Here is a 57671-nt window from a genome sequence, read left to right as displayed (position 1 = left end):
GTGTCGACAGCGATGCAGTCGCACGTCTGGAGCGTTTCGTCTCGGCAGATTTCGCGCAGGTGGACTACACCGACGCGGTGGCCATCCTCGAGAAATGCGGTGAGAAGTTTGAGAACCCGGTTTACTGGGGCGTTGACCTGGCGTCTGAGCACGAGCGTTACCTGGCCGAGAAGCACTTCAAAGCACCGGTTGTGGTGAAAAACTACCCGAAAGACATTAAGGCCTTCTATATGCGCCTTAACGAAGACGGTAAAACCGTTGCGGCGATGGACGTCCTGGCACCGGGCATTGGTGAAATCATCGGTGGTTCTCAGCGTGAAGAGCGTCTTGACGTTCTGGACGCACGCATGGAAGAGATGGGCCTTAATCCTGCGGATTACAGCTGGTATCGCGATTTACGCCGTTACGGTACCGTCCCGCATGCCGGTTTTGGTCTGGGCTTTGAGCGTCTCATCGCCTATGTCACCGGTGTTCAGAACGTCCGTGACGTTATTCCATTCCCACGCACACCGCGTAACGCCAGTTTCTAATCGACTGAATAACAAATGGCCAGCAATTGCTGGCCATTATTTTATTCTGCATTGTCAGTTTTCGTCAGCGCAAAGTCAGCATTTTTAAACCACAACCCCGTTACAACCACTACCTGTTACGTTTTGTTTCCACGAAACATCTGCGCACAAAAAATAAACCCTATTCTTATTGCGCTTATTGCAATCTGAAGCAATAGCACAAATTTCAACCAGATTTACAGCCATCCAGAAGTCTCTTTTGGGTCATAAGAAAAAATGAGCCGTTTGGCTTCTGTTTATACGAATTGCCTTTATCTAAATTAATTATAAGCTTTTCATATAGATATCAAAGAATCTGCCGTTTAATTCGCCAGTGGACGCTGAAATTTGAGGTGGTTCACAAAGTTCCGAAAAATACATATTTGGTTACACATGATTTCTTTTTGTAACTTAATCTTGAGAATTGTAGCACTTTCAGGCTAGCGAAACGGTTCTATGAATGGAAAGATGCCTGTCAGATACATAAAGACACCTAACTCTCATCAATAGTTCCGGAAATATTTATTGACAGAATTTATTGACAGAATTTATTGACAGAATTTATTGACGGCAGTGGCGAGTGTCATAAAAAAACCAATGAGGGTAATAAATAATGATGAAGCGCAATATTCTGGCAGTGGTAATCCCTGCCCTGCTGGTAGCCGGTGCAGCTAACGCTGCAGAAATCTATAACAAAAGCGGCAACAAACTGGATCTGTACGGGAAAGTGGTTGGTGAGCACGACTTCGTTACCTCTGGTGACAACACTGACAGCAACGACGCTACCTATGCTCAGATCGGTTTCAAAGGCGAGACTCAAATTAACGACCAACTGACTGGTTTCGGTCAGTGGGAATACCGTGCTCTGGCAAGCCAGGCAGAAAGCAACCAGACTCAGCGTACCCGTCTGGCATTCGCCGGTCTGAAAGCGGGTGATGCAGGTTCCATCGACTACGGCCGTAACTACGGTATCGTATACGACGTAGAATCCTACACCGATATGGCACCATCTTTCTCAGGTATGACCTGGGCAAACTACTCTGACAACTTCATGACTGGTCGTAACTCTGGTCTCCTGACTTACCGCAACTCAGACTTCTTCGGTCTGGTTGATGGTCTGAGCCTGGGCCTGCAGTATCAGGGCAAAAACGAGCGTACTGACGTGAGAACCGCTAACGGTGACGGTTTCGGTACCTCTGTAGGTTATGAGTTCGGTGAAGGTTTCGGCCTGATCGGCGCATACAGCAACTCTGACCGTACTGACGCGCAATCCGCAGACGGCAAAGGCGAGAAAGCGGAAGCATGGGCTGTTGGTGCTAAATACGATGCGAACAACATCTACCTGGCAACCACCTATGCTGAAACGCGTAACATGACCCGTGAAGACGACGGTTCTTTCGCAAACAAAACGCAGAACTTCGAAGTTATCGCTCAGTACCAGTTCGACTTCGGTCTGCGCCCATCCGTGTCCTACGTGCAGTCTAAAGGTAAAAACCTTGCACAACGTGGCACCTTCGCTGGCGGCGATGCTGACCTGCAGAAATTCGTTGAACTGGGTGCAACTTACTACTTCAACAAAAACTTCAACATCTATGTTGATTACCAGCTGAACCTGATCGACGACACCGACTACTCTCGTAGCGTGGGTATCGTGAACGGTAAAGACGACCAGGTTGCAATGGCTGTAACCTACCAGTTCTAATCAGTACACCACGTTGTTATATGCTTAATGAACAGGGCTTCGGCCCTGTTTTTTTTATGTCTGATAGCAAAAAATGGCGACTTTTGAAAAGCCGCACGCTTTTTGTCGCAAACGGTTGGCATTTTGTAAATCTACCGTTAACCTGATAGCGGATTTCACTTCTGTAATCACAATGGAACTTCGTCATGTTTGAGAACATTACCGCCGCTCCTGCCGACCCTATTCTGGGCCTGGCCGATCTGTTTCGTGCCGACGACCGCCCTGGTAAAATCAACCTGGGTATTGGTGTATATAAAGATGAAACCGGCAAAACCCCGGTGCTGACCAGCGTTAAAAAAGCTGAGCAGTATCTGCTGGAAAATGAAACCACCAAAAATTACCTCGGTATTGATGGTATCCCTGAATTTGGTCGTTGCACTCAGGAACTGCTGTTCGGCAAAGGCAGTGCAATTGTGAGCGACAAGCGTGCGCGTACAGCACAGACCCCTGGCGGTACCGGCGCGCTGCGCGTCGCGGCGGATTTCCTTGCGAAAAACACCTCTGTTAAGCGTGTCTGGGTGAGCAACCCAAGCTGGCCAAACCACAAGAGCGTATTCAACTCTGCAGGCCTGGAAGTCCGCGAATATGCTTACTACGACGCAGCTAACCACTCTCTAGACTTCGACGGTCTGCTGGCCAGCCTGAATGAGGCTCAGGCGGGTGATGTGGTGCTGTTCCACGGCTGCTGCCACAACCCAACCGGTATTGATCCAACGCTGGAACAGTGGGAACAGCTGGCGAAGCTCTCCGTAGAAAAAGGCTGGCTGCCGCTGTTTGACTTTGCATACCAGGGCTTCGCCCGTGGTCTGGAAGAAGATGCGGAAGGTCTGCGCGCTTTTGCTGCCGTGCATCAGGAACTGATCGTGGCAAGCTCTTACTCCAAGAACTTCGGTCTGTACAATGAGCGTGTCGGTGCTTGTACGCTGGTTGCGGCGAATACTGAAACCGTTGATCGTGCATTCAGCCAGATGAAATCCGTGATCCGCGCTAACTACTCTAACCCGCCTGCACACGGTGCCTCTGTCGTTGCGACTATCCTGAGCAACGATGCACTGCGTGCTATCTGGGAACAAGAGCTGAACGATATGCGTCAGCGTATTCAGCGCATGCGTCTGCTGTTTGTGAACACCCTTGCGGAGAAAGGCGCTGACCGTGACTTCAGCTTTATTATTAAGCAGAACGGTATGTTCTCTTTCAGCGGCCTGACCAAAGAACAGGTTCTGCGTCTGCGTGAAGAGTTTGGCGTCTACGCCGTGGCGTCTGGCCGCGTCAACGTTGCAGGCATGACCCCAGACAATATGGCGCCGCTGTGCGAAGCCATCGTCGCCGTGCTGTAAATTGCACCCATAAAAAAAGCCTGCGTAATGCAGGCTTTTTTTTATTCTGGTTACCAGACAGGCATTTCGTCCTGAAGGAACGGGTTATGGAGTCGTTCATAACCCAGCGTCGACATCGGACCGTGTCCAGGGATAAACGTCACATCATCGCCCAGCGGCAACAAATTCTGTTTAATCGACTGAATCAGCTGTCCGTGGTCGCCACGTGGAAAATCGCTGCGTCCTACGCCACCTTTGAAAATCACATCGCCGGAAATCAGCAGACGGGACTGGTCATCAAAGAAGACAATATGGCCTGGCGTATGCCCAGGACAATGCAACACCTGTAAAGTCACATTCCCTACGTTAACGCGCTCTCCTTCATTTAGCCAGCGATCGGGCGTCAGGGGCAGACACTCATCAAGGCCAAACATGCGGCTCTGGGCTGGTAAACCCTGCAGCCAGAACTCATCTTCTTTTTCCGGACCGATCACAGGCACACCGAAGTGCTGTGCCAGCTCCGCCGCCGCACCAACATGATCAAGATGACCATGCGTCAGTAAAATCTGCATCAGCGTGACACCGCTATCAGCGACTTCCTGCTTGATTTTCTCAGCGTCACCGCCGGGATCGACAAGCGCGGCCAGTTTGGTTTGCTCACACCAGATTAATGAACAATTCTGGGAGAATGCAGTAACCGGAATAATACGATAGTTCATACTGCTCCTGTGTTTCGTTATTACCAGTGCCGGACCGGACCGGTATCAATATGCACAAAGTTGCTACTTGGGTAATATCCTACACCACCTGCGCGCATAGATAACGCAGCTTTGCGAATATTGGCTAACGAAACGCCTTCAATATGGAAATCCATTGCCTGTCCCTTCGTGTGATAGCTTTTTTTCGCTACCCCACGGCTGTGGGCGCGCAGTTCATTATTGGTATCAACAGAGCGATAACCAGAAATAAGCTGCACTGGCTTGCTGGTACCCAGCAGGCCCTGAAGGCGGAATAACTGATCAAACAGTCCTGGGTCGATGGCTTTTATTTTATTCGCGCGGAAATCACGGAAAAAATGGTTAAGTCTTGCTAATTCATCCTGAATATAGCCTCTGCCATCGAAGAACTCCGCTTTTAACGACTCACCGGTGTGGAGATTGTTGAGCGTTAAAACTCGCGGACGAGGTGTCGAGAGGGTGGCAAATGCTGGCGTCGGCAAGATGGCCGCTGCGCCGAGCGCAACACCACCTAACGCCAGCAGTTTGCGGCGATTAGCGTCAAATTTGTCCATGATAATCAGGTCTACAGGTCAATGTTTATCGTAAATATGCTTAGCGCACGAAGGGCACCTTAACTGGCAAAGCTGACTACGTCAAGGCACCCAACCCCAGTAAATACGCGGCCTCCAGCCATATAGCCCCGTATTCACCATTACTTACGACAACCTATTTTCCCGAACTGCTTCATTTACCTGATTAATTGTTCAGCTTTTGGCAAAATTTGTGCGCCGGATCGCGCCGTGAGATCATAATTGTAAATATCTGTACGATACTGCGTCCGCCCGTCCTCACCCACAAACGCCGTCAGATAATAAAGATTGACCGGAATATTATGACGAATATTAACGTAACGCGTATCCCCCTGCTTCAGGGCGTCAGAGATGCGCGTATCGTTCCAGCCTGCATCCTGCAACAGCATATTAGCCAGCTCCGAGGCTTTATTGACACGCACACAGCCTGAACTCAGCGCGCGGGTGTCTTTCTGGAACAGATTGTGGTTCGGCGTATCGTGCAGATAGATAGCATCTGAACTCGGCATATTGAACTTGTAGCGTCCGAGCGAGTTATGCGCACCGGGTGCCTGCTGGAACCGGAATGGCAGATTAGACGCGGTAATGGTTGACCAGTCGACCATATAGGGGTCTATCGCCTCTTTGCTGTTCCAGCCGCGCATCACCGTATAGCCATGGCGTTCCAGGTAACCCGGATCGTTCCAGACCTTGGGCAGAATGTCTTTACGTGCCAGCGTCGGCGGTACGTTCCACGGCGGATTAACCACCACGTTGTTCAGCGCACTGCTCATCATCGGCGTTTTGCGATCGGGACGTCCCACAATCACGCGTGACGCCAGCACTTCACTGCCGTTCTGGTAATAGACCAGCGAATACGCCGGAATATTCACCATGATGCCGGTAGAGAGGGTCCCTGGCAGCAAGCGTAAACGCTGGATATTGAGCGCCAGCACCCCTGCCCGCTGCGCAGGTGAGACGTTCAGCCAGTCGCGTGTTGACTGGCCAATCACGCCATCAGCACCCAGCCCCTGAGCAGCCTGAAACTGCTTAACCGCTGCAACCAGCTCCCGATCGTAGGCCGCGGGCTTATCACTCAGAACGGCAGCTTTTTTCTCTTTCACCGGGGCTGACGGGCTGACAACGACGCTTTGCGCATCGTCACCCGGCAGGGCAATTTTAGGCCCGCTATTCAGAATACCGGAGCGTTTGAGGATCTCACGCAAGGCTGGCACATCGCTGCTCCACTGTCCAGGACGCAGCGTCGCGGTACCACGCATCTGCGGCCATGGACGTGAATCCCCGACCAGTTCCAGAAGCGACTGATGCATGGTCGCGTATTGCGGATGTGCCGGCGCGAGGCTCGCAATAAAGCGCGGCAGATCGCCACTATCCAGTGCCAGTTGCCACTGGTTAATTACCGACAGTGCCGGAGTCGCCAGCTTGTAAGGCTTATCGCTGTACAACCAACGGTTACCATTGACCGGAATACCGGCCACAAACTGGAGATACCCCATCATGGCATCGGAAAGCACCACGTCCCGCGCCTGCCCGGTGACAGCAGGATCGGTTAAGAGCTCAACCCATTTTGTGAACTGCGGCTGGAACCCTGCAATGGCGACTTCTGCCAGCTGTTGCTGGAAGGCACGCACGGCATCACGGTTTTCCCACATGGGTTTCATGTCACGCGCCGCATAGAGCAGCGTGAGCTGGCTGGTATAGACAGGCGTGTAGCCTGCTGGCAGCCCAGACAGCAACTGCTGGCGAAGCGATTCCGCGTCGATGCCTTCTGGCAACGGTTTAATACCGGCCATGATGGCCGTCGCAGGAGACTGCTCCAGCGGTTGAGACAGCGACGTTGGCTGTGTGCCAGTCGTTGCTGTGCTGTCAGTCGGCACAATTTCAGGCTCGTCGGCCTGAGCGGTTAACAGTGGAGCAAACGTCACTGCCAGGCATAAACTTAGCGCAGACAGCTGACGACCACATTTTTTCTTTAGCAACATCCCTTGCCCCCTGTTTTCACGACATGCCCATCACGTTGGGGCTTTCTTTTATTATAGGGTGACGGCAAACCTGTTGCCTTACCTTATGTAAAGAAGTTTAAAGATAACGCAGCCTTAAACACAAGTTAAGCGAAAAAAAAAGCGGCGCTGGTGCGCCGCTCACGGTTAGAAAACGCCTCAGGACGCGTCTGCCGTTGTTTCCGGTAAGGATTCTGGCGGCTGTGGGGCAAAACCGCGTAACCCGACCACGTGAACGTGTTCGGTATTCTGGAATACCTTACGCACCAGTTTATACGTGGTGCCTTTCTCAGGACTGATGTTCTCCGGCGCAGCGATAATGAGCTGCATATCAAGACGCTCACAGAGTTCAAACAGCGTGGCAATTGAGCGGGCGTCAAGACGCGCCGCTTCATCCAGGAACAGCAGTCGACATGGGGAGATATCTTTGCCGCGCAGACGACGTGCTTCATCTTCCCAGCTCTGGACCACCATCACCAGAATCGACATCCCGGTACCGATAGCTTCACCGGTAGAGAGTGCACCGGACTCCGCACGGAGCCAGCCGTCTGAACCACGGTTAACCTCCACTTCCATTTCCAGGTAGTTACGGTAATCCAGGAGCTCTTCACCAATGGTTTGCGGCGTGCGTTGCCCCATGTCAATCTGCGGATTAAGGCGCTGATACAGTTTCGCCAGCGCTTCGGAGAAGGTCAGACGGTTGCTGTTGAACAGATCCTGATGCTGTTCGTGCTGTTCAGACAACACTTCCAGCAGCGTCGAGTGCGCTTCACGCACGTTCACGTTCAGACGCACGCTGTTTACCTGACCAAACGATACGCTCTGCAAGCCCTGGTTCAGCTGGCGAATTCGGTTCTGCTCGCGCTGGATGGTTTTACGGATGATATTCGCCACGCTGCGGGAACTGATAGCCAGTTTCTGCTCGCGGGAGGTCAGCTCTTCCGTCAGGCGGCCCAGTTCGATTTCCATCTGCTCAATGGCTTCGACCGGATCGTCGGTACGAATGATGTCCTGACGAATACGCTCACGCAGGTGCTGATAAACGGCCACGAAGAACTGGATCTTACGCTCAGGGCGTTTCGGATCTTCGGACATACGCAGCACATCGCGCAGGTGTTCGTTATCCGCCACCGCCAGACGCAAGGCACCCAGCGCCTTATCCGACATAGAGCGCAGTTCATCCGCAGAGAGATAGGCCAGCTCGCGACGATGCAGACGGCGTTCAACGTTATTGTCTTTCACCATCCGCATGACGGCGCACCAGCCCGCCTTCGCGGTCACGACCTGCTCACGCATTTCGTGATAATCACGCTCCAGCTTGCGCAGGCGACGAGTCAGGTTATCCATTTCCGCTTCACAGAAGGTCAGCGCTTTTTCCAGCTGATTACGACGTGCGCGGTTATTACTGAGCTGCGCATGCAGTTCATCACGACGGATACGCGCCCGCTCTTCTGCTCCGCTGTCAGCACGGACGCCAATGTCCTGTAACTCTTTCTGAAGATCGTTTAACAGCTCTTTCTTGGTGTCGAAGGAGCTTTTCAGCGAGGCCAGGACCTGATTGTACTGGTTCAGCTGTGCCGAGTGGCTACGCATCGCATCACGGGCGCGAGTACGTTCCGCTTCAGCCTGTTCAAGGCGCTGACGCAGCTTCTCATTGAGATCGCTGTTACCGCTCAGCATCTCCGCGGAATCGGAGTAGCCGAAGTGGGCCCGGCGCTGCACCACTTCCGTCAGGGCAAACGCCTGCTGGCGCGCTTCGCGCTGCACCTGCTGCGACCAGGCGTAATCTTCTTTTAACTGCTCGAACTGCTCCGGATCGCTCTGCAACACGGAGACCATTGGTTCGAGCTTCGCCAGCTGATTACCGTACTGCTGAACAAAACGTGCCGCTTCCTGAGCTTCATCCAGACGTTCCTGAATCTCATCCACGCGGTCAGCCAGCGTGTCATCTGCCAGCAGATTCAGGCGAGGCAGGATGCGGTTAAGGGCCGCAACGCCCTCTTTCGCCTGTTCGAACTGAACGCGACTTTGCTGGTTGTCATTTTCATGGTTTGAGATCGCACGCTCAAGCTCGCCGCGACGGGTGTTGAGCTTGCGAATTTCGGCTTCCGGGTCAGCTTCAAACGCCACGCCCAGATGGCTGCCGATAAAGCGGCTGAACGCCTGATGAAGACGCTGAGTTTTCTGCACGTCAAACGACAGGGTCGCAAAACGTTCAGACAGCGTCTCACGCTCGGCGTGCAGACTTTCAATCCGGTTTTCACGCGCTGCGCGACCAAACAGCGGAAGCTCAGGGAAGCGAGAATAACGCCACTGACGATCGGCGATTTTGACGACAACCGCTTTTTCCAGCTCATCGACGCTGAATACGCTGTCATCGAACGACTGCGGGTCCCCTTCGATTAAATAGAGGTCTTCCGGGCAATCTTCCAGTCCTGCCAGCTGGTCAGCAATCAGCGACAGATCCGGGACCACAATCGCATTACGTGATGGGCCATACAGGGCTGAGAAGTACGGCGCATCGTCCAGACCGACATCGTCATAGATTTCGGACAACAGCACGCCGCCAAAACGTTCAGCCAGGGCGTTCAGACGTGAATCTTCCGAACCACCAGGCTGGCTTAAGCGCTCAATCTCTTCATCGATCTCACGTTTACGGGCGCCGACTTCATCGCGCTCAACAATCGCCTCGCGCTCGCGCTCAAGCAATTGTTGCAGATATTCGGTCACGTCCTGGCTGGACTCAAACTGTTCGCCGCACTGTTCACTGAGCTGGTTCAGGCTGCTTTGGGCAGCCAGCCAGACTGGTGCACGCTGCAGCAGCACCTTAGAACGGGACTGCAGCTGCTCCATCTCCTGGCGCAGCGTCATGCGCTGTTCACTGGCGTTGGATACGGAATCGGAAAGCGCAGCAATACGCGCTTCGAGCTCCTGATGCAGAGCTTCAAGATCGTCGAAATCGTAATTTTTGCCCTGGCGCTTACAGAACTCCGCCAGCATACGCTCGGCTTCCTGCTGTTCGCGAAGACGCTGTTCCAGTTCGTTCAGGCGCATACGCAGCGGCTGAACCTGCTCGGCCAGATGGCGCTGGTTCACACCGTCGCGCAGCAGTTCACGGGCAACTTCCCACGCTTCGTTACGCGCAAGCGGTCCGTTAATTGCCACAACCAGCTGGTACGCTTGCTCAAACTGACTGTGCGCCGTTTGCGCGACGCTCATCTTCTGTTCAAGCGAGAGCAGTTTCTCGGTCGCTTCCTGCTCTTTGGCCTGGAAGGTATCCAGCCACTGGTCAGCGCTTTCCGGGGTGAGGTCAGGCAGATGACACAGCTCTTTTGCACGCTGTAACGCCTGAAGTGCCTGGGTATACTGAATTGCACGCGTCTGCTGCACGTCCAGCGCCTGCTGGTAATCGGCCAGCTGATTTTTCAGCTCATCCACTTCCAGCTCGGCGGCCTCGGCACGTGCTTCGTTCTCTTCCTGCATGTCGGCAGCTTCCGCCACCACTTCATTTTGCTCTTCGAGACGAATTTGCAGCTCATCGAGATCCGCTTCGTAGCGCTCGATCTTCTCCTGCTGACGCAGGGCGGTCTGCACCAGGTTCAGGTGATCGCTGGCAGCCTGGTAATCGGCTTCCAGATCGCCTTCGGCACCGTTGTGCTCGCCCAGTTCACGCGCCATTTCGACGTGCTTATACTGCTCAGCCACCAGCTGTTTACGGGAGGTAAACAGCTCGCGGCGGTACTCTAACGCCTGATCGAGATGGACACGACGTTCATTGGCGTGACGCATATAGTCCGCCGCCACGTAGTTGGTGGCCTCGCTAATCAGGTGCTTAAACAGGTCACGGTCAGACTGCGTCACGCGAATGGCTTCGAGCGTCATCCGGTTTTCACGCAGCGCGGCTTCCATATCCTGGAAGGCCTTACGCACGCCGCTGTTTTCCGGTAACAGGTAGTCGCGCAGGGAGCGGGTAATGGCGCTGGAGATACCACCGTACAGCGATGCTTCGATCAAACGGTAGTATTTGCTACGGTCAGACGCGCTGCGCAGACGACGCGCCACAACGCCCAGATCGAACATCAGGGAGTGGTAATCCGTAATGGAGTTGAACTGCTTGAACTGCACGCCTTCGATGGTTTCGAGCTTATCTTTCAGCTCCTGCAGCGTCAGCACGCGCGCCTGGCGCTCATTCAGGGTTTCCGTCAGCAGCGCTGTGGGCTGCATGGAGGTTGGCAGACCCTGGATGGCAAACGGTTTAATGTCCACTTTACGGTCACGGCCTGCGACCTGCTGCAGACGTACCCCCACCACCACACGCTGATGTCGGGAGTTAATGACGTCCAGTACCGAATAACAGACGCCTGCTTTGAGTTTGCCGTGCAGGCCTTTATCGCGAGAGCCGCTGGTCGCCCCCGCTTCGGTGGTGTTACGGAAATGGAGCAGCGTCAGATCGGGGATCAGTGCCGTAACAAACGCCGCCATGGTGGTGGATTTACCCGCACCGTTACCACCGGAGAGCGTCGTAACCAGCTCATCCAGATCGAACGTCCGGGCAAAGAAGCCGTTCCAGTTAATCAGCGTTAGTGAGCGAAATTTACCGCGTTCAATCATTACTCTTCCTCCCCGCTATCCGGCAGATTCTCTTCATGCTCATCATCGAGCTGCAAATGGTTTTCCACCGGCATCGCTTCACCGTCGCGGATCATGCGAAGCTGCGCTTCACGCGCATCGTCGCCCGCACGCACATCGGCGCCGAAGCGGAAGACAGATTCCGTGATGCGGAATTTGCTGCTGTCATGGCCCATAAACCAGACCATGCCCAGACGACGCAGTCGATTAAGGGAAGAGCGAACTTTTTCCTGCAATTTCTGGCGGTCAAGATCCGAGCCGGTGGAGCGGTTATTCACCAGCTTAAGCAGCTTGCTCTCATCCGCCAGCGCCAGCAGCTCGTCGTAAAGCTCCTGCTGGGTGAAGATGCCTTCATTTGCCAGACGCTCCGGGCTGAGATAGAGGTAACAAAGAATTTTGCCGACCATCATATCCAGCTCAGAGAGCACGGAACGCGGAATCAGGGTTGTGGAACGTGGACGCAGGTAGAAAAACCCTTCCGGTGCGCGGATGAGCTCCACGTTATAGCGGGCGTAAAACTCTTCCAGGTACTCCTGGAAGTCCATCAAAAAGGCGTGATTGTCCAGCTCGTCTAAGCCAATGTGACGACCGGCACGCAGTTGGCTGTCCAGCGCCGGAAACAACGGATTCGCCAGCGCCTGTGCCAGCTTAACTGGCATCACTTGTTCAATATTTGTCAATGACATGCGCCTGTACCTTGGCTCCGTAATCGTTAATCGGCTGCCATTTCGGCGGCAGCCCGGTGAAATCTGCTTGCGCGACGCCCAGACGCACGGCCTGGTCTACCACAATGCGGGCGATGTCGAAGTGGCGCGCGCGAGGATATTGCGCCAGATAGTCGCGCACCACGAGCCCAAGATCCAGCGGCACTTGTCTGGTTTTGTAGACAGCGAGCTGTTCTTCGATCATCGCCGCAAGTTGCTCACGAATTTCGTTGAACTCTTCATATTCCAGATCCGGTGGCAGTTCACCGGTCACTTCTTCATCGCGCAGGGCCATCTCTTCGTCGCGCATATCCAGCAAACGATCGGCACTGGCGTAAGTCAGCGCCCATGGCGCATCGAAATAGGTCTGTACCGACTGGCGCAGACGCTGAGCAAAGACGCGGTTTTTATCCATATCGATCGCGGTACGGATAAATTTATGCACGTGACGGTCATAACCGATCCACAGGTCAATCGACTGCTGACCCCAGCTGATAATACGATCGAGTTTGCTCTGCAGATCGAACACCAGACGGTCAATAAAATGCAGATCGTCATGGGCCATGGTCGCATCCTGGATGCGCAGCAGGTTCGCCTGAAGCTTATCCCCTGCCGCTTCCAGCGTATCCTGCAGTTCACGCAGCGTACCCGAGGTTTCCGACAGCAACATTTCACAGCTGGAGATGGCCGCACGCCAGTCTTTATTCAGCAACTGTGCGATATCGTCTTTTACCTGTTGCTGCTGTTCATCCATCAGACGCTGAGTCAGATCGATGCTGTCGAAAATCTCTGCCACCGAATATTTCAGCGGCGCATAGACGTTACGGTGCCAGTGGAATTCGTCACCGTTTTCATCCGCTGCATCGGCGGCGCGCTTAAGTTCACCCGCCACGATCGAGAGCTGCATGGAAAGACGCAGCGTGGAAAATTCACGCTGGCGGATGTAGTAATCGGTGATGCCGATACCCAGTGGCGTCAGACGATAGATGGCGTTTCCTTCCGCCTGCTCGCTGGTAAAGCGGTTCAGCAGACGTTGACGCACCATATCGTTGATTGCGTTGTTGGCACGCACGCTAATGGTTTCGCTGGTTTGCTCAAACGCATCACTGACATGGCGGAACGCATCCACCAGTTCACCCTCGCTCATTTCGCCATCCAGCCGTTCGCCGTTCAGCGTGGCAACCGCCAGCAGAAAAGAGAGTCTGTCTACCGGCAGCGAGATGGAGAAATCGTTTTTCCTGGCCCAGGCAACCAGTTCGGGGACTGTCTGGGAAAATTCACTCATAGGTTATCCTTGCATCTGCGGCTTGTGCGCGGTGACGTGAATATAGCGGCCAAGACTGACAAAAGGTTCCTGACGACAATACCGCGTTTCTAATTCTGTTAAGGTGTCAAAACAGTCACGCTGTTTGTGTTTTTCACGCAGATAATCATGAAACACCCTGACGCCCGTTTTCCCGGTTATCTCCCAGCCAATCTCTTCCAGCCAGCCATACACCTGCTGCGGATCGCGCGGATAATCCGGGGAAAGCGTGCGTTTTTTCTTTTTTGGCATCCCGACCTGAACATAGTCGAAGTTACCCGCAACCATGTTGTGCATCAGGAAGCCGTTAGCATTGTAGAACATCAATGACAGCGTACCGCCCGGGCGCAACATCGACCACAGGGTGCGTAACACGCTTTGCGGATCGGCAACCCACTCCAGCACTGCATGAAACAATATCAGATCAACCTGGGTTTCCAAATGCTGTGCGATGTCCTGAGCGGCGCATTGTATAAAATGCATGTTGTCGCTCACACCTTTCTCTTCTGCGGCACGCGTCGCACGCGCGATCATCTCAGCAGAAAGATCGCAAAGCGTTACGTGATGACCGCGCTGGGCCATTTTGATAGCCGTCTGCCCTTCACCGCCGCCAGCATCCAGCACGCGCAACGTTTGCCCCTCAAACGAGGCCAGGATGTTGTCCAGATCCTGCCAGAGGATCGTCTGACGCAACTGCCCTTTCGTGGTGCCATAAATGTTGCGCGAAAACTTTTCCGCGATGTCATCAAAATTGCGATCCCGCATTGGGAGAGTTCCACTCGCTAACTGCAAAACCGCTATTTTGTCACACCCGCGCGGAGAATGAACCTCTCTGGTGTAATATCACGAGTAATCACCTGCTATATGGTTAAAAAAGGAACCAAAAAGGATGCTTTTTACCCTGAAGAAATACATTGGGGGGATGATGCTTCCCCTTCCATTGCTGCTTATCATCATTGCGCTGGGGCTGGCGCTGGTGTGGTTTAGTCGCTTTCAGAAAAGTGGCAAAACGCTTATTACCGTCGGCTGGCTGGTCCTGCTGCTGCTGAGTCTTCAGCCGGTCGCGGATAGCCTGTTACGCCCTGTCGAAAACAGGTACCCGACATGGCAGGGTCATCAGGAGGTGAAGTATATCGTGGTGCTGGGTGGGGGTTACACCTGGGATCCGAACTGGGCGCCCAGTTCAAATCTGATTAACAACAGCCTGCCTCGACTGAACGAAGGTATTCGCCTGTGGCTGGCGAATCCGGGATCGAAAATGATCTTTACCGGTGCGGCGGCAAAAACAAACCCGGTCAGCACGGCCGAAGCCGGAGCCAGAGTGGCTGAATCGCTGGGTGTACCGCGTTCCGCTATCATCACGCTGGACAGCCCAAAAGACACCGAAGAAGAAGCTGCTGCCGTGAAGCAGGCGATTGGCGATGCCCCGTTCCTGCTGGTTACGTCCGCCTCGCACCTGCCGCGGGCGATGATTTTCTTCGAAAGAGTTGGCCTGCATCCCCTCCCCGCGCCGGCTAACCAGATGGCCATCGACGCGCCGCTTAACCCGTGGGAACGGGCGATCCCGTCCCCGGTGTGGCTGATGCACAGCGATCGTGTCGGTTACGAAACGCTTGGACGCCTCTGGCAATGGCTAAAAGGCGCGTCAGGCGAGCCAGGGCAGGAGTGATTTCGTGGCGAGATCGAAGTTGGCGCGATTAAAACGGCCAGTATTGACCAGTTGCGCCACTTCATCCCAGAGCAGATAGAGCCAGCGGCGCCAGAGAAACGCTTCTGCAACCGGCGCCCGCTGGAGATAATGCCAGAGTAACCCCTCTGCGGCCCCGCTGTCGCTGAGCCTGAACAACTCGTACTCGCGCGGTGCCCAGAGCATGATCCCCGGCCCTACCATTGCCAGAAGCTGGTCGCTGCGAGGGTCTTTCAGCATGCTGCGCAGGGTAAAATTGCCGTGAACCAGCACGCAGTTGTCGTTAAAGCCGTCAAACAGCGCGGGCAAACACTCCCGGGTGCGGAACAAAATACGTTTGTCCTGCATGGTCAAACCGGTGTTATTAAACTGGTTAAGGGTTCCCCACAACACTTCGACCCGCTGGCGGTACCACAGTGGCCACAGGTTTTCCTGGGTGCTGTCTACCGGCCCGACGAGCCCACCGCTGTCTTGTCTGTGCCAGCCCAGCAGCGCCTCGACAATCTGATCTTTCAGCTGTTCCCAGCGTTCCGGTGAACGAGCAGGCGCTTCCACAGGCACGCCACGTAACCGCTCAATCAGCAGGATATCGGGGCCGGGGTGTTCTTCATGCGTCATCACGCCATACACCGTCGGCATGCGGACGGTCCCTTGTCGCGCAAGCATCGACATTTTCCAGGCCAGCTGCCTGGCAACGCCCGGCGAGGTAAAACTTCGGGCCATCAGCGGCATTGGGTTTCCCTGGCTGTCATATAACGACCAGAGTGCGGTATCTGCTTTTTCGTTCACACACTCAACCCTGCTTAACTTCTCACCCAGCAGATGGCTCAGTTCAGCACGCAGCTGTTCCATATGAGATTACCCCCATTAAGACTACTGCTTTTATAATGAGCGCGCGGACAGAAGATGTCACCCGACAGAGATCAATTATGGAAAAGAAAGGGAAAATAACCTGGAGAGAACATCCCCCCGTAAGGAGGGATGCGGGCGCTATTAACGCAATTCGGCGCGGACGCGCTCAAGATCTTCCGGGGTGTCAACACCCGTACCTGGCACTTCCTGCGCAACGGCAACGTGGATTTTTTCCCCGTACCAGAGCACGCGGAGCTGCTCCAGCATTTCGATATGCTCCAGCGGGCTGGGTGCCCATGTGACATAACGACGAATAAAGCCAGCGCGGTAGCCGTAGATCCCCAGATGACGCAGGAATGAATCACCAATGGTCTCTTTTGAAACCGCAAAACGATCACGATCCCAGGGAATAGTGGCGCGAGAGAAGTAGAGCGCATAGCCCTCGGCATCCATCACCACTTTCACCGCGTTCGGATTAAACGCCTCTTCAGCGTGGAGCACAGGTACAGCGAGCGTAGCCATACCGACCTGGCGCTGCGCCAGGTTTTCCGCCACCTGGCGAATAATGACCGCCGGGATCATCGGCTCGTCGCCCTGTACGTTAACGATGACCGTATCATCACTAAAACCGCATTTCTCAACCACTTCTGCCAGGCGCTCTGTGCCGGACTGGTGATCGGCGCGGGTCATGCACACTTCTCCGCCAGCCGCCTCAACCGCACGGGCAACGTCCGGATGATCGGTTGCCACGATAACACGCTCAGCACCGGACTCACGCGCACGTTCAAGGACATGCACAATCATCGGTTTGCCGTTGATATCCACCAGCGGTTTACCCGGCAGACGGGTTGATGCATAACGCGCAGGAATAATGACAACAAAACTCATGGTTTGCTCTCTTCTGCCACCAGGGAGCGGGCTTCGTTTTCCAGCAAAACCGGAATACCGTCGCGCAGCGGGAATGCCAGACTGTCCAGCTTGCAAATCAGCTCTTGTTTGTCCTGGCTGTAGTAAAGTTTGCCGTTGCACACCGGGCAGGCAATAATTTCAAGTAAACGGTGATCCATAGTTCCTCCGTATGGGTAATCGCTAAAGCTTAACACATTCCTTTTTCAGGGAGTGTCTGTTTCCCAGCCACGTCGACAGGTGCTAAACAACCCGTCAGGCACCCGACCCAGCGCCACGTCGTGGGCCCCCTGCCAGCATGCGAATTCGCTAATGGCGGAGATTAATCCTTTTTCCAGCGCCGCTGTGGTCTTGATCCCCTCTTCAAGATAGAGCGCGATAATCTCCAGCGTGCCGGTTTTGCGGTGCATTTTGGCGTCCATTCGACCGACCAGTTGCCCTTTGTGCAGCAGAGGCAACACAAAGTAGCCGTACTGACGCTTTGGCGCGGGGGTGTAACACTCAAGCCGATAGCTGAAATTAAACAGCTGTTCGGCCCGTTTTCTGTCCCACACGACCGGATCGAAAGGCGATAACACCGCGCTGTGGGTTGCCTGAAGCTTACTGTCCAGAGCCTGGGGTAAAAGCGGGAGGAGATCCGAATGCAGCCACATGTCCCCGAGGGTTTCTACCGTGACGGGGATAACACGATGTTCACGCTGCCACATTTCCAGCAGCGGTTTCAGGGCCGGCTGGCGAAGGCGATAGTAATCCGCCAGCCACTGCGGCCGGAAAATGCCCAGACTGCGGGCGCTGTTTTCCAGCATGATGGCTTCCGCGGCCTCCTGGGTGAGTAAGTCACGCTCATCGTCCCAGTGGGGCATCACGCGGTGCGTCAGGTCATACACGCGCTGAAAATTACGCCGTTCAATCACCATGACCTTACCGGACGTAAACAGTCCTTCAAGGTGGCGTTTGTGCGGCTTCCACTCCCACCAGCCGCTGGTCCCTTTTCTCGGATGTTCAAAATCGGCGGAACGTACAGGACCGTTTTGCTGAATATGCTCGATAAGCTGTGCAATTTCAGTCGCGTGCTCCTGCATCCATTCCTGGCGGTATTTCCAGCCCATCTTTTCGGGGGCCAGCATGCGATGGCGAACCAGGGCAAAATCGCTGCGCGGCAGGAAACAGGCCTCGTGCGCCCAGTACTCCATTAAGTCCCCCTTACTGAGCGTGTCATCCAGCCACTGAGGCGGATAATTCCCCAGTCGACTAAACAGCACAAGGTAAGGGCTACGGGCCACGATATTAATGGTGTCAATTTGAAGGAGCGACATGCGCTGAACGGTAGAGAGAATATCGGCGGGCTGCGCGCGGCGGCGGGGCTTTTTGAGCAGCCCCTGTGCGGCAAGGTGCAAATGACGTGCGGCTGAAAGCGAGAGTTGCGGTAAAGACATGCGTTTTCCTGTCAGTCAAAGCGCCACCAGAACCGCGTAAGCCATTACTGCACTAACGCAATCAGTTCCTTGAGCAATTGTTCCGGTTGCTCACCGCTGAGTTCAGCGTCAACCGGCAGATACCACCAGTTATCCTTCGCAAAGGCACGGCATTTCACCGCATCTTTTTCAGTCATGATTAGCGTCTGCCCCGGCGCAGTCAGGGCCGCGACCTGATCTGGCACCAGCGCCTGATGATCGGCCAGCGGAACGCGTTTTTCAAGCCGGGCGCCACACTGTTCCAGCGTCGCGAAGAAACGCGGAGGATGACCGATACCCGCCATGGCCACCAGCGCGGGTAACAACGAGACAGCACGGCGCTCTCCGGTCAACAGATTCACCGCCATTCCCGGCCTGAGATGCATAGGGATCTCACCCGGTTTGGCCTCTCCACCGTTAACAACCACCGCATCAACGGACCTGAGACGCGAAGCACGTTCACGCATTGGTCCGGCGGGTAGCCACCAGCCGTTACCGAACCGGCGAACCCCGTCAATGACCACAATCTCTTTATCACGCGCCAGCGCGTAATGCTGCAGACCATCGTCAGTAATAATAATGTCTACCGTGTGTTCGGCAAGAAGTGCCTGAACGGCATCACTGCGTACCGGGGAAACCGCAACAGGTACACCTGTACGCTGGTATATCAATACTGGCTCATCACCCGCTTCAGCGGTCGTAGTTTCCGCCGTCAGCAACAGGGGATACTGCGCCGCTTTTCCGCCATACCCACGCGATACCACGCCTGGGCGTATACCGCGTTTTTGCAGTTGCTCCACCAGCCAGATCACCACCGGTGTTTTACCGTTGCCGCCAGCCGTCAGGTTACCCACCACGACAACCGGCACCGGCGCGCGCCATGCTCGCTTTAACCCCAGGCGGTAAAGCAGACGAATGAGGCCGCTCACCAGGCCATAAAGCCAGGAAAGCGGCAGAAGCAGCAGCCACAGCGGTGATTCACCGGACCAGATGCGTGCAATCATTCGCCGAATTGCATCTTATGCAGTTGGGCGTAAACGCCGCGGTGCGCCAGCAAATCAGAGTGGCTTCCGCGTTCGACAATCACGCCATCTTCAACAACAACGATTTCGTCAGCCTGCTCGATAGTCGACAGACGGTGCGCAATCACCAGCGATGTACGGTTCTTTTGCAGCTCATCCAGCGCAGACTGAATGGCACGTTCAGATTCCGTATCCAGCGCAGAGGTTGCTTCATCCAGAATCAGAATCGGGCTATCACGCAACAGCGCACGAGCAATGGCGATACGCTGGCGCTGGCCACCGGAGAGCAGTACACCGTTCTCACCGATAATGGTATCCAGACCGTTATCCATCTTGTTGATAAAGTCCATCGCATAGGCCATACGAGCGGCCTTTTCAATCTCCGCACGGCTGTACTCTTCTGTACGCGCATAGGCAATGTTATTTGCCACCGTATCGTTGAAGAGATGCACATTCTGGGAGACCAGCGCCACCTGGTTACGTAGCGACTGCAGGGTATACTCCCGCAGGTCATGGCCATCCAACAGGATTTCACCCTCGTCGATATCATAGAAACGGGTGATCAGGCTGGCGATGGTGGATTTACCTGAGCCAGAGCGGCCTACCAGCGCAACGGTTTTACCCGCGGGAATGGACAGGTTGATATTACGCAAAGCCGGCGTTTCGCGGCCAGGATAGGTGAAAGTCACATTGCGGAATTCAACATCGCCGTGGGCGCGTTCAATCTCGCGTTTACCTTCATCTTTCTCCTGTTCGGTATCCAGAATGCTGAACAGGGTCTGGCAGGCAGCCATCCCGCGCTGGAACTGAGCGTTGACGTTCGTCAGTGATTTCAGCGGACGCATCAGGGCAATCATCGATGAGAAGACCACGGTGATGGTACCCGCCGTCAGCGTCTCCATCACGCTCGGGAAGCTGGCCGCATACAGAACAAAGGCCAGCGCCAGAGAAGCGATCAGCTGGATGATAGGGTCAGAAATTGAAGAGGCCGAAACCATTTTCATCCCCTGCAGACGCATTTTGTTGCTGACTTTATCAAAGCGTTTGGTTTCGACTTCCTGCCCGCCGAAAATCAACACCTCTTTATGCCCTTTCAGCATCTGCTCAGCGCTGGTCGTAACCTGGCCCATCGTGTTCTGCATATTCTTACTGATGTTGCGAAAACGCTTTGAAACGACGCGAATAGCAATAGAGACAACCGGTGCCAGCACGATAAGGATCAGTGACAGCTGCCAGCTGTAATAGAACATCATGATGAACAGACCGATAATCGATGCACCTTCACGCACCACGGTAATCAGCGCGTTGGACGACGATGATGCCACCTGCTCGGAGTCGTAGGTAATACGTGACAGCAAGGTACCGGTAGACTGCTTATCAAAGAACGCTACTGGCATGCCCATCATGTGGCCAAACAGCCGACGGCGCATGGTCATAACGACTTTCCCGGAAACCCAGGAGATACAGTAGCTCGAAATGTAGCTGGTGATACCGCGTAAGATCATCAGTCCAATAACCACCAGTGGCATCCATATCAGCACTGAGCGATCTGTTTTACCAAAACCGTCATCCAGTAACGGTTTGAGAAGCGATAACATAAACGTATCGCTGGCTGCGTTGAGGACTAACGCTACACCCGCCACGATCAAGCCTGCTTTAAAAGGTGCAATCATCGGCCAGAGTCGGCGGAAGGTTTGCCACGTGGAGAGATCTTTGTCGTTATGCATTCAAAAAACCAGCATCTGTTGAAATAGCCGCATATTCTACCCGTTATCTCCGGGCGCGCCAAACCACTGATGATACCAACGCGGTAAATATTCATCACGTACGCGCTGTATTTGCCATCGATGTTGCGAGAATGTCACCGATATTTGTCCAGAATGGGGGGTATCGTGCCAGATATAGCCCTCTTTTCGATAACGTCTGATAACTTTTGCCGACGGAAAATGCCATGCGTTATAGCGGGCCGCAGAATCGAGCGCGATCCTCCCCTCTACCCGCTGCACCAGTGGCAATGATGAAGACGTATTGCTGCCATGATGGGGTACCTGTATTACAGTGGACGTCAGATGACGCCAGTAATGGCTAAGCATAGTCTGTTCCGCTTGCGCTTCAATATCCCCCGTAAGCAACGCACTCTGCTCACCATCGTCGATTTTTACCACACAGGAGCGATTGTTCCCCCTTTCGGAATAGCCCTCAGGTGGCCAGTGGACGGTGAAGGTTAACCCCTCCCATATCCATCTCTGCCCGCGAAAACAAGGCCGATGTTCCGCCCGATCTAACGGGCTTCTTATCCATAACGTGGGCCATGTTTTTTGCAGCGTCGCCAGACCGCCCGCATGGTCGAGATGCTCATGACTGAGGATGACGCCTTCTGGTTGCAAATGGTGCCAGCGTAGCCACGGAATGATTAACTGCCGGGCACTATCACCACCCGGCCAGGCGAGCCCGGTATCATAAAGAAGGGCTTTACCGTGGCGTTCAATGACCATTGCCAGTCCCTGCCCCACATCCAGCATATGCAGTGTCCAGCCCTCACTTCTCACCGTTCGCCAGAGCGGAAATGCCAGTAAGACACTCCCTGCCAGACACACTGCAGGAACGGATTTCCAGGCATGAAAGCGCCAGCCGATAATGGCAAGCCAGGGCAATAACGTCAGGTATTGCCATCGTTCATCTACGTTCTGCCAGCCATCCGGCAGGCGCATCAGCATCCAGAACAACCCTCCCAGGGATTTATCGGCTGCAAGCCAGAGGGCACTTTCCAGCGCCGTCAGCGGCAACAGATGAAGCAACATTCCGGACAGGATCAGCGGTACGCAGACAAAAGTAACCAGGGGGACGGCAAAGAGATTAGCCACCAGGGAAGAGAGGCTAAACCCATGAAAAATCAGCACCTGTAATGGCATGAGCAGAAGCAACATGCCGGTTTGCAGATAAAGCAGATTCATCAGAGGCTGTAACCAGCGAACCCGGTGCCCGCGAGGAAGAGGCAGCCACTGAAACCAGAAAATCAGTGCGGCGACGGCAAACGCTGAAAGGGCCAGACTTTGAGAAAGCACGGCTAAGGGATCGCTTATCAGGATTGCCGCGATACAGCAACACCACACCTGCCAGGGAGACCACTGACGGGCGCCAATGCGCAATGCCGCCAGCACGGCAAGTGCGATAACCGTTCGCAATGCGGGCGGTTGCAGCCCGGTAAGCCAGGCGTAGAAAGCGGCAAAGAGCAACCCGGCCAGGAGAGGAATCTGCCAGTGGATCCAGTGGCCCGGCATCAAGAACTGAAGCCCACGCGCAAGTAACCAGACGATGGATGCGGCCAGCGCAATATGCAGACCCGAAATTGCCATCAGGTGCAGCGTGCCGGTGTCGCGCATCAGATCTTTAATTTCCCGGGGCACCTCCAGACGTTCTCCCATCCCCAGCCCAAGCATAACCGCGCCCCAGTGAAAAGCAGAAAGCCGGTGTTGCAGTGACATCAGGTACTGAGCACGCAAGCTGCAGTTTTCATCGACGATTTTCGCCTGCGTAAAACGTCCGCTGAGCGTCTGGTGTCGGGCAAAGGCGCTTCGCTGGGGATCATATCCCCCGTCGTTTAGCTCGCCATGCACAGGCCGGAGCCTCAGCGTCATAGCCCAGCGCTGACCGGCACACACCTTTTGCGGCAGGTAATTGCCATACAGCGTCACGCCCGTGGATGCCCACCAGCGTTGACCATCGACACGCAGAATGTTGCCCTGATGCATTGTTGCACCATCGGTGGCCGTGATTTCTATCTCTGCCTGCACTGCTCCCATCGTTAAATGTTGCATCGGCCAGACGCTTTCCTGCGCAGCAAGAAGACCCCAGGCACAAAATAACACCATAATCCCCATATACTTCAGGACGTTGTTTCGCTGGGCGGCCAGCGCTATCCCACAGGCTATCATTACCCACACGGTTTGACGTTCAGGCAGGACGGGTAACCAGAGTAACGGAATGATCGCCAGAATGGCGCAAAGACTTATCGCGGGAATGCCCATTACTACCTCCCTGTTTGAGGGTGACAGTATGGAAGCAGGCAGGGTGAGTCGTCAGCCAGAAGAAACGCGGTTTACAGCGGGCGCTGAAGCATTTTTATCCGTTTGCAGAAAACAAAAGGAAAATTGCGCGGCATCTTCAGAATAAAAGCGACAGGCACAAAAAAAGCACCCGCAGGTGCTTTCTTTCGAACCCAGTTTAGCGCTGATGGCTAAACTCAGTTGCCGTAAATGTTGGCGCGATCGCGCAGTTCTTTACCCGGCTTAAAGTGTGGAACGTACTTACCTTCCAGTTCGACTTTATCGCCAGTTTTCGGGTTACGCCCGGTACGTGGAGCACGATAGTGCAGAGAAAAACTACCGAAACCGCGGATTTCAATGCGCTCGCCCTGGGCAAGAGTGGAGGCCATATGCTCCAGCATCTCTTTTACGGCATCCTCCACTGCTTTCGCAGGGATATGCGGTTGCTGACTGGCAAGTCTTTCAATCAATTCTGACTTGGTCATGATTCCTCCGGTTCCTTTCAAACCAATTAGCTGAACAGCTCATTAAACAAGGGCGGCCGTAGCCGCCCTTTGTTATTGATTACAGGACGAATCCTCTAATCTGTCAAGTTTGCTCCTCATCCTTCTCGCTGTAAATGCGTTACAGCTCAAAATGATGCGGACAACCTGATATTACTCGCCTTTAGCTGCTTTGAAAGCTTCAGCCATTGCGTTGTTAGAGAAGTTTGCATCTTCCTGTTTGTTAACAGTGGCGATTGCATCTTTCTCATCAGCTTCGTCTTTAGCACGAACAGACAGGCTGATTGCACGGTTCTTACGGTCAACACCGGTGAACTTAGCTTCAACGTCGTCACCAACGTTCAGAACCAGAGTCGCATCTTCAACGCGGTCACGTGAAGCTTCAGAAGCGCGCAGGTAACCTTCAACGCCGTCAGCCAGTTCTACGGTTGCGCCTTTAGCGTCAACTGCAGTGACTTTACCGTTTACGATTGCGCCTTTCTTGTTCAGTGCAACCCAGTTGTTGAACGGATCTTCTGCGAGCTGTTTAACGCCCAGGGAGATACGTTCACGCTCTGCGTCAACCTGCAGAACAACTGCAGCGATTTCGTCGCCTTTTTTGTATTCACGCACTGCTTCTTCGCCTGCAACGTTCCAGGAGATGTCAGACAGGTGAACCAGGCCATCGATGCCGCCGTCCAGGCCGATGAAGATACCGAAGTCAGTGATAGACTTGATTTTACCTTCAACACGGTCACCCTTGTTGTGGGTTTCCGCGAACTGCTGCCATGGGTTGTTTTTGCACTGTTTCAGGCCCAGGGAGATACGACGACGTTCTTCGTCGATATCCAGAACCATAACTTCCACTACATCACCAACGTTAACAACTTTGGATGGGTGGATGTTTTTGTTGGTCCAGTCCATTTCGGAAACGTGCACCAGGCCTTCAACGCCTTCTTCGATTTCAACGAAGCAGCCGTAGTCAGTCAGGTTGGTAACGCGACCAGTCAGTTTAGTACCTTCTGGGTAACGCTTAGCGATAGCTACCCATGGATCTTCGCCCAGCTGTTTCAGGCCGAGGGATACACGAGTACGCTCGCGGTCGAACTTCAGCACTTTAACAGTGATTTCGTCGCCCACGTTCACGATTTCGCTTGGGTGCTTAACGCGTTTCCACGCCATGTCGGTGATGTGCAGCAGGCCATCAACGCCGCCCAGGTCAACGAATGCGCCGTAGTCAGTGAGGTTCTTAACGATACCTTTGACTTCCATGCCTTCCTGCAGGTTTTCCAGCAGCTGATCGCGTTCTGCGCTGTTTTCGGATTCGATAACGGCACGACGGGATACAACAACGTTGTTACGCTTCTGGTCCAGCTTGATTACTTTGAACTCAAGCTCTTTGCCTTCGAGGTGCAGGGTGTCACGGACTGGACGAACGTCTACCAGAGAACCTGGCAGGAACGCACGAATACCATTCAGCTCAACAGTGAAGCCACCTTTAACTTTGCCGTTGATAACACCGACCACAGTTTCAGCTTCTTCATAAGCTTTTTCCAGCGTGATCCAAGCTTCGTGACGTTTAGCTTTTTCACGGGAAAGCAGGGTTTCGCCGAAGCCGTCTTCTACTGCATCCAGAGCAACGTCAACTTCGTCACCAACCTGGATTTCCAGCTCGCCCTGGGCGTTTTTGAACTGCTCTGCCGGAATGGCGGACTCAGATTTCAGACCGGCGTCAACCAGTACTACGTCTTTGTCGATAGCAACAACAACACCACGAACGATGGAACCCGGACGGGTTTCGATTGTTTTTAAGGATTCTTCAAATAGTTGAGCAAAAGATTCAGTCATGTTTAATCTTCAGGTTAATATAACGTCCACCTGGCTCCGTGCCGGATGGGGTTGTTTCACATACCCGCCGTCAATCCATTGCAGCGGGGGTACTGCTAAATCGGTCGCAATTACGCGAGTGCCAGTTTTTGGCGCGCATATTGTAGCGCTTTTTCAATCACTTGCTCAATAGTTAAACTGGTTGAATCCAGAACTAATGCATCTTCTGCAGGAACAAGTGGGGCGACGGCGCGGTTACGATCGCGGTCATCGCGCTCTTTTATCTCGGACAAAAGGCGATCAAAGTTAACACTAAACCCCTTTTCCTGCAACTGAAGCATGCGGCGTTGAGCCCGTTCTTCCGAGGAGGCGTCGAGGAAAATTTTCACCGGCGCATCAGGGAAGACAACAGTTCCCATGTCACGCCCGTCAGCGATCAGGCCAGGCAGTTCGCGGAAGGCGCGTTGACGGCGCAGCAGTGCTTCACGCACGCGCGGGAAAGCGGCAACCTGTGACGCGGCATTCGCCACGTCCTGAGTCCGAATTTCACCGCTGACATCTTCACCTTCGAGAATCACTTCCAGATTTCCGTTGGTAGAGATAAAGCGGACATCAAGATGGGTAGCCAGCGGAACCAGCGCGTCTTCGGAGGCCACATCAACATGGTGATGCAGCGCCGCAAGCGCTAACACGCGGTAAATAGCACCAGAGTCCAGCAGATGCCATTGCAATGCTTCCGCCATTGCCTTGCACAAGGTGCCCTTTCCTGCACCGCTTGGGCCATCAATGGTTATGACCGGGGCAATTGCCGTCATCTTTATCTCCTTAAACAGGCATACCGTTAACGTAAACGCCGCGCATTATACGCGCCAATGCCCACAATCGTTAACGTTGTGTGCAAAAACGCGAATTACAGGTATTTAGATGAAGAATTATTGCGCAATGATACTTCTACATCGTTCGCGTTGCTTGCAGGCGGCAGGCGCACATCTTCAGAAGTGTAGATCATCACGTCAATGAGTGGGAACGGTGTAAGCGCGCCAGCACAGAGGCTGGCGCGAAGGCAAATCAGGAAGGGGTACTGATACGCGCCAATTGCTCGAAGTAGTCCGGGAAGGTTTTCGCCGTACACTTCGGGTCGAGAATGGTCACCGGCGTATCGGAGAGCGCCACCAGCGAGAAGCACATTGCCATGCGGTGATCGTTATAGGTGCCGATTTCCGCAAACTGCAGTTTTGCCGGAGGCGTGACGCGGATGTAGTCTTCGCCCTCCTCCACTTCGGCGCCCACTTTACGCAGTTCGGTCGCCATCGCGAACAGACGGTCAGTCTCTTTTACGCGCCAGTTGTAAATGTTACGCAGCGTCGTGGTGCCTTTTGCGAAGAGCGCCGCCGTGGCAATGGTCATCGCCGCATCCGGGATATGGTTCATGTCCATATCGATAGCGTTCAGCTCGCCATGGGTGCAGGAGATGAAATCATCGCCCCAGGTAATCGTGGCGCCCATTTTTTCCAGCACATCAGCAAAACGGATATCGCCCTGAACGCTGTTACGGCCAATGCCGGTCACTTTCACCGTACCGCCCTTAATCGCCCCTGCCGCCAGGAAATAGGAGGCAGACGAAGCATCACCTTCCACAAGGTAATGACCCGGAGACTGGTACTGCTGCGCACCGCGAACCACGAATTGCTGATAAGCGCGGTTTTCCACCTCAACCCCGAAGGTTTTCATCAGGTGCAGCGTAATATCAATGTACGGTTTAGAGACCAGGTCGCCTTTGATGGTGATGACCGTATCCTGTGGTGCCAGCGGCGCAGTCATCAGCAGAGCCGTCAGGAACTGGCTGGAGACGCTGCCATCCACGTCGACGTTACCGCCATTGAAACCACCGCGCAGACGCAGAGGCGGGTAATTTTCCTGCTCCAGATACTCAATCTGCGCGCCGCCCTGACGAAGGGCATCCACCAGATGGCCAATGGGACGCTCTTTCATGCGTGGCTCACCGGTCAGCACAATATTGTTGCTGCCCAGGCACAGGGCCGCCGCCAGCGGGCGCATTGCCGTCCCCGCATTACCCAGAAACAGTTCACGCTCTTCAGCCGAGCGTAACGCGCCGCCGTTGCCGGTCACTTCACAGCGGGTGCGGTCGTCAGACAGCGTGTAATGAACTCCCAACGCTTTCAGCGCATTGAGCATATGGCGCACGTCATCGCTGTCCAGCAGGTTTGTGAGGACGGTGGTGCCGTTTGCCAGAGCTGCCAGCAGCAGAGCACGGTTCGAGACACTTTTTGAACCAGGCAGATTAATGGTGCCATCTACCCGCGCGATAGGTTGTAACGTCAGGGATTCCATGAAACTTAACTCTCAACTCAACATAATAAAAACCCCGCAGCAGGGCTACGGGGGTGAAAACAGCGTAATTAACCGTGGCGACGTTCGAAGTCGATCATGAAATCGGTCAGGGTTTTAACCCCTTCCAGCGGCATCGCGTTATAGATAGAGGCACGCATACCGCCTACAACACGGTGGCCTTTCAGCGCATGCAGGCCTGCAGCGAAGGACGCTTCAAGGAAGACTTTATCCAGGTTGCTGTCCGCCAGCTGGAACGGCACATTCATACGAGAACGGTTAGCTTTCGCGACATCGTTACGGTAGAAATCGCTCTTATCGATCACGCCATACAGCAGGTCGGCTTTCTGCTGATTGATTTTGTCCATCTGCGCCACGCCGCCGTTTTGCTTGAGCCATTTAAAGACCAGGCCAGAGAGGTACCAGGCAAACGTAGGGGGGGTGTTGAACATGGAGTCGTTATCGTTGAGGACCGTATAATCCAGAATAGACGGGCAAGACTGATGGGCTTTACCCAGCAAATCTTCGCGCACGATGACGATCGTCAAACCCGCCGGGCCGATATTTTTCTGCGCACCCGCATAGATAACACCGTAGCGGCTGACGTCAATTGGCGCGGACAAAATGGTTGAGGAGAAATCGGCTGCAACCACCACGTCTTTACCGAAGTTCGGGGTCTCGTCGATGGCAATCCCGTCGATGGTTTCATTTGGGCAATAGTGCAGATACGCAGCGTTATCAGAGAGCTGCCACTCGCTCATCGGCTTCACGGCACGCAGGCCATCAACGGTAATTTTGGCGTCGATAACATTTGGCGAGCAGTACTTTTTGGCTTCTTTAACCGCACTTGCCGCCCAGTAACCCGCATCAACGTAGTCTGCCGTGGTTTTGTCGCCGAGGATATTCAGCGGGACGCCAGCAAACTGACCGCGGCCACCGCCGTGGCAGAACAAAACTTTGTAGTTTGAGGGAATGTTCAGCAGATCGCGAAAATCCTTTTCTGCCTCTTCCGCCACCTGAATAAACTCTTTACCACGGTGGCTGATTTCCATCACCGACGTACCCAGACCGTTCCAGTCACAAAGTTCCTGTTGAGCCTGTTTAAGCACGTCTGCCGGCAACATCGCCGGACCTGAACTGAAATTAAAGACTTGAGCCATTTCCCCTCACCACGCTAAAAGCAATAAGTTATAACTGTGGATATCGGTTTTATCATTCAGTGACACGCGCCGCAATGTCTAAAACTTATGACCGGTGAAATGTGTCCCGCGTCACACAATACAATCTGCCATCTCACTGCGGCAAAACCGACAATATGGCTGTCAGGTAAGGCGTTTGGCCCGGCTAACCTTCGTCCATTCCGGATTTGTACAGCGGGGACATAATTGATGATCGCCCGGCTGCATCGCCACAACATGGCTACATTTTATACAGGCATATTCGCCTGACTCAGGCACGGTCGTGAAACGCTCAATAAGCATATCCGGCAGAATACAGAGCCCCGGCTTCACCTCGTCGTCAGCATAGTAATAGACGCTGATTTGCCCGTTCGTTTCCATGATTGCCAGCCGCACCTGCCCGAGTTGTTCGACACTATTCAGACGCAGTTCCATAAAAAACTCGAACTCGGTCATGTTGGCACTCTGTACATTTTCCCAGGCCAGCCGCCCGTTCTCGACGATAACCACCGGCTTCCCTTCGAGAAGATCTTCCAGCTTTTCACTTTTCGACATCAGCCACATGACAAGCCGGTAAAGTAGCGCCAGTGAGACAAAAACGATAAAGACCGGCACCATCGGCACATCGTCGTAAAAGGCGACATCCCCCGCCGCTGAACCCAGCGTCAGAATAATCAGCACCTCAAAGAGGGACATCTGCCGGACGCCACGCCGCCCGGTGATTTTGAGAAACAGGAAGACCAATACAAAGGTATACAGGCTGCGCAGGGCCACTTCGCCCAAAAATTCGGGAGGAACTTTATCAAACGCCATCCGCTGGAGATCAAATGCTTTCATTTTTCTATGCCTTAACAGTAAGTTACTGTCTGTAAGCATAGTCGAGTCTTTTATTTTCGCCGAAGATAGCACCTGTCACGCAAAACCCGTATCATTGCGCGCTTTACGTACGATAAAAGTGAACGCCATGACTCAAACGTTTATCCCCGGCAAAGACGCCGCTCTGGAAGATTCCATCGCTCGCTTCCAGCAGAAACTGACCGACCTGGGCTTTAATATCGAAGAAGCCTCCTGGCTCAACCCGGTGCCTCATGTCTGGTCCGTGCATATTCGCGATAAAGAGTGTGCCCTGTGCTTTACCAATGGTAAAGGCGCGACAAAAAAAGCGGCACTGGCCTCTGCGCTGGGTGAGTATTTTGAACGTCTGTCGACCAACTATTTCTTCGCCGATTTCTGGCTGGGTGAAACCATCGCCAACGGCCCGTTTGTGCACTATCCGAACGAAAAATGGTTCCCGCTGCCTGAAGACGACGCGCTGCCGGAAGGCATTCTCGACGCGCGTCTGCGTGCGTTCTACGATCCGGAAAACGAACTGACCGCCAGCATGCTGATCGATCTGCAGTCCGGCAATGAGGATCGTGGTATCTGCGCCCTGCCGTTCACGCGTCAGTCTGATGAGCAGACCGTCTATATCCCGATGAACATCGTTGGCAACCTGTACGTGTCCAACGGTATGTCTGCCGGTAATACCCGTAATGAAGCGCGCGTACAGGGGCTGTCTGAAGTCTTCGAACGCCACATTAAAAACCGCATCATTGCCGAATCCATCAGCCTGCCTGAAATTCCGGCTGACGTGCTGGCGCGCTACCCGGGCGTGGTGGAATCCATCGCCAGGCTGGAAGCGGAAGGTTTCCCAATCTTTGCCTATGACGGCTCACTGGGCGGTAAATATCCGGTTATCTGTGTGGTGCTGTTTAACCCTGAAAACGGAACCTGCTTCGCCTCTTTCGGCGCGCACCCTGACTTTGGCGTGGCGCTGGAGCGTACCGTCACCGAGTTACTGCAGGGCCGTGGCCTGAAAGATCTGGACGTGTTTACGCCACCGACCTTTGACGATGAAGAAGTGGCCGAGCACACCAACCTTGAAACCCACTTCATCGACTCCAGCGGTTTGATCTCCTGGGATCTGTTTAAGCAGGACGCGGACTATCCGTTCGTCGACTGGAGCTTTGCAGGTACCACCGAAGAAGAGTTCGCCACGCTGATGGCTATCTTTAAGGCGGAAGATAAAGAAGTCTACATCGCTGACTACGAACACCTAGGCGTGTACGCCTGCCGCATTCTGGTGCCGGGCATGTCCGACATCTATCCGGCAGAAGATCTGTGGCTGGCGAACAACAGCATGGGCGCGCACCTGCGTGAAACCCTGCTGGCCTTGCCGGGCAGCGAATGGGAAAAAGAAGATTACCTGAACCTGATCGCGCAACTGGACGAAGAAGGCCATGATGACTTCACCCGCGTACGCGAGCTGCTGGGTCTGGCGACCGGTAAAGATAACGGCTGGTATACCCTGCGTATTGGTGAGCTGAAAGCAATGCTGGCACTGGCTGGCGGCGATCTGGATCAGGCTCTGGCCTGGACCGAGTGGACTATGGAGTTTAACCAGTCTGTCTTCTCTGCCGAGCGCACTAACTACTATCGCTGCCTGCAAACCCTGCTGCTTCTCGCGCAGGAAGAAGATCGTCAGCCGCTGCAATACCTGAATGCGTTTGTTCGCATGTACGGTGCTGACGCCGTTGAAGCCGCCAGCGCAGCACTGAGCGGTGAAGCGCCGTTCTATGGTCTTCAGGCTGTGGATAGCGACCTGAAAGCCTTCCCGGCACATCAGTCTCTGCTGAAAGCGTATGAAAAATTGCAGAAGGCGAAATCCGCTTACTGGTCAAAATAAGCGCATATAACATTATCAGCTGTAGGCGTATTCAATCGTCTGGGCTATATTACGGGGCAATTTCATTGCCCCGTTTTTTATTTTTTTCGGCAATGACTGTTGATTGTAATAATAAAGTTAAATATGGGTAAATATAATAATATTTGCCTGGGCTTTACTGTTACTTTTTATGGTAATTACTCCATATTAATTAACTGTTGCAGAGGTGGCCGAAAGAAATAATTCAACTCTTTTCATAACTTTTAAAATTTATTTTTATACGGATAATCAAATACTTACTCCGCTTTTGCTGTAAATCCATACACATTGCGGGCCTATAAGCCAGGCGAGATATGATCTATATCAATTTCTCTTCTATAATGCTTTGTTAGTATCTCGTCGCCGACTTAATAAAGAGAGAGTTAGTGTGAAAGCTGACAACCCTTTTGATCTTTTACTCCCAGCTGCTATGGCCAAAGTTGCCGAAGAAGCGGGTGTCTATAAAGCAACGAAACACCCGATGAAGACGTTCTATCTGGCGATCACGGCTGGTGTGTTCATCTCTATCGCGTTTGTCTTCTACATCACTGCCACCACCGGTACTGCCGCGATGCCTTTCGGCATGGCGAAACTGATTGGCGGTATTTGCTTCTCACTGGGACTGATTCTTTGCGTCATCTGCGGCGCCGACCTCTTCACTTCTACAGTGTTGATTGTCGTGGCAAAAGCCAGCGGAAGAATTACCTGGGGTCAACTGGCGCGCAACTGGCTTAATGTCTATGTTGGCAACCTGATTGGCTGTCTGCTCTTTGTTCTGTTGATGTGGCTCTCTGGCGAGTATATGACCGCCAACGGTGGCTGGGGACTCAACGTCCTGCAGACCGCAGACCACAAAATGCACCACACATTTATCGAAGCCGTTGCTCTCGGCATCCTCGCTAACCTGATGGTCTGCCTGGCTGTCTGGATGAGCTACTCGGGTCGTAGCCTGATGGATAAAGCCATGATTATGGTTCTGCCGGTTGCGATGTTTGTTGCCAGCGGCTTCGAGCACAGTATTGCGAACATGTTTATGATCCCAATGGGAATTGTAATCCGCAACTTTGCAAGCCCGGAGTTCTGGACTGCTGTTGGTTCAACCCCGGAAAGTTTCTCTCACCTGACTATTATGAATTTCATTACTGATAACCTGATCCCTGTCACTATCGGGAACATTATCGGTGGGGGTCTGTTAGTTGGGTTGACATACTGGGTCATTTACCTGCGTGGCGACGACCATCATTGATGGTTATCTCAGGCAGTAAATAAAAAATCCACTTAAGAAGGTAGGTGTTACATGTCCGAGCTTAATGAAAAGTTAGCCACAGCCTGGGAAGGTTTTGCGAAAGGTGACTGGCAGAATGAAGTAAACGTACGTGACTTCATTCAGAAAAACTATACCCCGTATGAAGGTGACGAATCCTTCCTGGCTGGTGCAACTGACGCGACCACCAAGCTGTGGGACAGCGTAATGGAAGGCGTAAAACTGGAAAACCGCACTCACGCGCCAGTTGATTTTGACACCTCCGTTGCTTCTACCATCACTTCTCACGATGCTGGCTACATTAACAAAGCCCTTGAGAAAATCGTTGGTCTGCAGACTGAAGCACCACTGAAACGTGCGATCATCCCGTTCGGTGGTATCAAAATGGTTGAAGGTTCCTGCAAAGCGTATAACCGCGAGCTGGACCCAATGCTGAAAAAAATCTTCACCGAATACCGCAAAACCCACAACCAGGGTGTATTCGATGTTTACACCAAAGACATTCTGAACTGCCGTAAATCTGGCGTTCTGACTGGTCTGCCAGATGCCTATGGCCGTGGCCGTATCATCGGTGACTACCGTCGCGTTGCGCTGTACGGTATCGACTTCCTGATGAAAGACAAATACGCGCAGTTTGTTTCCCTGCAGTCTGATCTGGAAAACGGTGTAAACCTGGAAGCGACTATCCGTCTGCGTGAAGAAATCGCTGAACAGCATCGCGCGCTGGGTCAGATCAAAGAAATGGCGGCTAAATATGGCTGCGATATCTCTGGTCCTGCAACCAACGCTCAGGAAGCTATCCAGTGGACCTACTTCGGCTACCTGGCCGCTGTTAAGTCTCAGAACGGTGCAGCAATGTCCTTCGGTCGTGTATCCACCTTCCTGGATGCTTACATCGAACGTGATATGAAAGCGGGCAAAATCACCGAGCAAGACGCTCAGGAAATGATTGACCACCTGGTCATGAAACTGCGTATGGTTCGCTTCCTGCGTACCCCTGAATACGATGAGCTGTTCTCTGGTGACCCAATCTGGGCAACGGAATCTATCGGTGGTATGGGTGTTGATGGCCGTACTCTGGTTACCAAAAACAGCTTCCGCTTCCTGAACACCCTGTACACCATGGGTCCTTCTCCGGAGCCGAACATCACCGTTCTGTGGTCTGAAAAACTGCCTCTGAACTTCAAGAAATTCGCCGCTAAAGTGTCCATCGACACCTCTTCTCTGCAGTACGAGAACGATGACCTGATGCGTCCGGACTTCAACAACGATGACTACGCTATCGCATGCTGCGTAAGCCCAATGGTTGTTGGTAAACAAATGCAGTTCTTCGGTGCGCGTGCAAACCTGGCGAAAACCATGCTGTACGCAATCAACGGCGGCGTTGATGAAAAACTGAAAATGCAGGTTGGTCCTAAGTCTGAACCAATCAAAGGCGACGTTCTGAACTTCGATGAAGTCATGGAGCGTATGGATCACTTCATGGACTGGCTGGCTAAACAGTACGTCACTGCCCTGAACGTTATCCACTACATGCACGACAAGTACAGCTACGAAGCCTCTCTGATGGCGCTGCACGACCGTGACGTTATCCGCACCATGGCGTGTGGTATCGCAGGTCTGTCCGTTGCGGCTGACTCCCTGTCTGCAATCAAATATGCGAAAGTTAAACCAATTCGTGACGAAGACGGTCTGGCTGTTGACTTCGAAATCGAAGGCGAATATCCGCAGTTTGGTAACAACGACTCTCGCGTTGATGACATGGCGGTTGACCTGGTTGAACGTTTCATGAAGAAAATTCAGAAACTGACCACTTACCGTAACGCTATCCCGACTCAGTCTGTTCTGACCATCACGTCTAACGTTGTGTATGGTAAGAAAACCGGTAACACTCCGGACGGTCGTCGCGCGGGTGCGCCATTCGGTCCTGGTGCTAACCCAATGCACGGTCGTGACCAGAAAGGTGCTGTTGCCTCTCTGACCTCCGTCGCTAAACTGCCGTTTGCTTACGCGAAAGATGGTATCTCTTACACCTTCTCTATCGTGCCAAATGCGCTGGGTAAAGACGACGAAGTACGTAAAACTAACCTCGCGGGTCTGATGGATGGTTACTTCCACCACGAAGCGTCCATTGAAGGTGGTCAGCACCTGAACGTGAACGTAATGAACCGTGAAATGCTGCTTGATGCGATGGAACACCCTGAGAAATATCCTCAGCTGACCATCCGTGTATCCGGCTACGCAGTACGTTTTAACTCCCTGACGAAAGAACAACAGCAGGACGTTATCACCCGTACTTTCACTCAGTCCATGTAAGTGGAATTGACTGAAATCACGCGTTAAAAGGCGTACAATAAAGGCTCCACATACGTGGGGCCTTTTTAACACTCTCTCCATCACAGTCTCTTTTGTCCGCTATCTATACTCTATGGATAACAGCCAAAACAGACTTAAACACAGCCGGTTTTGAGCTGTGCATACACAGGCCCCGGACGGGCCGATGCTGGAGATATCACCGCAATGTCAATTATTGGTCGCATTCACTCCTTTGAATCCTGTGGCACTGTCGATGGCCCGGGTATCCGCTTTATCACCTTTTTCCAGGGCTGCCTGATGCGCTGCCTGTACTGCCATAACCGTGACACCTGGGATACGCACGGCGGCAAAGAAGTGACCGTCGAAGAACTGATGAAAGAGGTGGTGACCTATCGTCACTTTATGAACGCCTCCGGCGGCGGCGTAACCGCTTCCGGCGGTGAAGCCATTCTGCAGGCCGAATTCGTGCGCGACTGGTTCCGCGCCTGCCGCAAAGAAGGCATTCATACCTGTCTCGATACAAACGGTTTTGTCCGCCGCTACGATCCGGTCATTGATGAACTGCTCGACGTCACCGACCTGGTGATGCTCGATCTCAAACAGATGAACGATGAGATCCACCAGAATCTGGTGGGTGTTTCCAACCACCGTACGCTGGAGTTCGCCAAATACATCTCCGGGAAAGGCATCAAAACCTGGATCCGCTATGTTGTTGTACCTGGCTGGTCAGATGATGACGATTCCGCGCATCGGCTGGGAGAATTTACCCGCGATATGGGCAACGTTGAGAAAATTGAGCTTCTGCCCTACCACGAACTGGGTAAACACAAGTGGGTCGCCATGGGCGAAGAATATAAACTCGATGGTGTTAAGCCGCCGAAGAAAGAGACGATGGAACGCGTGAAAGGTATTCTTGAACAGTACGGCCACAAGGTAATGTATTAAGAAAAGGCCCGGTGAGAACCGGGCCTTTTTTATATTATCTGAAGACGCCATTAATAATGGTGGTCACAACCGCAGTACTCAGCGCAATTAAGACCAGATCGTCACCGACGACACGCCATTCATAACCAGGATAGGAAGGAAGCTGGCCCAGCATAGAAGCCGGCACGGTTTTCTTCGCAATGCCCGGAGGGAGCGGTTTACCGCGTGCGAGGTTTTTCGCAATACCCGGAGGCAGTGACTCATAACCTGTTAAGCCGTAATTCAGTGCCAGGTGACGGGCATGATCGAAGCTCACACGGGCGTCGACATCGTCACTGACGCTTTTATTCGATTTACCTGGATTTTCCTGACCGTTATTTTGTTTATTACCGTGGGTACCGGAATTTCCGTTGCCATGACTACCGGAATTGCCGTGACTGCCGCCATTACCTTGTCCGCCACTGTTCCCGTGACCACTGCCATTCCCATTACCCGGGTTAGCCATGACCGGAGCTGCAGCAAACGTTAAAGACAACACTACTGCCAGAGCGGTAGTGGTAAAACGACGAGTAGACATGATTGTTGCCTTTTAGTGATAGAACTCACCTGAATTATCGCCTGGTGCAATAAACAAACAATACGTAAAAGTCTTATATGTGATGGGGACAAAAAAGCCAGTCATCGACTGGCTTTTTATTAATCAGGCATGCGCCACAGGCGTTGGGTGTTCTCCCACTTTGCGCAGCAGCATTAAGAGATAAATAAACGATACGCTGGCAATCATAATAAACAGCAAATTGTCGGAGTAATTCTGCATCAGCATCGCGGTAAAGGTCGGTCCCAGCAGGCTGCCGATGGTATAGCTCAGTAACAACGCCTGGTTCATTGCCACTAACTGGTGGTGTTCAACTTTCTCACAGGCCCAGGCCATCGCGACCGGATAGAGCGTAAAACCTGCGGCACCCAGAATAAACAGCGCAGGCGCCATCGCCGCATTGCTGAGCATGGCGAGACAACCCATGATCACCACAAAAACCTGAACACGCAGCACCAACAGGCGACCAAAGCGATCGGCCAGGCGTCCAATCGGCCACTGACCGACAATCCCCGCACTCACCATCACCGCCATCCAGAAACCGATCCCGGAATCGCTGACGCCCTGATGGTTCAGATAAAGCGGCATCAGGCCATACAGTGAACCAAGCACAATTCCGGAGATAATACAGCCGTTAACGCCAAGGCGCGCCTGACGCAGTCTCAGCATTGGCCAGACGTGGGTTGCTTCCTGGTGTTCGCTGTTCTGGTTCACAATGCGCGTAAAGAGCAGCGGCAGGATTGCTGCCAGCACCATTCCCGTCACCCACGGCAGAACGCTCATCAGGTCGGTTGGCAGTTTGCTCACCATCAGTTGACCAAGCACGGTACCGATGTAATAAACCATCATATAGGCTGCCAGCAGGCGTCCGCGGTTACGTGACGTGCCGCTGCACATCAGCGCGCTTTCAACCACCACCCAAATCATCGCGCAACCCACTCCAGCGATAAAGCGCCATACCATCCAGCTCCAGAAGCCCACCATCAGGCCCAGCCCGGCACATCCGACAGCGAAGAGCAGCGAGGCCAGATAATAGCTGCGGTTAAAACCAAAGCGTTTAATCAGGCTTCCTGTAACCAGCGTACCCAGCAGGTTGCCGGTAAAAAAGGACGAGCTGACCATACCCACCTGCCAGGTCGGTAAGTTTTCATGGGCGAGCCACAGCGGGACGAGCGTATTTAACACTGCGATCGCCAGGGTCAGCAGAAGCAGGCCACAGAGCAATAAAAGCACTGGCCGGGTATAGATGGTCATGGATTAAAAACCGTGAGGAAGTTCAGATTTCGTGCGCATCATGCCACTGGCAAAAACAAAGTCAATCCACTGGTTTCACCGCCACGCACGATATGTTCCCTGTCGATTTAAAAAACTTATCCTGCTAATGCAACGCCTGCTATAGATATGAATTATGTATCTGTTTTTATTTATTAATGCCCGAAGTGAAAACAAAACGTCAGTCGAAAAATTTCATGATTAAAATAAAAAAAGCCGGGCGCTCCGTCCCGGCTTTATCTCACCCACTGCAACGTTAACTGGCGACGGCCATACCTACGGTCATATGCAAACCGTAGAACACACCGCGGCCGATCAGTTCACCTGCGAGGACCAGCACAAAAGCCAGTGACAGGAGCGGCAGCGCGGGTTGATACCCCTTAAGCTGAGGCACAATCCAGCACACCAGTGCCGCCACCAGCAGTACCACGCGCCAGGCCATCAGCGAGCCGTATGCCGGCACCAGGGCAGACGCCTGCTGAACAGAGCTGTGAATGGTTGCCAGCTCCGCGCCCTGCATCAGGGTGACGACTGCGCTCACCACCAGCGCCAGCAGTGAAACGACAGGCAGCAAACGCATCGCCCAACCGTCAACACCCGCGACGCGCAGCAGCATGAAGCCAAGAAGCGGCCCACCAATAAACAGCGTCAGGAAGAAGCTCATCGGCGTCCAGATGCTGTACCAGGTCGGCACGGTGTCGATGGTGTTATAGACCCGCACCATCATCCACACAGACACCACGCCCAGCACCATCGTGACAATCAGCCACACGCTGCGCAGCCCTGCCGGCAATTTCTTCAGTGCTGCCAGCAGCCAACCCAGCCCACCCACAGCAAAGAAGATCGCCCCGCTGGCGATTTCATTACTGAGTGACGACGCGCCCACCCGGTTCAGGGAGTTGAACGCGCGCATTGGTGAGCCGAGGTGCAGCGTAGAGGCAATAAAGCCAATTCCCATCAGCACCCACAGGCCAAACATACTCAACACTAAACGTTGTTGTTGCTCAGCAGTGAGATTTCCTTTCAGCAGCGCCAGCGCGAGGACAATAAAACCGCCCGCCACACACTGCCCAAAGACCGTGAAGATCATCAGCGGCCATTCATGCCATCCACTTCCCATCTCACACCTCCTTCGGGTTTGCCAGGTAGCCGGTGGTATCCCCTGTCGGGCGGCTGTTGGCGTTAGGTTTAATCACGATGCTCGGCTTCGTGAAGTGCGCGGACGGCAGCGGCGCGACGGCCGCCAGCTGACCATGTTTTTTACGCAGCTCGTCGATGGGACCGAAGTCCAGCGCGCGCAGCGGGCAGGACTCCACGCAGATCGGCTTTTTGCCGTCCGCCACACGRGTGTGGCAGCCGTCGCACTTRGTCATATGCCCTTTGGCGGCGTTGWACTGCGGGGCACCGTACGGACAGGCCATGTGGCAGTAGCGACAGCCGATGCAGACATCTTCATCCACCACCACGAACCCGTCGTCACGCTTGTGCATCGCYCCGCTCGGGCAGACCTTGGTGCAGGCCGGGTCTTCGCAGTGGTTGCAGGCAATCGACAGGTAGTAGGCAAACACGTTCTGGTGCCAGACACCGTTGTCTTCCTGCCAGTCACCGCCCGCGTATTCRTAAATACGGCGGAAGCTGACGTCCGGGGTTAAATCTTTGTAATCCTTGCAGGCGAGCTCGCAGGTTTTGCACCCGGTGCAGCGGCTGGAATCAATAAAAAATCCATACTGGGTTGTCATCGGTTACTCCTTACACCTTTTCAACCTGAACAAGGTTCGTGTGGGACGGGTTGCCCTTCGCCAGTGGCGACGGACGCTGCGTGGTCAGTACGTTAATACTGCCTGCCTGGTCGATGCGATTCGCATCCGGGCTATACCAGGCCCCTTCCCCCAGCGCGACAACGCCAGGCATCATGCGCGGAGTCACCTTGGCTTCAATGTGTACCTCACCGCGACCGTTAAAGATGCGCACGCGGTCGCCATTGCTGATCCCACGGGCTTTGGCATCCATCGGGTTAATCCACATCTCCTGACGGCAGGCAGCTTTTAGTACGTCGACGTTGCCATAAGTAGAGTGAACACGCGCTTTGTAGTGGAAGCCGGTCAACTGCAGCGGGAATTTCGCGGTCAGCGGATCGTTGTAGTTTTCAAAGCCCGGCGTGTAGATCGGCAGCGGATCGATAACATCCCCTTCCGGCAACTCCCAGGTAGAGGCAATTTTTGCCAGCTCTTCTGAATAAATTTCAATTTTGCCCGATGGCGTGGTCAGCGGATTGGCCTGCGGATCGTCACGGAAAGCTTTGTACGCCACGTGGTGGCCTTCCGGATCACGCTGTTTGTACATCCCCTGCTCACGGAAGGTATCGAAATCCGGGAGGTCAGGGATAGCTTTGCGGGAGAGTTCATGCAGATGGCGCATCCACCCTTCCTGCGTGCGCCCCTCGGTAAATTGCTGCTCAACGCCAAGACGTTTCGCCAGTTCAGAGGTCATCTCATAGATGGTTTTGCACTCAAAGCGAGGTTTAATGGCCTGATCGGTAAAGATGACGTAGGACATGTTGCCGCAGGAGGCATCCAGCGCGAAATCCATCTGCTCAGAAGCCGTGCAGTCCGGGAGAATAATATCGGCATATTTTGCCGAAGAAGTCATGTGGCAGTCGATCACCACAATCATCTCGCACTTCTTGTCATCCTGCAGGATTTCATGGGTGCGGTTAATTTCAGAGTGCTGGTTGATGAGACAGTTGCCGGCGTAGTTCCAGATCATTTTGATCGGGACATCCAGTTTGTCCTTACCCCGCACGCCGTCACGCAGCGCAGTCATTTCCGGGCCGCGTTCAATGGCATCAGTCCACATAAACATGGAGATACTGGTCTGAACCGGGTTTTCCAGCGTCGGCATACGTTCAAACGGCACTTCATAGGAGCCTTCACGCGCACCGGTGTTACCGCCATGAATGCCTACGTTACCCGTCAGAATGGCGAGCATCGAAATGGCACGGGTGGCAATTTCACCGTTCGCATGACGCTGTGGACCCCAGCCCTGACTAATATAGGCCGGTTTAGCCGAACCAATCTCGCGTGCCAGTTGAACAATACGGTCAACCGGAATTCCCGTGATGGTGGACGCCCATTCCGGCGTTTTGGCAATACCGTCGCTGCCCTGACCGAGAATATAGGCCTTATAGTGGCCATTAGCCGGCGCGCTGGCTGGCAATGTTTTCTCGTCATAACCGACGCAGTATTTATCGAGGAACGGCTGATCGACCAGATTTTCAGTGATCATCACCCATGCCAGCGCGGAGACCAGCGCAGCATCGGTGCCTGGACGAATCGGAATCCACTCATCTTCACGCCCTGCACCGGTGTCGGTATAGCGCGGGTCGATAATAATCATGCGGGCATTCGATTTGGCGCGCGCTTGTTCGAGGTAGTACGTTACCCCGCCACCGCTCATGCGCGTTTCACCCGGGTTGTTGCCGAACAGCACCACCAGCTTACTGTTTTCGATATCAGACGGGCTGTTACCGTCTGCCCAACCACCGTAGGTGTAGTTCAGACCTGCGGCAATCTGCGCCGAAGAGTAGTCGCCATAATGGTTCAGATAACCGCCGCAGCAGTTCATCAGACGGGCCACCAGCGTTTTCCCCGGTGGCCAGGAGCGGGTCAGCGTGCCGCCGAGCGTCCCGGTGCCATAGTTCAGATAGATGGATTCGTTGCCGTAGTCTTTGATCAGACGCTGCATGTTCGTCGCGATGATGTCGTAGGCTTCATCCCAGCTAATGCGCTCGAACTTCCCTTCTCCACGCTTGCCAACGCGTTTCATCGGGTACTTCAGGCGGTCCGGGTTATAAACGCGACGACGCATTGAACGGCCGCGCAGGCAGGCGCGGACCTGATGTAACCCCTCGTAGTTATCGTCCCCGGTATTATCGGTTTCGACATATTTAATCTCACCATCCACCACATGCATACGCAGTGGACAACGGCTACCGCAGTTTACGGTACAGGCACTCCACACCACTTTTTCCGGGGTGGCCGGGGACAATGCATCTGCCGCCGACACCAGACGAGAAAAAGGGAGCGTAAAGGCGCTGCTGGCAACGGCCAGACCACCAATTGCCGTGGTTTTCATCAACCCACGGCGAGTGACCTCGGCAGCCATTAACGCTTCAGGCGCTTTGATTTTCATAGAGACTCACTTTGGTTGCTCACAAAGAAAATAGAGGCGGCATAAGCCGCTATATAGTTTTATATATAACGAATGACTTCGTTATTGTTTTTTTATGCTGACTTTCATTCGGAGGAGTATTACTACTTTGGAGGGAGGGGTTATTGCGTCGTATCAATTCTAAGGTATAAAAAAAGCGCCCTGAGGCGCTTTTTTGTTTCACGTCAAGTCATTAACCGATGTACTGCTGGCCTTTCATGTACGGACGCAGCACTTCAGGGATCTCAATACGACCGTCCGCCTGCTGATAGTTTTCCAGCACGGCAACCAGTGTACGACCGACAGCCAGACCAGAACCGTTCAGGGTATGCACCAGACGGGTTTTCTTGTCAGACTTGCTGCGGCAACGTGCCTGCATACGACGCGCCTGGAAATCCCAGACGTTAGAGCAGGAGGAGATTTCACGGTAGGTATTCTGCGCAGGAACCCAGACTTCCAGGTCGAAGGTTTTGCAGGCACCAAAGCCCATATCACCGGTGCACAGCGCCATACGACGGTACGGCAGACCCAGCAGCTCCAGCACTTTTTCGGCGTGGCCGGTCATCTCTTCCAGCGCGTCCATCGACTCTTCCGGGCGGACAATCTGCACCATCTCTACTTTGTCGAACTGGTGCATACGGATCAGACCACGGGTGTCGCGACCGTAAGAACCCGCTTCAGAACGGAAGCACGGAGAGTGTGCTGTCAGTTTGATTGGCAGGTCGTCTTCGTCGATGATCTCATCACGCACGAGGTTAGTCAGCGGCACTTCCGCAGTTGGGATCAGCGCGTAATTGCTGCTGTCAGCTTCCTCATCCAGCGGACGGGTGTGGAACAGATCGCCGGCAAATTTTGGCAGCTGGCCAGTACCGTACAGCGTATCGTGGTTAACCAGATACGGGACGTAGGTTTCGCTGTAACCGTGCTGCTCGGTGTGCAGATCCAGCATAAACTGCGCCAGAGCGCGATGCAGATGAGCAATCTGGCCTTTCATCACAACGAAGCGAGAACCGGTCAGCTTAACTGCGGCCGCAAAGTCCAGGCCGGCATGCATTTCGCCCAGGGTCACATGATCGCGAACCTCGAAATCGAACTCGCGAGGCGTGCCCCAGCGTTTCACTTCAACGTTGTCGTTTTCATCTTTACCGACAGGTACGCTGTCGTCAGGAATGTTCGGGATCGCCAACGCGATATCACGGATCTCGGCCTGAAGCACGTCCAGCTCCGCTTTCGCCTGATCCAGCTCTTCACCCAGTTTGTTCACTTCCAGGCGTAATGGCTCAATGTCTTCCCCGCGCGCTTTCGCCTGGCCGATGGATTTCGATCGAGAATTACGCTCTGCCTGCAGATTTTCAGTTTGTACCTGCAGAACTTTACGACGCTCTTCAAGAGCGCGCAGCTTATCTACATCCAGCTTAAAGCCCCGGCGTGCCAGTTTTTCAGCGACTGCGTCTGGCTCATTACGCAGCAGATTGGGATCGAGCATGCTTATCCTGTGCTTATCGAATTAAAATAGGAAAATGTGACCACAGCCTGCAGCCACAGGGATACATTGCCAACATTACCGCAACGATCGCACTAACGGTAGCGTTTTATAGGGCTATTTTGATCCTGTCCGGCGAGCCAGGCGAGCTTTTCGCCAATCTTGCCTTCAAGACCTCTGTTTGTGGGGTGATAATAGCGGGTTTGTGCCATCTCCTGCGGGAAATATTCCTCCCCGGCGGCGTAGGCATTGGGTTCGTCGTGGGCGTAGCGGTACTCCTGCCCATACCCCATCTCTTTCATCAGTTTGGTCGGCGCATTGCGCAGATGTACCGGCACGTCATAATCCGGACGTTCACGAGCGTCGGACATGGCCGCTTTAAAGGCGGTATAGACAGCGTTACTTTTCGGTGCGCAGGCCAGATAAACAATCGCCTGAGCGATAGCACGCTCGCCTTCAGCAGGCCCGACGCGGGTAAAGCAGTCCCAGGCCGAAATAGCCACCTGCATGGCGCGCGGGTCGGCATTCCCGACATCTTCAGAGGCAATCGCCAGGCAGCGACGGGCCACATACAGCGGATCGCCACCGGCGGTGATAATGCGGGCATACCAGTAAAGCGCCGCATCAGGCGCGCTGCCGCGCACGGACTTATGCAGTGCCGAAATCAGATCGTAAAACCGATCGCCTTTATTGTCGAAACGCGCGCTGCGCTCCCCGGCGATTTCGGTGAGCAACGCCGGTTTCAGTACCCGCTTGCCGGACGCATCCACTTCGGCCATATCGGCCATCATTTCCAGCGTATTGAGTGCCCGGCGGGCGTCGCCGTTAACCAGTTCAGCGATCGCCCGGCGCGTGTCGTCAGGCAGAACGATATCCTGCCCGCCGTAGCCGCGCGCGTTATCGTTCATCGCCTGCGAGAGAACCTGTTCAATATCCTCCACGGTCAGGGATTTGAGCAGGTAAACACGTGCGCGGGAAAGCAGCGCGGAATTGAGTTCAAACGACGGGTTTTCGGTGGTGGCACCGATGAAGAAAATGGTGCCGTCTTCAATGTGCGGCAGGAAAGCATCCTGCTGGCTTTTATTGAAACGGTGAACTTCGTCGACAAAGAGAATGGTACGTCGCCCGGCATTGCGGTTCTGCCGCGCACGTTCAATCGCCTCGCGGATCTCCTTCACGCCGGACGTGACCGCCGAGATGCGCTCGACATCCGCGTTAGCATAACGGGCGATAACTTCCGCGAGCGTGGTTTTGCCTGTACCGGGTGGGCCCCAGAGGATCATGGAGTGCAGATGCCCGGCCTCAATGGCACGCGGCAAGGGTTTCCCCGCAGCCAGCAGGTGTTGCTGGCCGATGTACTGCGCTAAATTTTCTGGCCGCATACGAGCGGCCAGAGGTTGAAACGCATTCTCAGAAAAATCGAGCGACAGATTGCTCACTCATGCCTCTTACTTGTTGCGCTGATCGTCCACCGTTACGCCCTGCGGCGGGGTAAAGGTGAATTTAGACGCGTCAACCGCGCCGTTTTGCTGGGTCTTGAGCTGGTAGCTACTACGCTGGTCGTCCTGCTCAACCGCACCAAACTGATTAATGGTTCCGTTGGTGCTCACGTTGATGGTGAACTGTTTCAGGTTGCCATTACTGCCTTTCGGCGTCAGAACAAACTCATCACCATTCTGTTTGATATTGTACTGCTGCCAGTCGCTGGACTGGTTACGCGCAATCAGCATGAAAGGCGTATTGCTGGTCGCGTCTTTCAGCCAGGTCGCGGTAGCCTGCTCGACAAACGGGTTGTAGAACCACAGGGTCTTACCGTCAGAAACCAGGATGCTCTCATCCGGCTGAGTCATATGCCAGTTAAACAGATTCGGGCGTTTTACCCACAAATCCCCCTGACCTTCCTGCACCGCATTGCCACTGCCGTCAGTCACTTTTTGCGTGAAGCTGGCGTGGAAACTGCTCACTTTATCCAGTCGGCTTTTAAGGTCGCTGGCCGCATCAGCCCAGACGCTGCTGGCGACAAAACTGGTGAGTAATGCACAGGCGATTGCGATTTTTTTCATTGTTATTCCTTAAAATACGTCATCCCGATATGGGGTTCTGCCCTCTATTGTGTACCTGCCCGAAGGCAGGCGACAGAAGAAAATGCTTAATTTTGGCTGATTTACCCTTCTTTGCAATCACTGAAGGTTAATCAAACGGCGGCGGCGCCAGCACCTCACGGTTACCGTTGTGCCCCTGCTCGCTCACAATGCCCTGCGCTTCCATCTGCTCGATGATGCGCGCTGCGCGGTTGTAGCCGATGCGGAACTGACGCTGCACACCCGAGATAGAGGCTTTACGTTTTTCGGTGACGAAGTTAACCGCCTGGTCGAATAACGGATCCAGCTCCTCGCCGCCGTCCAGGCCACCACCGCCGCCTTCGCTTTCGCTGTCGGAGGTAATGCCATCAACATATTGCGGACGACCGCGCGCTTTCCAGTCCTGTACCACGGCGTGAACTTCCTGGTCGCGAACAAATGCGCCGTGAACACGCACCGGAGAGGTGGAGTTCGGGCCAGAGTAAAGCATGTCCCCCATACCCAGCAGCGACTCCGCGCCACCCTGGTCGAGAATAGTACGCGAGTCAATTTTGCTCGATACGGTAAACGCGATACGGGTTGGAATGTTCGCTTTGATCAGACCCGTAATGACGTCCACAGACGGACGCTGCGTCGCCAGAACCAGGTGGATGCCGGCCGCACGCGCTTTCTGCGCCAGACGTGCAATCAGCTCTTCCACTTTTTTACCGACGGTCATCATCAGGTCAGCGAACTCATCCACCAGCACGACGATGTAAGGCAGTTTTTCCAGCACCGGATGTTGGGCATCCATGCTGTCGCCCGGTTTCCAGTAAGGGTCCGGAATCGGACGGCCCATCCGTGCCGCCTCGGCGATTTTCTCGTTATAACCGGCAAGGTTACGCACGCCCAGCGCAGACATCAGCTTGTAGCGACGCTCCATCTCATTAACGCTCCAGCGCAGAGCATTGGCCGCGTCTTTCATGTCGGTAACCACTTCTGTCAGCAGATGCGGGATACCTTCATAGACCGACAGTTCCAGCATTTTAGGGTCGATCATGATGAAACGAACATCTTCCGGCTGCGCTTTATAGAGCATGCTGAGGATCATGGCGTTCACACCGACGGATTTACCGGAGCCGGTGGTACCTGCCACCAGCAGGTGAGGCATTTTTGCCAGATCGGCCACCACCGGCTCGCCCGCAATATCTTTACCCAGAACCACGCTCAGCGGTGACGGGTTATCGCGGAACTTCGCGTTATCCAGGACTTCGCGCAGGTAAACGGTCTGACGTTTCTTATTCGGCAGTTCAAGACCAACATAAGGTTTACCCGGAATAACCTCTACAACACGCACCGCCACGGTCGACAGCGAACGCGCCAGGTCACGGGAAAGGTTAGAAATACGCGCGGCTTTTACGCCTGGTGCCAGATTAAGTTCGAAGCGAGTGATCACCGGCCCTGGGGAGTAGTTGACCACATCAGCCTTGATACGGAAGTCCGCCAGACGCGCTTCCACCAGACGAGCCATCTGCTCAAGAGCAAAGGTATCGACCGGCTCGACTTCAGCCGGCGGTGGAGTTAACAGATCCAGCGACGGCAGAGGCGTGCTTGGACGCTGCAGCGGACGGCTGTCGCCGTTACGCATCAGCAGCGGGTGAATGAGACTCTCCTGCGGCTGTGCCTGAGGCTGCTGGAACTGCGGCGGCTGTGGTGGCTGCTGCGGTTGCACGTAAGCCTGCGGCGCCGGTTGCTGCGGTTGTGCATACGCCTGCGGTGCCGGTTGTTGCGGCTGTRCATGCGCCTGCGGTGCCGGTTGTTGCGGCTGTGCATRCGCCTGCGGYGCCGGTTGTTGCGGCTGTGCATACGCCTGCGGTGCCGTTTGTTGCGGCTGTGCATACGCCTGCGGCGCTGGCGCAGTCTGCGGACGCGTAGGTTCAGCGTCCGGCATCACGCTCGGCGTGAACAGCGGCTCGCTCGGGCCATCATCAACCAGATCTTTCATTGGCGAGAATTCAAAATCCGACAGCGAGAACGGATTCGCTCCGGCAGGCTGCTCACCGGCATAACGCTGCTGCTGCGTGGCCGCGAACTGGCGCGCTAATTCCGCCTCAGCCGCGTCATCTTCGTCTTGTGGATGATGCACTTCATGCTGGTATTCTTCGCCATAGCGCTGATGCTGCTGCGCGGCGAACTGGCGCGCCAGTTCATCCTGATGCATTTCATCAACGTCATCTTCATACTCATTCTCGCGCGCTTTTTCCTCAGCCATACGCTGAGAAGGGAGCTTGATACCGTAGGAGGCCAGCTCACGCCGCGTTGGCACGCGAACACGGTTTGGGCGAGGTAACTGCGGGCCAATGCCCTCTTTCACCTGTGGACGTGGCGCACCGCCTGTGGCGAGGCTAAAGACCGGGGCTGCCGCAGCGGCTGCCGCTGTAGCCTGCTTCACGCTTTCAGCAACAGGTGCAACGGCAGGCGTTGGATCAACCGGAGGAACCGAAACAGAAGGTGCTTTGGTTACAGGCTCCTGCACCGGTTCAGGCACAGGCTGATACCAGGCCGCCAGCTGTTCACGCTCGCGGGCACGACGCTCTTCGACCTCTTCAAAATAGTACAATGGCGGACGAGACGGTTTCGCCTCTTCCACCACGTCAGGCTCTGGCTGAGGCGCTACGTATGGCTGTTCAGGTTCAACCGGCTCCGGCACGTACTCCTGATGAGGCTGTGCAGCAGGCTGCGCGTACTGCGGATATCCCTGAGGCTCATATGCCGGCTCCGGCTGATAAGGCTGCTGCCAGGCTTCCTGCTGGACAGGAATATAGCTCTCTGGCTCTGGCGCAATAACCGGCTCAGGCGTATGAACGCCAGGGGCGGTTTGCCACTCCACCTGAGGTTGCTGAATGGCGGATTCGGGTGGTGGAACCGGTGCTGAAGGCATCACCGCATCGGCTGGAGCGGCATACGCCTGTGAAGCCGTAGTGGCGGCGGCCGCTGCAGCGACCGGCTCGGTCACGGAGTGGCCATTTAACAGCGGGTCGTATTCATCAAACGCTCCCGGCGTGGCACGGTTGCCAGAGAAGAGCACATCGTTTGGATCGACAGCCGCACCGGCTGCACGATATTCAACCTGATCGTCTTCATCCATGCGTTTGCCGGAGAAGAGCGCCGCATCGGTTTTACGGCCTAGCGGGTTGGCAAATTTCTCGGCAACACGCTGACGACGCGCCAGCGCGCCGCGCATAATGCGGGCACGACGAGATTCGCGACGCTGTACGGGAGCATCGTCTTCCTCTTCGTACTCATCTTCATATTCATCTTCGTCAACCCACGTATCGTCGCGACGGGTACGGTTGCTGGCGAAGGTCAGAAGGGTAAGGATAAAGCTGCCAATCTTCTCGGCAATGCTCACCCACGACCAGCCGGTGAACAGCGTCAGTCCTGCCGCCCAGATGCAGAGCAACGCAAGCGTGCCACCGCTGCTGTGAAGCATGGGCTGTAGCGCAGAGCTCAACAGGCTGCCGATCACCCCGCCAGAGGCGAAATACCAGATATCATCGGCGTTGATAGCCGCCAGCCCACACGAGGTGAGGATCAGCGCCAGTGCGCCAATCAGGCGCAGCGACACCGCGAAATAGTCGATATAGTCATCGTTTTGACGATGGCGCCAGGCAAACCAGCATCCGCCAATGATAATGACGGGAAGGGTGTAGGCCATCACCCCGAAAATGAAGAAGAGCGTATCTGCAAGCCAGGCGCCGGGAACACCGCCTAAGTTATGGATAGGCTCATGCCAGGCGGTTTGTGACCAGCTGGGATCTGAGGGGTTGAAACTGAGTAGGGCTGCCATCAGCCAGACGGCAAAAAGGGCAATAACAATCAGCAAAGCCTCGAGGAGACGACGTCCGCTGCTTAGCTTCGATAATGTGACTTCTTTGTCTTCAGTGTATTCCTGGCTCAAGAAAGGCTCTCCAGGTATCAGGCATATCCTGCCTGTTTGCTAAAACGGACAACAGCGCCGGGTATCCCCGGCACTGTTGCTGTATGGATTAACAGGAGTGTAATCAAACTACACTGATTTTGCACCTGTTCCGTGTTAGCGCGTCTTAATAACCAGACGATTGCTCTGTTTGACTTCTTCCATCACCACATAGGTACGGGTGTCATTCACGCCCGGCAGACGCAGCAGGGTTTCACCCAGCAGCTTACGGTAGGCGGACATATCAGGCACACGGGTTTTCAACAGGTAGTCGAAATCACCGGATACCAGATGACACTCTTGAATTTCTTCAAGTTTTTGTACAGCGGCGTTAAATTGCTCAAACACATCCGGCGCACCACGATTCAGAGTAATCTCAACAAATACCAGAAGTGAGGCATCCAGATAATGCGGGTTCAACAGAGCCGTATAGCCCTGAATGAAACCCTGTCTTTCCAGTCGGCGCACACGCTCAAGGCACGGCGTCGGGGAAAGTCCCACACGTTTTGAAAGCTCGACGTTGGAAATACGCCCATCCTTTTGCAATTCATTAAGAATGTTACGATCGATACGGTCGAGATCTTTGCCAGGGCGCTTCTTGCTATCTACCATTATTATTGTCTCTCTGTATTCCTTCCCTACTCCTGCCTGGACCCTGTGCACATCACTGTTCAGAGCCTATACCCGTTAGTCATCACATCGCCTGGTTATGTATTAGACGCGATGCGGATTCGGGTTCTGTTGGTAAGAAGACCGTTGCCCGAAGGCAGTCACCGATATCACGTATGGCGTCTGTCCACGCCATGCGTAGATTTCACTGACCCGGTAAAAATGGCATTTACGTGCATGCCTATGCGGCATGCGGTTAACGCGGTTTTTTTCTTCCTTGAATGTTTTCGCAAAAGCGCAGGGGATTGTCAAAGCAAAACATCGATTTTTAGTACAACATGCCGGATATTCATTACGGCAGGGTATTAATCCTCATTTTATTGCCGTACAAACGAGCGAATTTCGGCGCAAAGCGTGATGTTATAGCGCTTAATTCATCGTCGCTGGCTATTGCACATATCGATATCAAAATTGCTGCGCTCTTTTTTTACGACAACAAATTCCCTACAATCCAGCCAAATGTCTGCCAACAACAATGGGGATCTCATGGGCACGGCCAAACACAGTAAGCTGCTAATTCTTGGTTCTGGACCTGCGGGATATACCGCGGCGGTCTATGCTGCACGCGCTAACCTGCAACCGGTTCTGATTACCGGCATGGAAAAAGGCGGTCAGCTGACCACCACCACGGAAGTGGAAAACTGGCCAGGCGACCCGAACGACCTGACCGGGCCGCTGCTGATGGAGCGTATGCACGAGCATGCGACGAAATTCGAAACCGAAATTCTGTTCGATCATATCAATAAGGTTGACCTGCAGAACCGTCCGTTCCGTCTGACGGGCGACAGCGGCGAGTACACCTGTGATGCGCTGATCATCGCGACCGGCGCTTCTGCCCGTTACCTCGGTCTGCCGTCTGAAGAAGCATTCAAAGGCCGTGGCGTTTCCGCCTGCGCAACCTGCGATGGTTTCTTCTATCGCAACCAGAAAGTGGCGGTTATCGGTGGCGGCAACACTGCCGTGGAAGAAGCCCTTTATCTGGCGAACATCGCCTCTGAAGTGCACCTGATCCACCGTCGTGACACCTTCCGCGCAGAGAAGATCCTGATCAAACGTCTGATGGATAAAGTGGCGAGTGGCAATATCGTGCTGCACACCAACCGTACCCTGGAAGAAGTCACGGGCGATCAGATGGGCGTTGCCGGTCTGCGTATTCGTGATACCCAGAACACCGATAACGTCGAAACGCTGGAAGTGGCGGGTCTGTTTGTGGCGATCGGTCACAGCCCGAACACCGCGATTTTCGAGGGGCAACTGGAGCTGGAAAACGGCTACATCAAAGTGCAGTCCGGTATTCACGGCAACGCGACCCAGACCAGCATTCCTGGCGTATTCGCTGCTGGCGATGTGATGGACCATATCTACCGTCAGGCGATCACCTCTGCTGGCACCGGCTGTATGGCCGCGCTGGACGCTGAACGCTACCTCGACGGGCTGGCGGAACAAGGTAAATAATCTTTACAAGTCAGTAACAAACGTAAATAAAGGCGGCGATAAGTCGCCTTTATTGTCTCTCCGTTGTAACATTGCGCTGCCCAACTTCTAATAACGTCACCTGCTAAGTACGCAATGGAAAAAACCCGTCAACAAGAGTTAACACGCTGGCTGAAACAGCAAAGCGTTCTTTCCCGCCGCTGGCTAACAATCTCCCGTTTTCTGGGGTTTGTCAGTGGTCTGTTGATTGTTGCCCAGGCATGGCTGCTGGCCCGCATTCTTAATCACATGATCATGGAGAACATTCCGCGCGAAGCGCTCCTGTTGCCCTTTATCGTCCTGATCCTGATTTTTGTTCTTCGTGCCTGGGTGGTCTGGCTGCGTGAGCGCGTGGGTTTTCACGCCGGACAGCATATCCGCTATGAGATCCGCCGTCAGGTGCTTGACCGCCTTCAGGAGGCCGGTCCGGCGTGGATCCAGGGTAAACCCGCGGGAAGCTGGGCGACGCTGATCCTTGAGCAGATTGACGATATGCATGACTACTATGCGCGCTATCTGCCACAGATGGCGCTAGCCGTCTTCGTTCCGTTGCTGATTGTCATCGCCATCTTCCCGGTCAACTGGATGGCGGCACTGATCCTGCTGGGCACAGCCCCGCTGATCCCGCTGTTTATGGCGCTGGTGGGCATGGGTGCCGCGGACGCTAACCGACGTAACTTTCTGGCTCTGGGTCGCTTAAGCGGCCATTTCCTTGACCGTCTGCGCGGCATGGAAACGTTGCGCATTTTTGGCCGCGGTGAAGCGGAAACTGAAAATATCCGCCTCGCATCGCAGGATTTCCGTCAGCGCACCATGGAAGTGTTACGTCTGGCGTTCCTCTCCTCCGGCGTACTCGAATTCTTTACCTCGCTGTCGATTGCGCTCGTGGCGGTCTACTTTGGCTTCTCGTATCTCGGCGCGCTGGATTTTGGCCACTACGGCACGGCGGTGACCCTTTCAGCCGGTTTCCTTGCGCTGATACTGGCCCCCGAATTTTTCCAGCCGCTTCGCGATCTGGGCACCTTCTATCATGCAAAAGCGCAGGCCGTGGGCGCGGCTGACAGCCTGAAGACGTTTATGGAAACGCCACTGGCGCATCCGGAACGCGGTGACGTGACGCTGAACGCCAAAGAGCCGGTTACCCTTGAAGCACGGGATTTCTCCATTCTGTCGCCTGAAGGCAACGTGCTGGCAGGCCCGCTTAACTTTACCCTTCCGGCTGGAAAACGTGTGGTGCTCGTAGGCATCAGCGGTTCAGGGAAAAGCTCTCTGCTCAATGCGCTATCGGGTTTTATGGCCTACACCGGATCGCTGCGGATCAACCAAACTGAACTGCGCGATCTCGATCCGCTTGCCTGGCGTAAACAGCTTAGCTGGGTGGGACAAAACCCTCAGCTTCCTGCCGCCACGCTGCGAGACAATGTGCTGCTGGCTCGCCCGGATGCGCGTGACGATGAACTGCAATCCGTGCTCGACCGCGCCTGGGTCAGCGAGTTTCTGCCGCAGCTTCCGCAGGGTGTCGATACCGTTGTCGGTGACCAGTCTGCCGGCCTGTCAGTCGGTCAGGCCCAGCGTGTGGCGGTTGCCCGTGCGCTGCTTAACCCATGCCAGCTCATGCTGCTCGACGAGCCAGCAGCGAGCCTTGACGCACACAGTGAGCAACGCGTCATGGATGCCCTGAATGCGGCCTCGCGACAGCAGACCACTCTGATGGTCACCCATCAGCTGGAAGGTATTGCTGACTGGGATCAGATCTGGGTCATGGAAAATGGTCATATTGTTGAGCAAGGCGATTACGCCTCTCTCGTTGCCGCGCAGGGCCCGTTTGCCACCCTGCTGGCAAACCGTCAGGAGGATATCTGATGCGTGCTCTGCTTCCCTATCTTGCGCTCTATAAACGCCATAAATGGATGCTGCTGCTGGGCATTGTGCTGGCGATTGTTACCCTGCTTGCCAGCATCGGTCTGCTTACGCTCTCCGGCTGGTTCTTGTCCGCTTCGGCCGTCGCGGGGTTCGCGGGTTTATACAGCTTTAACTATATGCTTCCGGCGGCAGGCGTTCGCGGCACCGCAATCACGCGTACTGCCGGACGTTATTTTGAGCGTCTTGTCAGCCACGATGCCACTTTCCGCGTGCTACAGCACCTGCGCATTTACACCTTCAGCAAACTGTTACCCCTCTCCCCTGCCGGGCTGGCCCGTTTTCGTCAGGGTGAGTTACTCAACCGTGTCGTAGCCGATGTCGACACGCTGGATCACCTTTACCTGCGCGTCATCTCGCCCATCGTGGGGGCGTTTGTGGTGATTGTGGTGGTCACGCTGGGGTTGTCGGTTCTGGACGTTCCCGTTGCGCTCACGCTGGGTGGCATCATGCTGCTGACGCTGATTATCCTGCCACCGCTGTTTTATCGTGCAGGTAAATCCACCGGCGAGAACCTGACGCGACTGCGCGGCGACTACCGACAACAGCTGACATCCTGGCTGCAGGGACAGGCGGAACTGACCATTTTTGGTGCCAGCACGCGTTATCGCAGTCAAATGGAAAGCACTGAGCTGAACTGGCATGAAGCCCAGCGCCGCCAGTCGGAGCTCACGGCATTCTCCCAGGCGTTGATGATGTTAATCGGCGGCGTGGCGGTCATCGCCATGCTGTGGATGGCTTCAGGTGGCGTAGGCGGGAATACCCAGCCCGGCCCTCTGATTGCCCTCTTCGTTTTCTGCGCCCTGGCCGCGTTTGAAGCGCTGGCCCCGGTGACGGGCGCCTTCCAGCATCTCGGACAGGTCATCGCTTCTGCCCTGCGCATCACCCAGATTGCCGAGCAGGAGCCGGAGGTTACATTCAGCGGCGCTCAGACCGCCGTGCCGGCGCAGGTTGCGCTGACCCTGGATAACGTCACCTTTGCCTATGAAAAACAGGCGCAGAACGCGCTGGAAGGGATCACGCTGTCTGTTAAAGCAGGCCAGCGGATTGCGCTCCTCGGTCGTACCGGTTGCGGTAAATCCACCCTTCTTCAGCTACTGACCCGCGCCTGGGATCCGCAGCACGGTCAGATTCGGTTTAACGATACGCCGCTGACCGACTTCAGCGAACAGACGCTGCGCAAGACCGTGAGCGTGGTTCCGCAGCGCGTGCACCTCTTCAGCGCGACGCTGCGTGATAACCTGCTGCTCGCGGCACCTCAGGCCTCCGACGATGATCTGCGCGCCATGCTGGAGCAGGTTGGGCTGCAAAAACTGCTTGAGAACGACGGGCTGAACGGCTGGCTCGGGGAAGGCGGTCGTCAGCTCTCCGGCGGCGAGTTGCGCCGTCTGGCGATTGCACGCGCGTTGCTGCACGATGCGCCGCTGATGCTGCTTGATGAACCCACCGAAGGGCTGGACGCAACAACCGAGAGCCAAATCCTTGATTTACTGGCCCATGTTATGACCGGAAAAACCGTGCTGATGGTCACCCACCGCCTGCGCGGGCTGGCGAGTTTTGATCAGATAATTGTGATGGACAACGGACATATTATTGAGCAAGGTAGTCACACAGAACTGTTGGCGAAACAGGGTCGCTACTACCAGTTTAAACAGCGTCTGTAGACTATATTTGTACCGATCCTAACTCGCGTATTGGAGTTCTGCTGTCATGCGCCTGGTCCAGCTTTCTCGTCATAACATCGCGTTCCCTTCGCCGGAGGGAGCGCTGCGTGAACCTAATGGGCTGCTGGCCCTTGGCGGCGACCTTAGTCCTGCGCGGCTTTTGATGGCTTACCAGCGCGGCATTTTCCCGTGGTTTTCACCCGGCGACCCGATTTTATGGTGGTCTCCCGATCCCCGTGCCGTGCTGTGGCCGGCGCAGTTTCACCTGAGCCGCAGCATGAAGCGTTTCCATGCGAAATCACCCTACCGCGTCACCCTGAATTATGCCTTCGGTCAGGTCATTGAAGGCTGTGCCGAAGACCGTCATGAAGGAACCTGGATCACCCGCGATATCATTACCGCCTATCACCAGCTGCATGAGCTGGGTTTCGCGCACTCCATTGAAGTCTGGCAAGAAGGTGAACTCGTCGGCGGGATGTATGGCGTTGCGCAGGGGACGCTGTTTTGCGGCGAATCGATGTTCTCCCGTGCCGTGAATGCCTCGAAAACCGCGCTGCTGATCTTCTGCCAGGAGTTTGCCCAGCGCGGTGGAAAACTGATGGATTGCCAGGTCCTCAATGAGCATACTGCCTCGCTCGGCGCGGTTGACATCCCCCGCCGTCACTACATAGAACATCTGGACGTTTGCCGTCAGGAGAAGCTGCCGCGAGACTTCTGGGTACCAAGAACGCTCTTTATGCCCAATGCCTAAATGTTTTCCGCATATTTTTTGTGAGGGTGTTATAATTATGCCGCAGAGTAGGTTCTGCCTGTTGCCTCGCCGCCGTTTGGGTCCTCCGCTTCAGATAACGTCCTGACGTTTATCCTGTTGTATCCCCTTTACGAATGCGCTTTCCGTTCGGTTGTACCGTGACGCTTGGGCAATGCGCCGAAACTATTTTGCTGCGTTTTAAACGCGCAATTCTTTACTTAATTGATGAATTTCGGCATTATCTTGCCGGTTCAAAACTTGGTAGTGATACCCCAGAGGATTAGATGGCCAAAGAAGACAATATTGAAATGCAGGGTACCGTACTTGATACGTTGCCTAACACCATGTTTCGCGTAGAGCTGGAAAACGGTCACGTGGTAACTGCGCACATCTCCGGTAAAATGCGCAAAAACTATATCCGCATTTTAACGGGCGACAAAGTGACTGTTGAACTGACCCCGTACGACCTGAGCAAAGGCCGCATTGTCTTCCGTAGTCGCTAATTGTTTTCGCCTGTAATGGCAGATGAATATATAAAGGTCGGGTTAACCCCGGCCTTTTTTATTTAACGGCTTAATGCCGGGCAGGAAGATGTATTGTCATGCGGGGCTGCGCCGGCGTGATTAAATCCCCGGCCATGGAATGCGCCATCTCATGCAGCAATCCCGTCAGGTACGGCAGCATATCCCGATCAAAATGGGACACCAGCAGCACGTGGTTTACTGCCCGGCAGTAGTCGCACTTTGTTTCGGTATCTTCCAGTAGCCACGCTTTTTGTCGCGGTGGTTCAGCGTCCTCCTCAAATTCCACTATCTGAAAATCACGCATTGATTCTGTGAGCCCGGTTTTGACTTCTTCCAGATACGCGCCTAAACAGCGGCACACGGGCTGCGTTTGCGGGAGTGATTTGCAATCGAGGAGGATTTCGGTGAGCAGTTTGCAGCGCTCGGCAAGGGTTGGGAGATCGGGGTTGAGGGAGAGTTCGGTGTAGAGCTG

General features: G+C 54.4%; 44 protein-coding genes (1 of these 44 running past the window's edge). 13 read left to right on the top strand and 31 right to left on the bottom strand.

What is annotated here, in order from left to right; translation table 11 throughout:
• The 3 genes from asnS to aspC form a co-directional block, all read left to right on the top strand.
• Positions 1–530, top strand: the 3' portion of a protein-coding gene (gene asnS, locus JTA15_RS03340) for an asparagine--tRNA ligase (RefSeq protein ID WP_032677806.1). Its footprint begins 871 nt before the window's first position; only the last 530 of its 1401 coding nucleotides appear in the window; its start codon lies beyond the left edge, outside the window; the stop codon is at positions 528–530.
• A gap of 631 nt (positions 531–1161) precedes the next feature.
• A complete protein-coding gene (locus JTA15_RS03335; protein WP_014169408.1) occupies positions 1162–2250 on the top strand; it encodes a porin in 1089 nt (362 codons plus the stop codon).
• A 185-nt stretch (positions 2251–2435) separates the two neighbouring features.
• Positions 2436–3626 carry an aspartate transaminase gene (aspC, locus tag JTA15_RS03330; protein ID WP_020884809.1) on the top strand — a complete coding sequence of 397 codons (1191 nt, stop codon included), beginning with the start codon at positions 2436–2438 and terminating at the stop codon, positions 3624–3626.
• A gap of 50 nt (positions 3627–3676) precedes the next feature.
• Here aspC and JTA15_RS03325 read toward each other — a convergent pair whose 3' ends face one another.
• From JTA15_RS03325 to cmoM, 7 genes are all read right to left on the bottom strand, one after another.
• Positions 3677–4324, bottom strand: coding sequence for an MBL fold metallo-hydrolase (locus JTA15_RS03325; protein ID WP_219372859.1), 648 nt, complete (start codon positions 4322–4324; stop codon positions 3677–3679).
• A 20-nt stretch (positions 4325–4344) separates the two neighbouring features.
• Positions 4345–4896, bottom strand: coding sequence for a YcbK family protein (locus JTA15_RS03320; protein WP_014169403.1), 552 nt, complete (start codon positions 4894–4896; stop codon positions 4345–4347).
• 176 nt (positions 4897–5072) lie between these two features.
• The gene (ldtD, locus tag JTA15_RS03315) at positions 5073–6896 is read right to left on the bottom strand and encodes a L,D-transpeptidase (protein ID WP_219372858.1); all 1824 of its coding nucleotides are present in this window, start codon (positions 6894–6896) and stop codon (positions 5073–5075) included.
• 177 nt (positions 6897–7073) lie between these two features.
• Entirely contained in the window at positions 7074–11525 is a 4452-nt protein-coding gene (gene mukB, locus JTA15_RS03310) for a chromosome partition protein MukB (RefSeq protein ID WP_014169401.1), read from the bottom strand.
• On the bottom strand, positions 11525–12229 hold the full coding sequence (gene mukE, locus JTA15_RS03305; protein WP_014169400.1) for a chromosome partition protein MukE: 705 nt from the start codon (positions 12227–12229) through the stop codon (positions 11525–11527). Before mukE ends, mukB begins: the two co-directional genes overlap by 1 nt.
• A complete protein-coding gene (mukF, locus tag JTA15_RS03300; RefSeq protein WP_014169399.1) occupies positions 12210–13532 on the bottom strand; it encodes a chromosome partition protein MukF in 1323 nt (440 codons plus the stop codon). The genes mukE and mukF overlap by 20 nt, the downstream gene beginning before the upstream one ends.
• Before the next feature lie 3 nt (positions 13533–13535).
• Positions 13536–14315 (bottom strand): tRNA uridine 5-oxyacetic acid(34) methyltransferase CmoM, encoded by a 780-nt coding sequence (cmoM, locus tag JTA15_RS03295; RefSeq protein WP_020884812.1) that lies wholly within the window; start codon positions 14313–14315, stop codon positions 13536–13538.
• A gap of 124 nt (positions 14316–14439) precedes the next feature.
• On the opposite strand from cmoM, the gene elyC reads away from it, so the two are divergent.
• Positions 14440–15219: an envelope biogenesis factor ElyC gene (gene elyC / locus JTA15_RS03290; RefSeq protein ID WP_020884813.1), complete on the top strand. Its 780-nt coding sequence runs from the start codon at positions 14440–14442 to the stop codon at positions 15217–15219.
• Here elyC and JTA15_RS03285 read toward each other — a convergent pair.
• From JTA15_RS03285 to JTA15_RS03225, 13 genes are all read right to left on the bottom strand, one after another.
• On the bottom strand, positions 15196–16089 hold the full coding sequence (locus JTA15_RS03285) for a YcbJ family phosphotransferase (RefSeq protein WP_063215690.1): 894 nt from the start codon (positions 16087–16089) through the stop codon (positions 15196–15198). The two genes, elyC and JTA15_RS03285, sit on opposite strands and share 24 nt — an antisense overlap.
• A gap of 141 nt (positions 16090–16230) precedes the next feature.
• Positions 16231–16977, bottom strand: a complete 747-nt coding sequence (gene kdsB, locus JTA15_RS03280) for a 3-deoxy-manno-octulosonate cytidylyltransferase (protein ID WP_014169394.1) — start codon at positions 16975–16977, stop codon at positions 16231–16233.
• Positions 16974–17156 (bottom strand): protein YcaR, encoded by a 183-nt coding sequence (gene ycaR / locus JTA15_RS03275; RefSeq protein ID WP_006174474.1) that lies wholly within the window; start codon positions 17154–17156, stop codon positions 16974–16976. The genes kdsB and ycaR overlap by 4 nt, the downstream gene beginning before the upstream one ends.
• A 45-nt stretch (positions 17157–17201) precedes the next feature.
• A complete protein-coding gene (locus JTA15_RS03270) occupies positions 17202–18431 on the bottom strand; it encodes a winged helix-turn-helix domain-containing protein (RefSeq protein ID WP_219372857.1) in 1230 nt (409 codons plus the stop codon).
• Positions 18432–18475: 44 nt separating this feature from the next.
• A complete protein-coding gene (gene lpxK / locus JTA15_RS03265) occupies positions 18476–19453 on the bottom strand; it encodes a tetraacyldisaccharide 4'-kinase (RefSeq protein ID WP_219372856.1) in 978 nt (325 codons plus the stop codon).
• Entirely contained in the window at positions 19450–21198 is a 1749-nt protein-coding gene (gene msbA / locus JTA15_RS03260) for a lipid A ABC transporter ATP-binding protein/permease MsbA (RefSeq protein WP_020884816.1), read from the bottom strand. The genes lpxK and msbA overlap by 4 nt, the downstream gene beginning before the upstream one ends.
• 36 nt (positions 21199–21234) lie before the next feature.
• On the bottom strand, positions 21235–23499 hold the full coding sequence (locus tag JTA15_RS03255) for a ComEC family protein (RefSeq protein ID WP_219372855.1): 2265 nt from the start codon (positions 23497–23499) through the stop codon (positions 21235–21237).
• A 215-nt stretch (positions 23500–23714) separates the two neighbouring features.
• Positions 23715–24002, bottom strand: a complete 288-nt coding sequence (gene ihfB, locus JTA15_RS03250; protein WP_008499965.1) for an integration host factor subunit beta — start codon at positions 24000–24002, stop codon at positions 23715–23717.
• Positions 24003–24173: 171 nt separating this feature from the next.
• Positions 24174–25847, bottom strand: a complete 1674-nt coding sequence (rpsA, locus tag JTA15_RS03245; protein ID WP_014169387.1) for a 30S ribosomal protein S1 — start codon at positions 25845–25847, stop codon at positions 24174–24176.
• Between the two features lie 110 nt (positions 25848–25957).
• Positions 25958–26641 carry a (d)CMP kinase gene (cmk, locus tag JTA15_RS03240; protein WP_014169386.1) on the bottom strand — a complete coding sequence of 228 codons (684 nt, stop codon included), beginning with the start codon at positions 26639–26641 and terminating at the stop codon, positions 25958–25960.
• Between the two features lie 253 nt (positions 26642–26894).
• Positions 26895–28178 carry a 3-phosphoshikimate 1-carboxyvinyltransferase gene (gene aroA, locus JTA15_RS03235; RefSeq protein WP_193162999.1) on the bottom strand — a complete coding sequence of 428 codons (1284 nt, stop codon included), beginning with the start codon at positions 28176–28178 and terminating at the stop codon, positions 26895–26897.
• Between the two features lie 68 nt (positions 28179–28246).
• Entirely contained in the window at positions 28247–29335 is a 1089-nt protein-coding gene (gene serC / locus JTA15_RS03230; RefSeq protein WP_025204554.1) for a 3-phosphoserine/phosphohydroxythreonine transaminase, read from the bottom strand.
• Positions 29336–29497: 162 nt separating this feature from the next.
• Positions 29498–30190 carry a DUF421 domain-containing protein gene (locus JTA15_RS03225; RefSeq protein ID WP_193163001.1) on the bottom strand — a complete coding sequence of 231 codons (693 nt, stop codon included), beginning with the start codon at positions 30188–30190 and terminating at the stop codon, positions 29498–29500.
• A 127-nt stretch (positions 30191–30317) separates the two neighbouring features.
• On the opposite strand from JTA15_RS03225, the gene ycaO reads away from it, so the two are divergent.
• The 4 genes from ycaO (at position 30318) to pflA (ending at position 36621) form a co-directional block, all read left to right on the top strand.
• Positions 30318–32078: a 30S ribosomal protein S12 methylthiotransferase accessory factor YcaO gene (gene ycaO, locus JTA15_RS03220; RefSeq protein WP_032677795.1), complete on the top strand. Its 1761-nt coding sequence runs from the start codon at positions 30318–30320 to the stop codon at positions 32076–32078.
• Positions 32079–32484: 406 nt separating this feature from the next.
• The gene (gene focA / locus JTA15_RS03215) at positions 32485–33342 is read left to right on the top strand and encodes a formate transporter FocA (RefSeq protein WP_025204555.1); all 858 of its coding nucleotides are present in this window, start codon (positions 32485–32487) and stop codon (positions 33340–33342) included.
• Between the two features lie 51 nt (positions 33343–33393).
• Positions 33394–35676 (top strand): formate C-acetyltransferase, encoded by a 2283-nt coding sequence (gene pflB / locus JTA15_RS03210; protein ID WP_014169380.1) that lies wholly within the window; start codon positions 33394–33396, stop codon positions 35674–35676.
• 204 nt (positions 35677–35880) lie between these two features.
• Complete coding sequence (gene pflA / locus JTA15_RS03205; protein ID WP_020884823.1) at positions 35881–36621, top strand: pyruvate formate lyase 1-activating protein; 741 nt, start codon at positions 35881–35883, stop codon at positions 36619–36621.
• A gap of 34 nt (positions 36622–36655) precedes the next feature.
• On the opposite strand, the gene JTA15_RS03200 is transcribed toward pflA, so the two are convergent.
• The 10 genes from JTA15_RS03200 to lrp all read right to left on the bottom strand — a co-directional run bounded on the left by JTA15_RS03200 (position 36656) and on the right by lrp (position 50810).
• A complete protein-coding gene (locus tag JTA15_RS03200) occupies positions 36656–37177 on the bottom strand; it encodes an anti-virulence regulator CigR family protein (protein WP_020884824.1) in 522 nt (173 codons plus the stop codon).
• Positions 37178–37300: 123 nt separating this feature from the next.
• Positions 37301–38449 carry an MFS transporter gene (locus JTA15_RS03195; protein ID WP_014169376.1) on the bottom strand — a complete coding sequence of 383 codons (1149 nt, stop codon included), beginning with the start codon at positions 38447–38449 and terminating at the stop codon, positions 37301–37303.
• Positions 38450–38723: 274 nt separating this feature from the next.
• Complete coding sequence (locus JTA15_RS03190; RefSeq protein WP_219372854.1) at positions 38724–39587, bottom strand: dimethyl sulfoxide reductase anchor subunit family protein; 864 nt, start codon at positions 39585–39587, stop codon at positions 38724–38726.
• A gap of 1 nt (position 39588) precedes the next feature.
• Positions 39589–40206: a DMSO/selenate family reductase complex B subunit gene (locus JTA15_RS03185; protein ID WP_219372853.1), complete on the bottom strand. Its 618-nt coding sequence runs from the start codon at positions 40204–40206 to the stop codon at positions 39589–39591.
• 10 nt (positions 40207–40216) lie between these two features.
• On the bottom strand, positions 40217–42658 hold the full coding sequence (dmsA, locus tag JTA15_RS03180; RefSeq protein ID WP_020884827.1) for a dimethylsulfoxide reductase subunit A: 2442 nt from the start codon (positions 42656–42658) through the stop codon (positions 40217–40219).
• 211 nt (positions 42659–42869) lie between these two features.
• On the bottom strand, positions 42870–44162 hold the full coding sequence (gene serS / locus JTA15_RS03175) for a serine--tRNA ligase (RefSeq protein WP_008499983.1): 1293 nt from the start codon (positions 44160–44162) through the stop codon (positions 42870–42872).
• A 92-nt stretch (positions 44163–44254) separates the two neighbouring features.
• Entirely contained in the window at positions 44255–45598 is a 1344-nt protein-coding gene (rarA, locus tag JTA15_RS03170; RefSeq protein WP_219372852.1) for a replication-associated recombination protein RarA, read from the bottom strand.
• 9 nt (positions 45599–45607) lie between these two features.
• Positions 45608–46222, bottom strand: a complete 615-nt coding sequence (lolA, locus tag JTA15_RS03165) for an outer membrane lipoprotein chaperone LolA (RefSeq protein ID WP_014169368.1) — start codon at positions 46220–46222, stop codon at positions 45608–45610.
• Between the two features lie 127 nt (positions 46223–46349).
• Positions 46350–50180, bottom strand: coding sequence for a DNA translocase FtsK (gene ftsK, locus JTA15_RS03160; RefSeq protein WP_219372851.1), 3831 nt, complete (start codon positions 50178–50180; stop codon positions 46350–46352).
• Positions 50181–50315: 135 nt separating this feature from the next.
• Positions 50316–50810, bottom strand: a complete 495-nt coding sequence (gene lrp / locus JTA15_RS03155; protein ID WP_000228469.1) for a leucine-responsive transcriptional regulator Lrp — start codon at positions 50808–50810, stop codon at positions 50316–50318.
• Between the two features lie 543 nt (positions 50811–51353).
• On the opposite strand from lrp, the gene trxB reads away from it, so the two are divergent.
• The 5 genes from trxB (at position 51354) to infA (ending at position 57178) form a co-directional block, all read left to right on the top strand.
• Entirely contained in the window at positions 51354–52322 is a 969-nt protein-coding gene (gene trxB / locus JTA15_RS03150) for a thioredoxin-disulfide reductase (protein ID WP_025204565.1), read from the top strand.
• Positions 52323–52436: 114 nt separating this feature from the next.
• Positions 52437–54203, top strand: a complete 1767-nt coding sequence (gene cydD, locus JTA15_RS03145) for a cysteine/glutathione ABC transporter permease/ATP-binding protein CydD (RefSeq protein WP_020884832.1) — start codon at positions 52437–52439, stop codon at positions 54201–54203.
• The gene (gene cydC, locus JTA15_RS03140) at positions 54203–55924 is read left to right on the top strand and encodes a cysteine/glutathione ABC transporter ATP-binding protein/permease CydC (RefSeq protein ID WP_219372850.1); all 1722 of its coding nucleotides are present in this window, start codon (positions 54203–54205) and stop codon (positions 55922–55924) included. Before cydD ends, cydC begins: the two co-directional genes overlap by 1 nt.
• A 46-nt stretch (positions 55925–55970) precedes the next feature.
• Positions 55971–56675, top strand: a complete 705-nt coding sequence (gene aat, locus JTA15_RS03135; RefSeq protein ID WP_113656789.1) for a leucyl/phenylalanyl-tRNA--protein transferase — start codon at positions 55971–55973, stop codon at positions 56673–56675.
• 284 nt (positions 56676–56959) lie between these two features.
• On the top strand, positions 56960–57178 hold the full coding sequence (infA, locus tag JTA15_RS03130; RefSeq protein WP_002211347.1) for a translation initiation factor IF-1: 219 nt from the start codon (positions 56960–56962) through the stop codon (positions 57176–57178).
• A gap of 70 nt (positions 57179–57248) precedes the next feature.
• Here infA and JTA15_RS03125 read toward each other — a convergent pair.
• A partial coding sequence (locus tag JTA15_RS03125; RefSeq protein WP_219372849.1) for a hypothetical protein occupies positions 57249–57671 on the bottom strand: 423 nt, incomplete at its 5' end.

This window comes from Enterobacter sp. BIDMC 29 (assembly GCF_019378755.1).
GTDB classification, from domain to species: Bacteria; Pseudomonadota; Gammaproteobacteria; order Enterobacterales; family Enterobacteriaceae; genus Enterobacter; species Enterobacter ludwigii.
The sequence above is the reverse complement of the archived record's forward strand: the minus strand, read 5'-3'. Positions and strand labels throughout refer to the sequence as shown.

Excerpts from the sequence above, each read along its gene's own strand:
- JTA15_RS03335 (WP_014169408.1), top strand. The coding sequence starts at position 1,162 with ATGATGAAGCGCAATATTCTGGCAGTGGTAATCCCTGCCCTGCTGGTA.
- aspC (WP_020884809.1), top strand. The coding sequence starts at position 2,436 with ATGTTTGAGAACATTACCGCCGCTCCTGCCGACCCTATTCTGGGCCTG.
- JTA15_RS03325 (WP_219372859.1), bottom strand. The coding sequence starts at position 4,324 with ATGAACTATCGTATTATTCCGGTTACTGCATTCTCCCAGAATTGTTCA.
- JTA15_RS03320 (WP_014169403.1), bottom strand. The coding sequence starts at position 4,896 with ATGGACAAATTTGACGCTAATCGCCGCAAACTGCTGGCGTTAGGTGGT.
- ldtD (WP_219372858.1), bottom strand. The coding sequence starts at position 6,896 with ATGTTGCTAAAGAAAAAATGTGGTCGTCAGCTGTCTGCGCTAAGTTTA.
- mukB (WP_014169401.1), bottom strand. The coding sequence starts at position 11,525 with ATGATTGAACGCGGTAAATTTCGCTCACTAACGCTGATTAACTGGAAC.
- mukE (WP_014169400.1), bottom strand. The coding sequence starts at position 12,229 with ATGTCATTGACAAATATTGAACAAGTGATGCCAGTTAAGCTGGCACAG.
- mukF (WP_014169399.1), bottom strand. The coding sequence starts at position 13,532 with ATGAGTGAATTTTCCCAGACAGTCCCCGAACTGGTTGCCTGGGCCAGG.
- cmoM (WP_020884812.1), bottom strand. The coding sequence starts at position 14,315 with ATGCGGGATCGCAATTTTGATGACATCGCGGAAAAGTTTTCGCGCAAC.
- elyC (WP_020884813.1), top strand. The coding sequence starts at position 14,440 with ATGCTTTTTACCCTGAAGAAATACATTGGGGGGATGATGCTTCCCCTT.
- JTA15_RS03285 (WP_063215690.1), bottom strand. The coding sequence starts at position 16,089 with ATGGAACAGCTGCGTGCTGAACTGAGCCATCTGCTGGGTGAGAAGTTA.
- kdsB (WP_014169394.1), bottom strand. The coding sequence starts at position 16,977 with ATGAGTTTTGTTGTCATTATTCCTGCGCGTTATGCATCAACCCGTCTG.
- ycaR (WP_006174474.1), bottom strand. The coding sequence starts at position 17,156 with ATGGATCACCGTTTACTTGAAATTATTGCCTGCCCGGTGTGCAACGGC.
- JTA15_RS03270 (WP_219372857.1), bottom strand. The coding sequence starts at position 18,431 with ATGTCTTTACCGCAACTCTCGCTTTCAGCCGCACGTCATTTGCACCTT.
- lpxK (WP_219372856.1), bottom strand. The coding sequence starts at position 19,453 with ATGATTGCACGCATCTGGTCCGGTGAATCACCGCTGTGGCTGCTGCTT.
- msbA (WP_020884816.1), bottom strand. The coding sequence starts at position 21,198 with ATGCATAACGACAAAGATCTCTCCACGTGGCAAACCTTCCGCCGACTC.
- JTA15_RS03255 (WP_219372855.1), bottom strand. The coding sequence starts at position 23,499 with ATGGGCATTCCCGCGATAAGTCTTTGCGCCATTCTGGCGATCATTCCG.
- ihfB (WP_008499965.1), bottom strand. The coding sequence starts at position 24,002 with ATGACCAAGTCAGAATTGATTGAAAGACTTGCCAGTCAGCAACCGCAT.
- rpsA (WP_014169387.1), bottom strand. The coding sequence starts at position 25,847 with ATGACTGAATCTTTTGCTCAACTATTTGAAGAATCCTTAAAAACAATC.
- cmk (WP_014169386.1), bottom strand. The coding sequence starts at position 26,641 with ATGACGGCAATTGCCCCGGTCATAACCATTGATGGCCCAAGCGGTGCA.
- aroA (WP_193162999.1), bottom strand. The coding sequence starts at position 28,178 with ATGGAATCCCTGACGTTACAACCTATCGCGCGGGTAGATGGCACCATT.
- serC (WP_025204554.1), bottom strand. The coding sequence starts at position 29,335 with ATGGCTCAAGTCTTTAATTTCAGTTCAGGTCCGGCGATGTTGCCGGCA.
- JTA15_RS03225 (WP_193163001.1), bottom strand. The coding sequence starts at position 30,190 with ATGAAAGCATTTGATCTCCAGCGGATGGCGTTTGATAAAGTTCCTCCC.
- ycaO (WP_032677795.1), top strand. The coding sequence starts at position 30,318 with ATGACTCAAACGTTTATCCCCGGCAAAGACGCCGCTCTGGAAGATTCC.
- pflB (WP_014169380.1), top strand. The coding sequence starts at position 33,394 with ATGTCCGAGCTTAATGAAAAGTTAGCCACAGCCTGGGAAGGTTTTGCG.
- pflA (WP_020884823.1), top strand. The coding sequence starts at position 35,881 with ATGTCAATTATTGGTCGCATTCACTCCTTTGAATCCTGTGGCACTGTC.
- JTA15_RS03200 (WP_020884824.1), bottom strand. The coding sequence starts at position 37,177 with ATGTCTACTCGTCGTTTTACCACTACCGCTCTGGCAGTAGTGTTGTCT.
- JTA15_RS03195 (WP_014169376.1), bottom strand. The coding sequence starts at position 38,449 with ATGACCATCTATACCCGGCCAGTGCTTTTATTGCTCTGTGGCCTGCTT.
- JTA15_RS03190 (WP_219372854.1), bottom strand. The coding sequence starts at position 39,587 with ATGGGAAGTGGATGGCATGAATGGCCGCTGATGATCTTCACGGTCTTT.
- dmsA (WP_020884827.1), bottom strand. The coding sequence starts at position 42,658 with ATGAAAATCAAAGCGCCTGAAGCGTTAATGGCTGCCGAGGTCACTCGC.
- serS (WP_008499983.1), bottom strand. The coding sequence starts at position 44,162 with ATGCTCGATCCCAATCTGCTGCGTAATGAGCCAGACGCAGTCGCTGAA.
- lolA (WP_014169368.1), bottom strand. The coding sequence starts at position 46,222 with ATGAAAAAAATCGCAATCGCCTGTGCATTACTCACCAGTTTTGTCGCC.
- lrp (WP_000228469.1), bottom strand. The coding sequence starts at position 50,810 with ATGGTAGATAGCAAGAAGCGCCCTGGCAAAGATCTCGACCGTATCGAT.
- trxB (WP_025204565.1), top strand. The coding sequence starts at position 51,354 with ATGGGCACGGCCAAACACAGTAAGCTGCTAATTCTTGGTTCTGGACCT.
- cydD (WP_020884832.1), top strand. The coding sequence starts at position 52,437 with ATGGAAAAAACCCGTCAACAAGAGTTAACACGCTGGCTGAAACAGCAA.
- cydC (WP_219372850.1), top strand. The coding sequence starts at position 54,203 with ATGCGTGCTCTGCTTCCCTATCTTGCGCTCTATAAACGCCATAAATGG.
- aat (WP_113656789.1), top strand. The coding sequence starts at position 55,971 with ATGCGCCTGGTCCAGCTTTCTCGTCATAACATCGCGTTCCCTTCGCCG.
- infA (WP_002211347.1), top strand. The coding sequence starts at position 56,960 with ATGGCCAAAGAAGACAATATTGAAATGCAGGGTACCGTACTTGATACG.